The organism is Pseudomonas taeanensis MS-3 (assembly GCF_000498575.2).
GTDB lineage: Bacteria > Pseudomonadota > Gammaproteobacteria > Pseudomonadales > Pseudomonadaceae > Aquipseudomonas > Aquipseudomonas taeanensis.
This window is the reverse complement of the sequence record NZ_AWSQ01000002.1, coordinates 56,240-113,910: the sequence shown is the minus strand read 5'-3', so window position 1 is coordinate 113,910 and position 57,671 is coordinate 56,240. Positions and strand designations below refer to the sequence as shown.

General features: G+C 62.6%; 50 protein-coding genes and 2 pseudogenes (2 of these 52 running past the window's edge). 36 read left to right on the top strand and 16 right to left on the bottom strand.

Annotated features, from left to right (window positions below; translation table 11 throughout):
• Together TMS3_RS08655 and TMS3_RS08650 are read right to left on the bottom strand one after the other, a co-directional pair.
• Positions 1–1,348, bottom strand: partial view of a DUF1329 domain-containing protein gene (locus TMS3_RS08655; RefSeq protein ID WP_025164872.1) — the 5' portion only. Its footprint begins 26 nt before the window's first position; 1,348 of the gene's 1,374 nt are visible here — the first part of the coding sequence; it begins with the start codon at positions 1,346–1,348; the stop codon falls past the left edge of the window.
• Between the two features lie 31 nt (positions 1,349–1,379).
• Positions 1,380–3,155: a DUF1302 domain-containing protein gene (locus tag TMS3_RS08650; protein WP_025164871.1), complete on the bottom strand. Its 1,776-nt coding sequence runs from the start codon at positions 3,153–3,155 to the stop codon at positions 1,380–1,382.
• Between the two features lie 554 nt (positions 3,156–3,709).
• On the opposite strand from TMS3_RS08650, the gene gcvH reads away from it, so the two are divergent.
• The 8 genes from gcvH to TMS3_RS08610 all read left to right on the top strand — a co-directional run bounded on the left by gcvH (position 3,710) and on the right by TMS3_RS08610 (position 15,332).
• Positions 3,710–4,093, top strand: coding sequence for a glycine cleavage system protein GcvH (gene gcvH, locus TMS3_RS08645; RefSeq protein ID WP_025164870.1), 384 nt, complete (start codon positions 3,710–3,712; stop codon positions 4,091–4,093).
• 10 nt (positions 4,094–4,103) lie between these two features.
• Complete coding sequence (gcvP, locus tag TMS3_RS08640) at positions 4,104–6,965, top strand: aminomethyl-transferring glycine dehydrogenase (RefSeq protein WP_025164869.1); 2,862 nt, start codon at positions 4,104–4,106, stop codon at positions 6,963–6,965.
• A gap of 297 nt (positions 6,966–7,262) precedes the next feature.
• The gene (locus tag TMS3_RS08635) at positions 7,263–8,639 is read left to right on the top strand and encodes an alanine/glycine:cation symporter family protein (RefSeq protein ID WP_025164868.1); all 1,377 of its coding nucleotides are present in this window, start codon (positions 7,263–7,265) and stop codon (positions 8,637–8,639) included.
• A gap of 60 nt (positions 8,640–8,699) precedes the next feature.
• The gene (glyA, locus tag TMS3_RS08630) at positions 8,700–9,953 is read left to right on the top strand and encodes a serine hydroxymethyltransferase (protein ID WP_025164867.1); all 1,254 of its coding nucleotides are present in this window, start codon (positions 8,700–8,702) and stop codon (positions 9,951–9,953) included.
• Between the two features lie 83 nt (positions 9,954–10,036).
• Positions 10,037–11,413, top strand: coding sequence for an L-serine ammonia-lyase (locus tag TMS3_RS08625; protein WP_025164866.1), 1,377 nt, complete (start codon positions 10,037–10,039; stop codon positions 11,411–11,413).
• 131 nt (positions 11,414–11,544) lie between these two features.
• A complete protein-coding gene (gcvT, locus tag TMS3_RS08620; RefSeq protein ID WP_025164865.1) occupies positions 11,545–12,669 on the top strand; it encodes a glycine cleavage system aminomethyltransferase GcvT in 1,125 nt (374 codons plus the stop codon).
• A gap of 101 nt (positions 12,670–12,770) precedes the next feature.
• The gene (gene lipA / locus TMS3_RS08615; protein WP_025164864.1) at positions 12,771–13,748 is read left to right on the top strand and encodes a lipoyl synthase; all 978 of its coding nucleotides are present in this window, start codon (positions 12,771–12,773) and stop codon (positions 13,746–13,748) included.
• A 183-nt stretch (positions 13,749–13,931) separates the two neighbouring features.
• The gene (locus tag TMS3_RS08610) at positions 13,932–15,332 is read left to right on the top strand and encodes a GGDEF domain-containing protein (RefSeq protein ID WP_025164863.1); all 1,401 of its coding nucleotides are present in this window, start codon (positions 13,932–13,934) and stop codon (positions 15,330–15,332) included.
• 33 nt (positions 15,333–15,365) lie between these two features.
• On the opposite strand, the gene TMS3_RS08605 is transcribed toward TMS3_RS08610, so the two are convergent.
• The gene (locus tag TMS3_RS08605) at positions 15,366–15,905 is read right to left on the bottom strand and encodes an SRPBCC family protein (protein WP_025164862.1); all 540 of its coding nucleotides are present in this window, start codon (positions 15,903–15,905) and stop codon (positions 15,366–15,368) included.
• Between the two features lie 857 nt (positions 15,906–16,762).
• Here TMS3_RS08605 and TMS3_RS08600 point away from each other — a divergent pair.
• Positions 16,763–16,975, top strand: coding sequence for a hypothetical protein (locus tag TMS3_RS08600; RefSeq protein ID WP_025164861.1), 213 nt, complete (start codon positions 16,763–16,765; stop codon positions 16,973–16,975).
• Positions 16,976–17,073: 98 nt separating this feature from the next.
• Here the strand turns inward: TMS3_RS08600 and TMS3_RS08595 are convergent, their stop codons facing one another.
• Complete coding sequence (locus tag TMS3_RS08595; protein WP_025164860.1) at positions 17,074–18,564, bottom strand: helicase HerA-like domain-containing protein; 1,491 nt, start codon at positions 18,562–18,564, stop codon at positions 17,074–17,076.
• 133 nt (positions 18,565–18,697) lie between these two features.
• On the opposite strand from TMS3_RS08595, the pseudogene TMS3_RS25955 reads away from it, so the two are divergent.
• Both TMS3_RS25955 and TMS3_RS25950 read left to right on the top strand, forming a co-directional pair.
• Positions 18,698–19,717 (top strand): annotated as a pseudogene (locus TMS3_RS25955) (HAMP domain-containing protein); the annotation flags it as partial.
• Between the two features lie 93 nt (positions 19,718–19,810).
• The gene (locus TMS3_RS25950) at positions 19,811–20,575 is read left to right on the top strand and encodes a methyl-accepting chemotaxis protein (protein ID WP_407691613.1); all 765 of its coding nucleotides are present in this window, start codon (positions 19,811–19,813) and stop codon (positions 20,573–20,575) included.
• 51 nt (positions 20,576–20,626) lie between these two features.
• Here the strand turns inward: TMS3_RS25950 and TMS3_RS08585 are convergent, their stop codons facing one another.
• The 3 genes and pseudogenes from TMS3_RS08585 to TMS3_RS25325 form a co-directional block, all read right to left on the bottom strand.
• The gene (locus TMS3_RS08585) at positions 20,627–20,812 is read right to left on the bottom strand and encodes a hypothetical protein (RefSeq protein ID WP_025164858.1); all 186 of its coding nucleotides are present in this window, start codon (positions 20,810–20,812) and stop codon (positions 20,627–20,629) included.
• A 106-nt stretch (positions 20,813–20,918) separates the two neighbouring features.
• A complete protein-coding gene (locus tag TMS3_RS08580) occupies positions 20,919–21,344 on the bottom strand; it encodes a CBS domain-containing protein (RefSeq protein WP_025164857.1) in 426 nt (141 codons plus the stop codon).
• A gap of 46 nt (positions 21,345–21,390) precedes the next feature.
• A pseudogene (locus TMS3_RS25325) lies at positions 21,391–21,564 on the bottom strand (formyltetrahydrofolate deformylase); the annotation flags it as partial.
• A 565-nt stretch (positions 21,565–22,129) separates the two neighbouring features.
• Between TMS3_RS25325 and mvaT the strand changes: the two are divergent.
• The gene (gene mvaT / locus TMS3_RS08575) at positions 22,130–22,504 is read left to right on the top strand and encodes a histone-like nucleoid-structuring protein MvaT (RefSeq protein WP_025164856.1); all 375 of its coding nucleotides are present in this window, start codon (positions 22,130–22,132) and stop codon (positions 22,502–22,504) included.
• Between the two features lie 191 nt (positions 22,505–22,695).
• Here the strand turns inward: mvaT and sbcB are convergent, their stop codons facing one another.
• On the bottom strand, positions 22,696–24,126 hold the full coding sequence (gene sbcB, locus TMS3_RS08570; RefSeq protein WP_025164855.1) for an exodeoxyribonuclease I: 1,431 nt from the start codon (positions 24,124–24,126) through the stop codon (positions 22,696–22,698).
• Positions 24,127–24,466: 340 nt separating this feature from the next.
• Between sbcB and TMS3_RS08565 the strand changes: the two genes are divergently transcribed.
• From TMS3_RS08565 to TMS3_RS08535, 7 genes are all read left to right on the top strand, one after another.
• Positions 24,467–25,225: a hypothetical protein gene (locus TMS3_RS08565; RefSeq protein ID WP_025164854.1), complete on the top strand. Its 759-nt coding sequence runs from the start codon at positions 24,467–24,469 to the stop codon at positions 25,223–25,225.
• 91 nt (positions 25,226–25,316) lie between these two features.
• Entirely contained in the window at positions 25,317–26,039 is a 723-nt protein-coding gene (locus TMS3_RS08560) for an RDD family protein (RefSeq protein ID WP_025164853.1), read from the top strand.
• Entirely contained in the window at positions 26,036–27,016 is a 981-nt protein-coding gene (locus TMS3_RS08555; protein ID WP_025164852.1) for a stage II sporulation protein M, read from the top strand. The genes TMS3_RS08560 and TMS3_RS08555 overlap by 4 nt, the downstream gene beginning before the upstream one ends.
• Complete coding sequence (locus TMS3_RS08550; RefSeq protein ID WP_025164851.1) at positions 27,003–28,583, top strand: DUF4129 domain-containing protein; 1,581 nt, start codon at positions 27,003–27,005, stop codon at positions 28,581–28,583. Before TMS3_RS08555 ends, TMS3_RS08550 begins: the two co-directional genes overlap by 14 nt.
• Entirely contained in the window at positions 28,580–29,782 is a 1,203-nt protein-coding gene (locus TMS3_RS08545) for a DUF4350 domain-containing protein (protein WP_025164850.1), read from the top strand. Before TMS3_RS08550 ends, TMS3_RS08545 begins: the two co-directional genes overlap by 4 nt.
• Complete coding sequence (locus TMS3_RS08540) at positions 29,779–30,843, top strand: AAA family ATPase (RefSeq protein ID WP_025164849.1); 1,065 nt, start codon at positions 29,779–29,781, stop codon at positions 30,841–30,843. Before TMS3_RS08545 ends, TMS3_RS08540 begins: the two co-directional genes overlap by 4 nt.
• A 37-nt stretch (positions 30,844–30,880) precedes the next feature.
• On the top strand, positions 30,881–32,212 hold the full coding sequence (locus tag TMS3_RS08535; RefSeq protein ID WP_025164848.1) for a DUF58 domain-containing protein: 1,332 nt from the start codon (positions 30,881–30,883) through the stop codon (positions 32,210–32,212).
• A gap of 169 nt (positions 32,213–32,381) precedes the next feature.
• Here TMS3_RS08535 and TMS3_RS08530 read toward each other — a convergent pair whose 3' ends face one another.
• A complete protein-coding gene (locus tag TMS3_RS08530; protein WP_025164847.1) occupies positions 32,382–32,669 on the bottom strand; it encodes a PA4642 family protein in 288 nt (95 codons plus the stop codon).
• A 217-nt stretch (positions 32,670–32,886) separates the two neighbouring features.
• Here TMS3_RS08530 and TMS3_RS08525 point away from each other — a divergent pair, with 217 nt between their 5' ends.
• Positions 32,887–33,561 carry a GntR family transcriptional regulator gene (locus TMS3_RS08525; RefSeq protein ID WP_025164846.1) on the top strand — a complete coding sequence of 225 codons (675 nt, stop codon included), beginning with the start codon at positions 32,887–32,889 and terminating at the stop codon, positions 33,559–33,561.
• An 18-nt stretch (positions 33,562–33,579) separates the two neighbouring features.
• Here TMS3_RS08525 and TMS3_RS08520 read toward each other — a convergent pair whose 3' ends face one another.
• The 4 genes from TMS3_RS08520 to TMS3_RS08505 all read right to left on the bottom strand — a co-directional run bounded on the left by TMS3_RS08520 (position 33,580) and on the right by TMS3_RS08505 (position 37,790).
• Positions 33,580–34,050, bottom strand: coding sequence for a VOC family protein (locus TMS3_RS08520; protein ID WP_025164845.1), 471 nt, complete (start codon positions 34,048–34,050; stop codon positions 33,580–33,582).
• Positions 34,051–34,103: 53 nt separating this feature from the next.
• The gene (locus TMS3_RS08515) at positions 34,104–34,469 is read right to left on the bottom strand and encodes a YciI family protein (protein ID WP_025164844.1); all 366 of its coding nucleotides are present in this window, start codon (positions 34,467–34,469) and stop codon (positions 34,104–34,106) included.
• A gap of 122 nt (positions 34,470–34,591) precedes the next feature.
• Entirely contained in the window at positions 34,592–35,842 is a 1,251-nt protein-coding gene (locus TMS3_RS08510; RefSeq protein ID WP_043301845.1) for an RNA polymerase sigma factor, read from the bottom strand.
• A gap of 160 nt (positions 35,843–36,002) precedes the next feature.
• Complete coding sequence (locus TMS3_RS08505) at positions 36,003–37,790, bottom strand: ABCB family ABC transporter ATP-binding protein/permease (protein ID WP_235576636.1); 1,788 nt, start codon at positions 37,788–37,790, stop codon at positions 36,003–36,005.
• 451 nt (positions 37,791–38,241) lie between these two features.
• Here TMS3_RS08505 and TMS3_RS08500 point away from each other — a divergent pair, with 451 nt between their 5' ends.
• Positions 38,242–39,105 (top strand): LysR family transcriptional regulator, encoded by an 864-nt coding sequence (locus TMS3_RS08500; RefSeq protein WP_025164841.1) that lies wholly within the window; start codon positions 38,242–38,244, stop codon positions 39,103–39,105.
• A gap of 185 nt (positions 39,106–39,290) precedes the next feature.
• On the opposite strand, the gene TMS3_RS08495 is transcribed toward TMS3_RS08500, so the two are convergent.
• From TMS3_RS08495 to ccoN, 3 genes are all read right to left on the bottom strand, one after another.
• Positions 39,291–40,415 carry an HPP family protein gene (locus tag TMS3_RS08495; RefSeq protein WP_025164840.1) on the bottom strand — a complete coding sequence of 375 codons (1,125 nt, stop codon included), beginning with the start codon at positions 40,413–40,415 and terminating at the stop codon, positions 39,291–39,293.
• Positions 40,416–40,558: 143 nt separating this feature from the next.
• Positions 40,559–40,786 (bottom strand): hypothetical protein, encoded by a 228-nt coding sequence (locus tag TMS3_RS08490; protein ID WP_025164839.1) that lies wholly within the window; start codon positions 40,784–40,786, stop codon positions 40,559–40,561.
• Positions 40,787–40,799: 13 nt separating this feature from the next.
• A complete protein-coding gene (gene ccoN, locus TMS3_RS08485) occupies positions 40,800–42,239 on the bottom strand; it encodes a cytochrome-c oxidase, cbb3-type subunit I (RefSeq protein ID WP_025164838.1) in 1,440 nt (479 codons plus the stop codon).
• Positions 42,240–43,040: 801 nt separating this feature from the next.
• Here ccoN and TMS3_RS08480 point away from each other — a divergent pair.
• The 15 genes from TMS3_RS08480 to TMS3_RS08410 form a co-directional block, all read left to right on the top strand.
• Positions 43,041–43,682 carry a hypothetical protein gene (locus TMS3_RS08480; RefSeq protein ID WP_025164837.1) on the top strand — a complete coding sequence of 214 codons (642 nt, stop codon included), beginning with the start codon at positions 43,041–43,043 and terminating at the stop codon, positions 43,680–43,682.
• 59 nt (positions 43,683–43,741) lie between these two features.
• The gene (locus tag TMS3_RS08475; protein ID WP_025164836.1) at positions 43,742–44,383 is read left to right on the top strand and encodes a helix-turn-helix transcriptional regulator; all 642 of its coding nucleotides are present in this window, start codon (positions 43,742–43,744) and stop codon (positions 44,381–44,383) included.
• Positions 44,384–44,565: 182 nt separating this feature from the next.
• A complete protein-coding gene (locus TMS3_RS08470; RefSeq protein WP_025164835.1) occupies positions 44,566–45,501 on the top strand; it encodes a 4-hydroxyproline epimerase in 936 nt (311 codons plus the stop codon).
• Positions 45,498–46,619 carry an NAD(P)/FAD-dependent oxidoreductase gene (locus TMS3_RS08465; protein WP_025164834.1) on the top strand — a complete coding sequence of 374 codons (1,122 nt, stop codon included), beginning with the start codon at positions 45,498–45,500 and terminating at the stop codon, positions 46,617–46,619. The genes TMS3_RS08470 and TMS3_RS08465 overlap by 4 nt, the downstream gene beginning before the upstream one ends.
• On the top strand, positions 46,616–46,852 hold the full coding sequence (locus TMS3_RS08460) for a (2Fe-2S)-binding protein (protein ID WP_025164833.1): 237 nt from the start codon (positions 46,616–46,618) through the stop codon (positions 46,850–46,852). Before TMS3_RS08465 ends, TMS3_RS08460 begins: the two co-directional genes overlap by 4 nt.
• Positions 46,849–48,108 carry an NAD(P)/FAD-dependent oxidoreductase gene (locus TMS3_RS08455; protein ID WP_025164832.1) on the top strand — a complete coding sequence of 420 codons (1,260 nt, stop codon included), beginning with the start codon at positions 46,849–46,851 and terminating at the stop codon, positions 48,106–48,108. Before TMS3_RS08460 ends, TMS3_RS08455 begins: the two co-directional genes overlap by 4 nt.
• Before the next feature lie 294 nt (positions 48,109–48,402).
• Entirely contained in the window at positions 48,403–49,164 is a 762-nt protein-coding gene (locus tag TMS3_RS08450) for an AraC family transcriptional regulator (protein ID WP_029866226.1), read from the top strand.
• Positions 49,165–49,471: 307 nt separating this feature from the next.
• Positions 49,472–50,287, top strand: coding sequence for an ABC transporter substrate-binding protein (locus TMS3_RS08445; RefSeq protein WP_025164830.1), 816 nt, complete (start codon positions 49,472–49,474; stop codon positions 50,285–50,287).
• 61 nt (positions 50,288–50,348) lie between these two features.
• Entirely contained in the window at positions 50,349–52,130 is a 1,782-nt protein-coding gene (lhpI, locus tag TMS3_RS08440; protein ID WP_025164829.1) for a cis-3-hydroxy-L-proline dehydratase, read from the top strand.
• The gene (locus TMS3_RS08435) at positions 52,123–52,803 is read left to right on the top strand and encodes an amino acid ABC transporter permease (RefSeq protein WP_025164828.1); all 681 of its coding nucleotides are present in this window, start codon (positions 52,123–52,125) and stop codon (positions 52,801–52,803) included. Before lhpI ends, TMS3_RS08435 begins: the two co-directional genes overlap by 8 nt.
• 13 nt (positions 52,804–52,816) lie before the next feature.
• The gene (locus TMS3_RS08430; protein ID WP_025164827.1) at positions 52,817–53,467 is read left to right on the top strand and encodes an amino acid ABC transporter permease; all 651 of its coding nucleotides are present in this window, start codon (positions 52,817–52,819) and stop codon (positions 53,465–53,467) included.
• Positions 53,460–54,182 carry an amino acid ABC transporter ATP-binding protein gene (locus TMS3_RS08425; RefSeq protein WP_025164826.1) on the top strand — a complete coding sequence of 241 codons (723 nt, stop codon included), beginning with the start codon at positions 53,460–53,462 and terminating at the stop codon, positions 54,180–54,182. Before TMS3_RS08430 ends, TMS3_RS08425 begins: the two co-directional genes overlap by 8 nt.
• Before the next feature lie 153 nt (positions 54,183–54,335).
• On the top strand, positions 54,336–55,367 hold the full coding sequence (locus tag TMS3_RS08420; RefSeq protein WP_025164825.1) for a trans-3-hydroxy-L-proline dehydratase: 1,032 nt from the start codon (positions 54,336–54,338) through the stop codon (positions 55,365–55,367).
• Between the two features lie 166 nt (positions 55,368–55,533).
• On the top strand, positions 55,534–56,451 hold the full coding sequence (locus TMS3_RS08415; RefSeq protein ID WP_025164824.1) for a dihydrodipicolinate synthase family protein: 918 nt from the start codon (positions 55,534–55,536) through the stop codon (positions 56,449–56,451).
• A gap of 64 nt (positions 56,452–56,515) precedes the next feature.
• A protein-coding gene (locus TMS3_RS08410) for an aldehyde dehydrogenase (NADP(+)) (protein ID WP_025164823.1) crosses the window boundary here: on the top strand, positions 56,516–57,671 show its 5' portion. It continues 431 nt past the right edge of the window; the window shows 1,156 of its 1,587 coding nt (coding positions 1–1,156); it begins with the start codon at positions 56,516–56,518; its stop codon lies off the right edge, out of view.

Genomic DNA, 57,671 nt, shown 5'->3' with positions numbered 1-57,671 from the left:
CTGCGGGGGTGTACTCGGCGGCGCTGGCCTTGAAGCCGAACTCGTAGGAAATCTTCTCCTCGTTCTTCATGCCCAGGGCCAGGTAGCGACCGGCGACGATGTCGTAGAGGGCTTCCAGGGTATAGCCCGTCATTTTATGGTCGTAGTACTGCTGGGCATGCCCTTCGGCAACGCGCCACAACTGACCGCGACCGTCGTAGTGATCGATCAGGGCCAACTGCCAGCTGTCCTCGTCGAAGTACATGTGGCGCTTGGCGTAGATGTGCCGTTCACCCGATTTCAGCGTGGCCTCGACTTCCCACACCCGGTGCAGCTCGTAACGGGTCAGGTCCTGGTTAATGTGGCCGGCCTTGAGCACATCGTCGTACTTCAGGCTGGGCGAATCGAGCTTGTAGCTGTTGTAGGGGATGTACATCTCCTTCTTGCCCACCAGCTTCCACTCGTAGCGATCCGGCGCGCCGGAGAACAGGTCGAAGTTGTCCGCGGTACGCATGCCGTCAGAAGCAGTACCCGGGCCGTCGTAGGCCACCTGCGGAGCACGCCGCACGCGGCGCTGGCCGGCGTTGTAAATCCACGCCAGGCGCGGTTCCTTGACCTGATCGATGGTCTCATGCACCAGCAGCACGTTACCGGCCAGGCGCGAAGGTGCGGTCACCCGCTGCTTGAAATAGAGCAGGATATTGCTCGTCTTCTCCGAGTCGACGTCGGGCATGTCGGCGGGGAACGCGATCTCGTCCTCGAACTTGACCAGGCTGTAGGAGCCATTGGTCTGCGGGGTCGCCTGGGTGATGTGGCGCTTGACGTTACCACCGCGGTAACGGGTGATGTGGTTCCACACCACCTCGACCCCGCTCTTCGGAATTGGGAAGGCGTAGTAGTGGCTGTCACTGAAGTTCTGCAGACCGTTGCCACCGTCGACACTGGTGGTATTCAGGGCGCTGCGTTTCGCTGCGGCATAGATCTCATCGGGCACCGCAGCGCTGCGATGGGTCGGATAGACCGGGATCTTGTAACTGTCGCTGTAACGCTTGAGCATCGCCAATTGCCCAGCAGACAGTTTGTCCTTGTACTGATCGGCATTGGCCGCAGTGATGGTGAACAACGGCTGCTCACTGGCGAATGGGTCGCTCAGGAAGCCTTTTCCGTCGACACTGCCGGCGTCGACCGGCAGACCGCCGGTCCACTCGGGAATCGAGCCATCGGCATTGCCGGCCTTCTCGCCACCCAGCGGAGTCAGGCTGGCGCCCAGCTGGGCCGCCTCGTCCGGTGACACCGCGGCCATGACACTGCAAGCCAGCAGCGAGAGGGTCAGGGCACTGGTTTGCAACAGTCTTTTGCTTGTTTTCATGTGCATGGTCTTCCTCATGATTCCTGGCCGCTTAGAAGTTCACGCCGAAGCTGAGCGCGACAAAGTCGCGGTCGGTGACGGTGTTGTATTCACCGCCAAAGAAGTCGGTGTAACTGAGGCTGGCGTTATAGGTGTTCTGGTAATCGGCACTCAGACCGATGCTCACGGCCTTGCTGCCCTCATTGAAATTCGGCCCGTAACCGTCGACGTCATGCGACCAGGAGACACTCGGGGTCAGGTTGATCCCGGCAACCACGTTGCTGTAATCGGCGCTGGCGCGCAGGCGGTAACCCCAGGAGTTGCTGGTGTAGAAGCCATCGCCCTGGCACTCATCGGGATTGGCCGAGTTGAACGCGGCGCACACCCCCGGCGCACTGAACTCGCCGGCACCGAAAATCGGGTCACGACCGAAGCGCAGCTCGCCCACATCGTCACTGATGCCGCTGATGTGGTTGTAGCCGACCTCGCCGATCACGGTCAGGCGGCTAGCGCCGAGCACCCTGTCGAAGAACTGCAGCGCGGTAATCTGCGCCTGGGTGAACGGCTTGCGCTCGTAACCGTGGATATCGCCACCGGAGACGTTCTGCGCGCTCCCGCTGGTAAAGACTGGCGATACCGGTAAGCCGAGGGCGGCGAAGGACAGATCGGTGGAGTTGATCTGCATCGGCATGTTCGGCCGGTAGCTGACCTCACCGGACAATGCGGTGCCACCGACATTGGTCTGGAAGCTCAGGCCATAGAGACGGATATCCTCGGGATACTCGACGAAATAGCGGGCATTCGGCGCGCCGGGAATGAAGGCCGGCGAAGGGGTGGTGGTGCGAATGGTGCTGAACACCGGACCACGGCTGTGGTAGTTCAGGGCATAGAGACCGAACTCGGTGTCATTCAGCTGCTCGGCGAACCAACGCAGGGCAACCCCGTACTGGCCACTGTCACGCGCATCACGGTCGCCGGCACGCGGGATGTAGACGTTTTCCCCCGGCGCGAAGCTGTTGTTCGACTCACCCGGCGGCAGGTCCGGGCCGAACACCACCAGTCGGTCCTCACAACCATCGGCGATCACGTCGGCGGTGGAGAAGAAGGTCCCGCAGTTGTCAGCCACCGTCTGGTCCCACTCCAGCTGGTAGAAGGCTTCCATGCTCACGCTGTCGGTCAGGCTCTGCGACAGGTAAAGCATGTTGACCGGGATCAGACCTTCCTTGATCTCCGCACCAGGACGGCGGAAGGCGGCGGCGTCGATCGGGTTGATCGAGTTGATCGAGTTCTGGATGAAGGTACTCTCGCCCCAGCTGACCACCTGCTTGCCGACTCGTACGCTGCCGGGCAGGTTGCCGATGGTGTAGTTGTGGTAGATGAAGGCGTCGAGGATCTCCGCACCGGAAGATTGCGCGGCCTGCTTACGGTTGTGGTCCTGGATGTCGTAGAACAACCGGTGCTCGTCCTTGGTCTCGAAGTCGTACCAGTACTTGCCGCGGATAAAAACGCCGGTGTCACCATATTTCAGCTCGAGATCATGGATACCCTTGAAGATCTTCGAGAAGGTCTCCCCCTTCTTGAAGTTCAACCGGCCATCGTCCGAGGTGCGCGAAGAGGCCTTACCGCCACTGGCGGTGGAGACAAAGTCCGGGTCCGCCCCGCGCACCGACCAACTGGCACCCACTGACAACGCAGAGTCGAACTGACCTTCTAGTTCACCGACATTGAAGGTAAGCGCCTCGACCTGTGCGACACAGCCCAAGGTGGCAGCTACGGCTACGGCCAGTGCGCGCGGTTGGAAGAAGGCATGTCTTGTTCTTGTTGTCATGCGGCTCTCCTGGAAAGCTCGGTTTCGTGTTGAGGCTCCACGCTACCGAGTCGTCCTCCCCGTGGATAAGCGCCCGAAAGAGGTATTTGGCCTGTCACTCGAAAGAGTGAACCCCTCGCTGCAGCGGCGCTTGCCGCTGGCGCATGCGCAGACTGGATGCCCCGCTATTGCCCGGATGAATACCTGTGCGCGCCCGCCACTCCGGCGAGCGCCCACGCTAGCCAGGCTTCTGGGCTGGGGTTTTGCGCCCGGCCGAAGCCACGCTGTATCTAAATCAATACAACGTAACGAAAGCGACACAAAGCAGCCAGCCCGCGACACCTCGGGCCTTTCCGCGGGCTCAGCAGTCCCATCTGCAGCATTCGTATCGAATTCAATACAACAGAGACTCGAACATTTCCCAAAAATAAACATAACACATTGATTTAATTGAAAAAAATAACAATGGCACCACCCTTGCTAACGTTTATCCCCCAAGCGCTCGCTGCCTGGCACGAGCACCTTGATCATCGCCCGCACAAGAATCGGGCGAGCCCCCTACTTGAGGAGTTCACATGAGCGAGTTGCGTTTTACCGTTGATCACGAATGGCTGCGTCAAGACGCAGATGGCCTGGTCACAGTCGGCATCACTGCTTATGCCCAGGAAGCCTTGGGTGATGTGGTGTTCGTACAACTGCCGGAGCCGCAGACCTATGGCGAGGGCGACGAAGTCGCGGTGCTGGAATCGGTCAAAGCGGCCAGCAACATCGCCATGCCCCTGGCAGGCGAAATCGTCGAAGTGAATGCCGAGCTGGACGGCAGCCCCGAGCTGGTCAACGAAGATCCGCTGGGCAAAGGCTGGTTCTTCCGCTTCCGTCCGACCGACGCGGCAGCCGTGGCCGCACTGCTCGACCAGGCTGGTTACGACCGCCTGCTGAAAGCCAACGACGACGCCTGAGGTAGCCGGCATGACTGAAGCAATCGATCTGGGCACCGCCAACGAATTCATTCCCCGGCATATCGGCCCGCGTGAGGCCGATACCGCCAACATGCTCGAACAGCTCGGCTACGACTCGCTCGACGCGCTGATCGCCAGCGTGATCCCCGAGAGCATCAAGGGCAGCAGTGTGCTCGAGCTGTCGGCGGGTCTCAGCGAAGCCGACGCCCTGGCCAAGATCAAGGCCATCGCGGTAAAGAACCAGCAGTTCAGCACCCATATCGGTCAGGGTTACTACGGTACCCACACGCCGAGCCCGATCCTGCGCAACCTGCTGGAAAACCCGGCCTGGTACACCGCCTACACCCCTTACCAGCCGGAAATTTCCCAAGGCCGCCTGGAAGCCCTGCTGAACTTCCAGACCCTGATCAGCGACCTCTCCGGCCTGCCGATCACCAACGCCTCCCTGCTCGACGAGGCCACCGCCGCCGCCGAAGCCATGACCTTCTGCAAGCGTCTGTCGAAGAACAAGGCCAGCAACGCCTTCTTCGCCTCGCAGCATTGCCACCCGCAGACCCTCGACGTGCTGCGCACCCGCGCCGAGCCGCTGGGTATCGAAGTGGTAATCGGCGATGAGCGCGAAATCACTGACGCCAGCGCCTACTTCGGCGCCCTGCTGCAATACCCGGCGAGCAACGGCGACATCTTCGACTACCGCGAACTGGTCGAGCGCTTCCACGCCGCCAAGGCGCTGGTTGCGGTCGCGGCCGACCTGCTGGCCCTGACCCTGCTCACGCCGCCCGGCGAATTCGGCGCCGATGTAGCCCTGGGCAGCGCTCAGCGCTTCGGTGTGCCGCTGGGTTTCGGCGGCCCGCACGCCGCCTACTTCGCCACCCGCGATGCGTTCAAGCGCGACATGCCGGGCCGCCTGGTCGGTGTTTCGGTCGATCGCTTCGGCAAGCCGGCCCTGCGCCTGGCCATGCAGACCCGCGAGCAACATATCCGCCGCGAGAAGGCCACCAGCAACATCTGCACCGCGCAGGTGCTGCTGGCCAACATCGCCAGCATGTACGCCGTGTACCACGGCCCACAGGGCCTGACTCGCATCGCCAAGCGCGTGCACCAGCTGACCGCGATCCTCGCCCAGGGTCTGGCCAAGCTGGGCCTAGTCGTTGAGCAACAGAGCTTCTTCGACACCCTGTCCCTGGCCACCGGCAGCAAGACCGCCGCACTGCACGCCAAGGCGCGCACCCTGGGCATCAACCTGCGTGAGATCGATGGCGAGCGCCTCGGTCTGTCGCTGGACGAAACCACCAACCAGGCCGCCGTCGAGCGTCTGTGGCAAGTGTTCGCCGAGCCGGGCCAGAGCCCGGACTTCGCCGAGCTGGCCGCCACTGTCGCCAGCCAACTGCCACAGGCGCTGCTGCGCCAGTCGGCGATCCTGACGCACCCGGTGTTCAACCGCTATCACTCGGAAACCGAGCTGATGCGCTATCTGCGCAAGCTGGCCGACAAGGACCTGGCGCTGGACCGCAGCATGATTCCGCTGGGTTCCTGCACCATGAAGCTCAACGCCGCCAGCGAAATGATTCCGGTGACCTGGGCCGAGTTCGGCAACCTGCATCCCTTCGCACCAGCCGAGCAGAGCCAGGGCTACACTCAGCTGACCACTGAACTGGAGGCCATGCTCTGCGCCGCCACCGGCTACGACGGCATGTCGCTGCAGCCGAACGCCGGCTCCCAGGGCGAATACGCTGGGCTGCTGGCGATCCGTGCCTATCACCGCAGCCGCGGCGACGATCAGCGCGACATCTGCCTGATTCCGCAATCGGCCCACGGCACCAACCCGGCGACCGCCAGCATGGCCGGCATGCGCGTGGTGGTGACCGCCTGTGACGCACGCGGTAACGTCGACATCGACGACCTGCGCGCCAAGGCCGAGGAACACAAGGAGCGCCTCGCCGCACTGATGATCACCTACCCGTCGACCCACGGCGTGTTCGAGGAAGGCATCCGCGAAATCTGCCAGATCGTCCACGACAACGGCGGCCAGGTGTACATCGACGGCGCCAACATGAACGCCATGGTCGGCCTCTGCGCACCGGGTCAGTTCGGCGGCGACGTGTCGCACCTGAACCTGCACAAGACCTTCTGCATCCCGCACGGCGGTGGCGGTCCTGGCGTCGGCCCGATCGGCGTCAAGGCGCACCTGATCCCCTTCCTCCCCGGCCACGAGAAGATGGCGCGCAAGGAAGGTGCAGTCAGCGCGGCACCGTTCGGCAGCGCCAGCATCCTGCCGATCACCTGGATGTACATCACCATGATGGGCGGCCAGGGCCTCAAGCGTGCCTCGCAGCTGGCGATCCTCAACGCCAACTACATCGCCCGTCGCCTGGAAGAGCACTATCCGGTGCTCTACACCGGCAGCAACAGCCTGGTTGCGCATGAGTGCATCCTCGACCTGCGTCCGCTGAAAGAAACCAGCGGCATCAGCGTCGACGACGTGGCCAAGCGCCTGATCGACTTCGGTTTCCACGCCCCGACCATGTCCTTCCCGGTCGCCGGCACCCTGATGATTGAGCCGACCGAAAGCGAATCCAAGGAAGAACTGGACCGCTTCTGCGACGCCATGATCGCCATCCGCGCGGAAATCCACGCGGTGGAACGCGGTGAACTGGACCCCGAGGACAACCCGCTGAAGCACGCGCCGCATACCGCGGCCGAGCTGGTCGGTGAGTGGACCCACGGTTACAGCCGCGAACAGGCGGTCTACCCAGTGGCCTCCTTGATCGAAGCCAAGTACTGGCCGCCGGTCGGCCGGGTCGACAATGTGTTCGGCGACCGTAACCTGGTCTGCGCCTGCCCATCCATCGAGGCCTATCAGGAGGCTTAACGGCTCCACCCGTAGCCCGGATGCAATCAGGGAGCGTTTAACGGCAATCCCCGGATTACATCCGGGCTACGGGATTAAGGTCGCTGCGCTTTATCGGCGACCGTGACAGCGTTTGCAGGGGAGCGGCATGTTTCCTGTGTCGGCAAACCCATGGTGCATGCCGCCTCCCTGCAACAGCTCATTGCGCCCACGCGCGAACCCCTAACGATTCAGAAATCCCATCGCGGCAAAACCGCACACAAGCCCTTATCCGGCACGGGTCATCCCCGTGCACATACAACAAGAAAGAGGTGCTACATGGAATTCATCAGCAATCTAACCAATCAAATCAACGGACTGGTATGGGGGCCGCCCATGCTGGCGCTGATCCTCGGCACCGGTCTGTTCCTCATGCTGCGCCTGAAACTTATGCCCTTGTCGAAGATCGGCGCGGGCTTCGCCCTGATGTGGCAAGGCCGTAAGAAAGACGATGATGCCAGCGGCGAAATCAGCCCGTTCCAGGCGCTGATGACCTGCCTCGCGGCCACCGTGGGTACCGGCAATATCGCCGGTGTGGCCACCGCAATCTTCCTCGGCGGCCCCGGCGCGCTGTTCTGGATGTGGTGCACCGCCCTGGTCGGCATGGCCACCAAGTACTGTGAAGTGGTGCTGGCGGTGCATTACCGCGAGACCGACGACCGTGGCGAGCACGTCGGCGGGCCGATGTATGCGATCAAGAATGGCCTGGGCAAGAAGTGGGTGTGGCTCGGCACCGCGTTCGCCATCTTCGGCGGCCTGGCCGGTTTCGGTATCGGCAACATGGTCCAGGTCAACAGCATGGCACATGCCCTGGAAACCACCTTCGCCATCCCGCTGTGGCTGACCGGTCTGGTCAGCATGCTGCTGGTCGGCATGGTGATCCTTGGTGGTATCAAGCGTATCGGTAAAGTTGCCGCGACCCTGGTGCCGTTCATGTGCGTGGCCTATATCGTCGCCGCCATTGTGGTGCTGGTGGTTCACGCCGACGCCATTCCGGGCGCCTTCGCGCTGATCTTCACCCATGCCTTCTCGCCAGTGGCCGCAGTCGGTGGTTTTGCCGGCGCAGCGGTCATGGCCGCCATCCGTTTCGGTGTGGCGCGTGGCATCTTCTCCAACGAAGCGGGCCTCGGCACCGCCGGTATCGCCCAGGCCGCCGGCACCACCAACAGCCCGGTACGCTCGGGGATGATTGGCATGCTCGGGACCTTCATCGATACCATCGTCATCTGCACCATGACCGGCCTGGCGATCATTGCCTCCGGCGTGTGGACCAGCGGCGTCAGCGGCGCGGCCCTGTCGGCGGCGGCCTTCGAATCGGCCATGCCCGGCTACGGCGGCGCACTGTTGAGTATCGCCCTGGTGGTCTTCGCCTTCACCACCATCCTCGGCTGGAGTTACTTCGGCGAGAAGTGCTGGGAATTCTTGGTTGGCACCAAGGCAATCATGCCGTTCCGCATCATCTGGGTCCTGGCCGTACCGTTCGGCGCCGTCGCCCAGCTGGACTTCGCCTGGCTGCTGGCCGATACCCTCAACGGTTTGATGGCCATCCCCAACCTGCTGTCCCTGCTACTGCTCAGCCCGATCGTGGTCAAGCTGACCAAAGAATACTTCGCTCGTGACCGCAGCGTAGTCGCTGCCGCAGCCGCACAACGCTAAATACTGCCCTCATGGCGCGACCGTTTAAGCGGTCGCGCCCTTAATACAGGACCGCTCCCGATGTTCTCCAAAAGCCTGACCCTGAACGACTACGACCCGGCCCTGGCCCTCGCCATCGCGGCGGAAGAGTGCCGCCAGGAAGACCATATCGAACTGATCGCCTCGGAAAACTACACCAGTCCGGCGGTGATGCAGGCCCAGGGCACCGGCCTGACCAACAAGTACGCCGAAGGTTATCCGGGCAAGCGCTACTACGGTGGCTGCGAGCACGTCGACGTGGTCGAGCAGCTGGCCATCGATCGCGCCAAGCAACTGTTCGGCGCCGACTACGCCAACGTCCAGCCGCACTCCGGCTCCTCGGCCAACAGCGCCGTGTACCTGGCGCTGATCAATGCCGGCGATACCATCCTCGGCATGAGCCTGGCGCATGGCGGTCACCTGACCCATGGCGCCAAGGTCAGCTCCTCCGGCAAGCTGTACAACGCGGTGCAGTACGGCATCAATGGCGATGGCTTGATCGATTACGACGAAGTCGAGCGCCTGGCCGTCGAGTGCCAGCCGAAGATGATCGTGGCCGGCTTCTCCGCCTACTCCAAGACCCTGGATTTCCCGCGTTTCCGCGCCATCGCCGACAAGGTCGGTGCGCTGCTGTTCGTCGACATGGCCCACGTTGCCGGCCTGGTTGCCGCTGGCCTGTACCCCAACCCGCTGCCCTACGCCGACGTGGTCACCACCACCACCCACAAGACCCTGCGCGGTCCGCGTGGCGGCCTGATTCTGGCCAAGAGCAATCCCGAGATCGAGAAGAAGCTCAACTCTGCAGTCTTCCCCGGTGCCCAGGGCGGCCCGTTGATGCACGTGATCGCCGCCAAGGCCGTGTGCTTCAAGGAAGCCCTGGAGCCGAGCTTCAAGCAGTACCAGGCGCAGGTGATCAACAACGCCCAGGCCATGGCGCAAGTGTTCATCGGCCGCGGCTACGACGTGGTCTCCGGCGGCACCGACAACCACCTGTTCCTGCTCAGCCTGATCAAGCAGGGCCTGACCGGCAAGGCCGCCGACGCAGCGCTGGGCGCCGCGCACATCACGGTGAACAAGAACGCCGTGCCGAATGACCCGCAGTCGCCGTTCGTTACCTCCGGCCTGCGCATTGGCACCCCGGCAGTCACCACCCGTGGCTTCAAGGAAGGCGAATGCCGCGAACTGGCCGGCTGGATCTGCGACATTCTCGCCGATCTGGACAACCCCAGCGTGATCGAACGGGTTCGTGGTCAGGTCGCCGACCTGTGCGCCGCCTTCCCGGTCTACGCTGAATAAATACACAGGCTTCTTATGCTGACAGTCAGGCGTGGGCGGGTCCCATGCCTGAGCGTCAACAAGACCAGAAGCAGGAGCTCAGCATGTCACTCAGCGTTTTCGACCTGTTCAAAATTGGCATCGGTCCCTCCAGCTCGCACACGGTCGGGCCGATGCTCGCCGCCGCACGCTTTGCCGAAGGCCTGCGCCGCGACGACCTGCTCAACAGCACCGCATCGCTTAAAGTCGAGCTGTATGGCTCGCTCGGTGCCACCGGCAAGGGCCACGGCAGTGACAAGGCCGTGCTGCTCGGCCTCGAGGGTGAGCTGCCGGACAGCGTCGACACCACGACCGTCGAGCCGCGCCTGGCGGCGATGCGCAAAGCCGGCGTACTCAATCTGCTCGGCGAGAAAGCCATTCGCTTCGTCGAAAAAGAACACCTGGCGATGATCAGGAAACCCCTGCCCTATCACCCCAACGGCATGATCTTCCGCGCCTTCGACGACGCCGGCCTGCAGATCCGTGCGCGCGAGTACTACTCGGTGGGCGGCGGTTTCGTGGTCGATGAGGAGGCGGCCGGCGCCGACCGCATCGTCGAAGACCGCACGCCGCTGACCTACCCCTTCACCACCGGCAAGCAGCTGCTGGCCCACTGCGCCGAGCATAATCTCTCGATCAGCCAGCTGATGCTGGCCAATGAAACGGCCTGGCGCCCGGAAGCGGAAACCCGCGCCGGCCTGCTGAAGATCTGGCAGGTGATGCAGGATTGCGTGGAAGCCGGCTGCCACCACGAGGGCATCATGCCCGGCGGCCTGAAAGTCAAACGCCGTGCCGCCGCGCTTTACCGTCAGCTGTGCAAGAACCCGGAAGCCGCGCTGCGCGACTCGCTCAGCGTGCTCGACTGGGTCAACCTCTACGCCCTGGCGGTCAACGAGGAGAACGCCAGCGGCGGCCGCGTGGTAACCGCGCCGACCAACGGCGCGGCCGGCATCGTGCCGGCGGTGCTGCACTACTATATGCGTTTCATCTCCGGGGCCAACGACGACGCGGTGGTGCGCTTTCTGCTCACCGCCGCCGCCATCGGCATCCTCTACAAGGAAAACGCCTCGATTTCCGGCGCCGAAGTCGGCTGCCAGGGCGAAGTCGGCGTGGCCTGCTCCATGGCGGCCGGCGCCCTGTGCGAAGTCCTTGGCGGCACGGTGGCGCAGGTGGAGAACGCCGCCGAGATCGGCATGGAGCACAACCTCGGCCTGACCTGCGACCCGATCGGCGGCCTGGTGCAGGTGCCCTGCATCGAACGCAACGCCATGGGCTCGGTGAAGGCGATCAACGCCGCACGCATGGCCCTGCGCGGCGATGGCCAGCACTTCGTCTCGCTGGACAAGGTGATCCGCACCATGCGCCAGACCGGCGCCGACATGAAGAGCAAATACAAGGAAACCGCCCGCGGCGGCCTGGCGGTCAACATCATCGAATGCTGATAGGCCTCACCCATCCCGTAGGAGCGAGCTTGCTCGCGATCGGCTATTGAACGCATCGCGAGCAAGCTCGCTCCTACAACAGCCCAAACCCTTCGCGCATCTCGCGGCACATTAGAACCTGGAGCGACAGCATGACCAGCGAAACCCTGGCGAAAACCCCGTTACACGCCCTGCACCTGGAACTCGGCGCACGCATGGTGCCCTTCGCCGGCTATGACATGCCGGTGCAGTACCCGCTCGGCGTGATGAAAGAACACCTGCACTGCCGCGACCAGGCCGGCCTGTTCGACGTCTCGCACATGGGCCAGCTGACCCTGCGTGGCGCCAATGCCGCCAAGGCCCTGGAAAGCCTGGTGCCGGTGGACATCATCGACCTGCCGGTGGGCATGCAACGCTACGCCATGTTCACCGATGACAACGGCGGCATCCTCGACGACCTGATGGTCGCCAACCTGGGCGACGACACACTGTTCCTGGTGGTCAACGCCGCCTGCAAGGATCAGGACCTGGCCCACCTGCGCAAGCACATCGGCGAGCAGTGCGAGATCGACAGCCTGTTCGAATCGCGTGCCCTGCTCGCCCTGCAAGGGCCGAAGGCGGTGGACGTGCTGGCTCGCCTGGCGCCGCAAGTGGCCGAGATGACCTTCATGCAGTTCGCCAGCGTGCGCCTGCTCGGAGTCGACTGCTTCGTCAGCCGCTCCGGCTACACCGGTGAAGACGGTTACGAGATTTCCGTACCCAATGAACAGGCCGAAGCCCTGGCCCGAGCCCTGTTGGCCGAACCGGAAGTGGCGGCCATCGGCCTCGGCGCGCGCGATTCGCTGCGCCTGGAAGCCGGTCTGTGCCTGTACGGCCACGACATGAGCACCAGCACCACGCCGATCGAAGCCAGCCTGCTGTGGGCCATGTCCAAGCCACGCCGCGCCGACGGCGCACGGGCCGGCGGTTTCCCTGGCGCCGAGCAGATCTTCGCTCAGCAGCAGAATGGCGTGAGCAGCAAGCGCGTCGGCCTGCTGCCGCAGGAGCGCGTACCGGTGCGTGAAGGCGCGGAAATCGTCGACGCCGACGGCAACGTGATCGGCATCGTCAGCAGCGGCGGCTTCGGCCCGACCCTCGGTGCCCCCGTGGCCATGGGCTATGTGCAGAGCAGCCATGTCGCCGTGGACAGCCCGGTCTGGGCAGTGGTGCGCGGCAAGCGCGTGGCCATGAAGGTTGCCAAGACGCCTTTCGTGCCGCAGCGCTACTACCGCGGTTGAGCCGCTGGCGGGACAAGCCAGTCTTGTCCCGCTGCCAGAGCGCCTGCCCGTCAGCCCTCGCTCAGCGCCAGGGCCGCACGGGCCATCAGTGGAAGCAGAGCATGAGCACTGTAGTGGAAACCGCCGGCAAGCCGGCCAAAGTGGAAGTCGGGGTCAAACTGCGCGGCGCCGAGAAGATGGCGCGCATCCCGGTCAAGATCATTCCCACCGAAGAACTGCCGAAAAAACCGGACTGGATTCGTGTTCGCATTCCGTTATCGCCGGAAGTCGACCGGATCAAGCAGCTGCTGCGCAAGCACAAGCTGCACAGTGTCTGCGAAGAGGCCTCCTGCCCGAACCTTGGCGAGTGCTTCTCCGGCGGTACCGCCACTTTCATGATCATGGGCGACATCTGCACCCGTCGCTGCCCATTCTGTGACGTCGGCCATGGCCGGCCGAAGGCGCTGGATGTCGACGAGCCGAAAAACCTCGCCGTGGCCATCGCCGACCTGCGCCTGAAGTACGTGGTGATCACCTCGGTGGACCGTGACGACCTGCGCGACGGTGGTGCCCAGCACTTCGCCGACTGCCTGCGCGAGATTCGCGCGCTGTCGCCGCACGTCCAGCTGGAAACCCTGGTACCGGATTATCGCGGGCGCATGGACGTGGCCCTGGCCATCACCGCGGCCGAGCCGCCGGATGTGTTCAACCATAATCTGGAAACCGTGCCGCGCCTGTACAAGGCCGCGCGCCCAGGCTCGGACTTCGAGTGGTCGCTGGACCTGCTGCAGAAGTTCAAGCAACTGGTGCCGCACGTGCCGACCAAGTCGGGACTGATGCTCGGCCTCGGCGAGACCGACCAGGAAGTCATCGAAGTCATGCTGCGCATGCGCGAGCACGATGTCGACATGCTCACCCTCGGTCAATACCTGCAGCCGTCGCGCAGCCACCTGCCGGTGCAGCGCTTCGTACACCCGGACACCTTTGCCTGGTTCGCCGAGGAAGGCACCCGGATGGGCTTCAAGAACGTCGCGTCCGGTCCGCTGGTACGCTCGTCCTACCATGCCGATCAGCAGGCGCACGAGGCCAAGAACCACTGAGCCGAACTGAATAAATACTTAGCTGAATAAAAATGGCGACCCTCGGGTCGCCTTTTTTATTATTCGCTCCCTTTTCGCGAGAGCAGACGCAACACCCGGCACCCGAGCAAAGGCGCTCGCGACCGAGGCCAACCCATGGATTAAGCATTTTCACCTCGCCTCAGTTGGCACTATGCTTGCGCCATGCACACAAAAACCTACGCGCACCTGACCAGTTTCATCGACCTGCTGCTCGACGCCATCTGCGTTGTCGATGCCCAGGGCCGCTTTGTGTTCGTCAGTGCGGCCTGTGAGCGTATTTTCGGTTACACCCCGGATGAGATGATCGGCAAGGCGATGATCCAGATGGTGGTCCCCGAAGATCGGGCCAGGACCCTGCAGGCAGCCAAGGAGGTCATGTCAGGGCATCTCAAACCTTATTTTGAAAATCGCTACACCCGTAAGGATGGGCAAATCGTCCACATTATGTGGTCAGCCCGCTGGTCGGAGGCAGATCAACTAAGGATTGCCGTGGCGCGCGACATTACCGAGCGCAAACAGTCCGAGTCGATGCAGACGGCGCTCTACGCCATCTCCGAAGCCGCCCACGCCGCCGAAGACCTGTTTACCCTGTTCCAACAAATTCATCAGATCATCGGCGGCTTGCTGCCCGCGCTTAATTTTTCCGTGGCGCTGTACGATGCGACAAACGACCAGCTGAGCTTCCCTTACCATATCGACGAGCACGACCAGGCACCCGAACCACACACGCCGGCTACCGACACTCTCAGCGCCGAGGTCGTCCGCAGCGGCCGAGCGCTGCTGCTGACGCCGGAGACGCTGTCCGTGCACCCCGAGCATTTACGCGCCGTGGTGGGCCAGGACTCATTGTGCTGGCTGGGCGTCCCGCTCAACTCGCCCAGCGGCACCATCGGCGCCCTGGCGGTGAAAAGTTATGTGGGAGGTGTGCGCTACACCGAAAAAGATAAGGAACTGCTGCAATTCGTCTCTACCCAGATCGCCGCCGCCATTGAACGCAAACAGCTGCACGCCCGACTGCAATACATGGCGCAATACGACCAGCTGACCCACCTGCCCAACCGTGGCCTCTTGCATGATCGTCTGCAAACCGCGCTGACACGCGCACATCGGGAGCAAGGACGACTGTCCCTGCTCTACCTGGATCTGGATAAGTTCAAACAAATTAACGACACCCTGGGCCATGCCGCAGGCGACCTGCTGCTGCAGGAGGTGGCCAGACGTCTCAAGCAGTCCGTGCGCGAAACGGATACGGTCGCTCGCGTCGGCGGCGACGAGTTTGTGGTGCTGCTCGAAAGCATCCAGTTGACGGAGCACGTCACAGCGGTGGCCGAAAAAATCCGTAACGTGCTCAATCAACCCTTCAAGCTGCAGAGTCAAAGCCTGTGCATCCTGCCTAGCATCGGCATCGCGCTCTACCCCGAGCATGGCTTAGAGGGCGAGCAGCTACTCAAGCATGCCGATGACGCCATGTATTGCGCGAAAATGAACGGTGGAAACCGCTTTCAGATCGACATCGAGCAGAGCCCGGCTGAGGGCGACGTTCAGGTAAAAGCGTCGGTATAAGTCGGTATATAGAGTGGGTGCTGCAACACGCACTCAAGGCCTACTCGACTCCTCCACCTGCGCCTTCAACTGCGCCAGCCCCTGTTCGAAGTCGCCACCGACCATCTTGTCCATGTCCATAGCCAGATGCACGACCTTGCCGATGAAGTTGTTGCTGCCGGTCATGCTCCAGCTCACGCGGGTATTTTCGCCCTCGGGAGCAAAGCGAAACACCACGTCATTGGTGGCCTCGAAGGGTTTCAGAAACACCAGTTTGATGCGAACCAACTCATCCGGTCGGCTCTCGAGAATGGTCATGCTGCCCTCACCGACCTCGTTGTTGCCAACCCAGCGATGGACCGCTCCAACACCAGCACTCGGCCCCTCGAAGATCGTCTGCATGGCCGGATCGCGTTTCGCCCAGGGCGACCACTGCTGCCAATTATGCAAGTCATTGACTTGAACAAACACTTCGCCCACAGGAGCGGCCATGCTGGTCGAGCGCTCGACGCGAAACTCGGCAGGCTGCATAGCAGCGATACCGAGCAACGCAACGACGAAAAACACAAGCGCGAGAAGCACGAAACGTAGCATGCTGACTGCTCTCCTGTTCAGAGAATAACCACACAAGGCCGCTATGGCTGCCTTGGGATAATAGACAGGAGCACGACACAGTTTGTTGCACCGAAGCGTGCAATGAGCTGCGCCAACGGCAAAGCCTCGGGCGCGTTCGTCCGCCCACAATGTTTCATCGTTTCGCTATTGGCGTAGCACTCCTCATACACGAACTGTCTTGCAAGCTCTACAACATCTGCTCTGTTGTTGTGCATGCCCAACAGTTGTAATAGAGCGAGTGGAGTGGTCGTGTGGCGATGCTGGAAATCGGCGGCAGTACTGCACAGCTGTTACGCGCCGATTAATCACGTACCCGCAATACTCTATGAAGCTGTTATCCGCTTTCACACACGATGGCACACTATCGTCGACTATCGACCGCGAAATACTGCCCACCTCAGCTGCCAGAGATACAAAAAGACACATTACTTATGCCTAGCAGCCTGTACGGCTAGTGACTTAACCCAAGTTCAGCTGGCTGAGGCTACCAGACAGGGCGCTGACGAGTCACAGCGGGTCATGGTGAGGTACGGCAGCGCGGTATCGAGGCGTCAGGCGCTGAAATAGACTATTTAAACTCACATGCAGGCCACTAGACATTTACTCGTCCTTCGCCATAATTACCAGGGAGCCGTGCATAACAACCTCGCTAAAAACCGTTAAAAACCACAAAAATCAATAACCCATTGTTTTTAATAGAAAACATCGCAAAAAACCGCGACATCTATCAATGATCAGTATGTGCGGCTCAGACTGCTGATTAATCGGTGACCGTAGCAGTAAGGCAAACAGCCTTACGTTGTCGCCATTAAAGTTTCATGACCATGGAAAATAACGTGACGAAAGACGAACTGCGCGCTGAACTCGAGCGCCAGGCAAACCGTTACAAGGAAGTATACGGCGGGGAAGTCATCACCTACGCCGCTCAACCGGACCCCGAGCGCAAGCCTTGGCGCAAGAAAGCCAACCTTCTCGACCAAGCATTTGAGAAGGAACTGGAAAAAATCGAAAAAGACTTGAAAGCCAAAGCCGACGAGGCAAATGACTGAGTAGTTGATGCCCATCTGAATTGTCTAATCCAGATGGGCACTCGATCGAACTTGCTCGATAAGCAGACTTGTATTGTGCTCGGCTGAGGAACAATAACTTACCGCCGCTTACCCCCCACCAATGAACCCAGTAGGCCGCGTACCAATTGCCGACCAATCTGATTGGCAACTTGGCGTACTGCTGTTTTCATCGCCAGACCAGCCAAGCTGCCGAGTAGACCACCCGTCATGCTGCCGACTCCGGCCTCAGCTTCAGTTTTGCTCGATGCAGCGGCCTCTGCCGCCTGGACACTGGCCTGCGCCGCACGCGCAGTGAGCAGCTCGTAGGCCGACTCGCGGTCAAACGCCTTGTCATAACGCCCAGCCAAGGGGGATTGACGAATTAGCGCAGCTCGCTCGGTTTCGCTCAACGGGCCAATACGCGACTGCGGCGGCGCGATAGCCACACGCTGCACCATGGCGGGAGTGCCCTTGGCCTCCATGGTGCCGACCAGCGCCTCACCTATGCCCAGCTCGGTCAGCACACTCAAGGCGTCGAAGGCCGGATTAGGGCGAAAGCCATCGGCCACCGCACGCAACGCCTTGCGCTCTTTGCTGGTGAAGGCCCGCAGGCCATGCTGGATGCGCAGGCCGAGCTGAGCCAGCACGTCATCCGGCAAGTCGTCGGGCGACTGGGTGACGAAGTACACCCCGACCCCCTTCGAGCGAATCAACCGTACCACCTGCTCCAAGCGCTCCTGCAAGGCCTTCGGCGTGTCGCTGAAAAGCAGGTGCGCCTCGTCAAAAAACAGCGCCAACACTGGTTTGTCGGCATCGCCGCGCTCCGGCAGTTGCTCGAATAGCTCGGCCAGCAGCCACATCAGGAAGGTCGCGTAGACCTTCGGCGCTTCATGCACCAGGCGACTGGCGTCGAGCAGGTGAATACGTCCGCGACCGTCACGATCGGGGTGCAGGATGTCTTCAAGTTGCAACGCCGGTTCGCCGAACAAGGCCTCGGCGCCCTGCTGCTCCAGGCTCGACAAGCGGCGCAGCAGCGCCTGTGCCGAAGTCGTGGTGAACAGTGCGCTGTCATCGCCCAGTACCTCGGGATGAGATTTCAAGTGAGCCAGCAGGGCTTTGAGGTCTTTAAGGTCCAGTAGCAGTAAACCCTCGCGGTCCGCCACCTTGAAGGCGGCATACAGCGCGGCCTGCTGACTGTCCGTCAATTCCAACAAGGCACCGAGTAACAGGGGGCCCATTTCACTGAGGGTGGTGCGCAGCGGGTGGCCGCTTTGTCCGTGAATATCCCACAAGGTGACCGGGTAGGCCGTCGGTTGGTGAGTGAGCCAGGGCATGCTGGCGATTCGTTCGGCCACCTTGCCCTGTGGCGCACCGACAGCGCCGAGACCACAGAGATCGCCCTTCACGTCCGCAGCGAACACCGCGACACCGGCATCGCTGAAACCCTCGATGAGGCGCTGCAGAGTTACGGTTTTCCCCGTGCCGGTCGCTCCCGCCACCAGTCCATGGCGATTGGCCAAGCGCAGGGCCTGGCCGACCGGCTGACCGGAAAGGTCAGCGCCGAAAACAAACTGCTCTGATACGGACATTTCGGTGTCTCCCAGGTTAAAGGATTCGTCCACGGGTGCCGAGATAGCAACACTGCAGGCCCTAGCGCCACAGACTGCGTGCAACTTACAGCCAGCTACGACTGGCAGCCGACCATAGTGAACAACATAAACCATGACCAACAGTTTGAAGTTCAGCCACAAAATTCTGCTCGCCGCCTCACTGGTGGTGATCGCAGCGTTTACCTTATTCACCTTCTACAACGATTACCTGCAACGCAATGCGATCCGCGCCAACCTGGAAAACTACCTTAATGAAATGGGGCAAGTAACCGCAGGAACCATCCAGAATTGGCTGTCCGGGCGAATCTTGCTGGTAGAAAGCACCGCTCAGTCGATCGTCACTGATCCGACACCGAACAAAGTCGTCAGCCTGTTAGAACAGAGGGCCCTCACTTCGACGTTTGCGTTTACTTATCTGGGGAGCGACGACGGTGTCTTCACCATGCGTCCAGACGCTGAGATGCCGGGCGACTTCGATCCACGTACACGCCCCTGGTACAAGGATGCTCAGAGCGCGGGCGGGACTATCCTTACCGAACCCTTCGTGGATGCCGCAACCAACGAACTGATCATCGCCATCGCCTCACCGGCGAAACAAGCTGGCGTAGTTGGCGGAGACCTGAGCCTGACCACCCTAGTCAACATCATCAACTCGCTGGATTTCAATGGGATTGGCTATGCCTTCCTGGTCAGCGCCGATGGCAAAATCCTAGTACATCCAGACAAGAGCCTGGTGATGAAAAACCTGCGCGATGTGTTCCCGGAAAACACCCCGCGAATCGACAGCAGCCTCAGCGAAACTGAAACGAATGGTGACACCCGTATCGTCACCTTTACCCCGGTCAAAGGACTACCTTCGGTCTCATGGTACGTCGGGCTGTCCATCGACAAGGACAAGGCCTATGCGATGCTCAGCGAATTTCGCGCCTCGGCCATCGTCGCCACCGTGATCGCGGTGATCCTCATCATCATCCTGCTGGGCATGCTGATCCGCGTGCTCATGCAGCCCCTGATCGTGATGGGCAAGACCATGCAGGACATTGCCCAGGGCGAAGGTGACCTGACCAAACGTCTGAAGGTCCAGTCCAACGATGAGCTGGGTGAACTGGCCACAGCATTCAACCGTTTCGTCGAGCGCATTCACAGCTCGATCCGCGAAGTGTCTTCGGCCACCGGCCAAGTCAACGAGGTGGCCAAGCTGGTACTCAATGCCTCCAACGCGTCGATGCTCAACTCGGATGAACAGTCCAGCCGTACTAACAGCGTGGCCGCGGCGATCAATGAGTTAGGTGCCGCCGCCCAGGAGATCGCGCGTAACGCCGCGGACGCCTCGACTCAGGCCACAGACGCCCGCCAGCAGGCAGAGGGCGGACGCCAGGTGTTGGCAAAAACCATTCAGGCGATGAACGACCTGTCCGGCAAGATCAGCGCCTCCTGCAGCAACATCGAGACGCTGAACGGCAAGACGGTGAATATCGGGCAGATACTCGAAGTCATCAAAAGTATTTCCCAGCAAACCAACCTGCTGGCGCTGAATGCGGCCATCGAAGCGGCGCGAGCCGGAGAGGCGGGCCGCGGCTTCGCCGTGGTAGCCGATGAGGTGCGCAACCTGGCGCACCGCACTCAGGAGTCGGCGCAAGAAATCGAGGGAATGATCGAGGAACTGCAAGTCGACTCCCGCCAGTCGGTCACCACCATGACCGAGAGCCAACGTTATAGCGAAGAAAGTGTGGTGATTGCCAACCAGGCAGGTGAGCGGCTGGGCAGCGTGACCCTGCGTATCGGCGAAATCGACGGCATGAACCAATCGGTGGCCACTGCCACCGAAGAGCAGACCTCGGTGATCGAGTCGCTGAACATGGACATCATCGAGATCAACACCCTCAACCAGGAAGGCGTGGAAAATCTTCAGTCCACCTTGCGCGCCTGCGGCGATCTGGAGCAGCAGGCCTCGCGCCTGAAGCAGCTGGTCGACAGTTTCCGCATCTAATAGCCTGCTCAACCGACCAAGAACAACGGGGCGCTCAATGAGCGCCCCGTTTTATGTGGGCTTAGGCTTTTCCGGTTCGTCACCGGCCTCCTGTTGCAGCCGTTTCCACAACTCGGCAGCGTCGGAAAACTCGGTTCCGTCCTCAGGGCTCAGAGCCTCGGGGTCATAACGCTTGACGCAGCCCTCACCCAAGATCGGCGGCGGACTCGACGTGGCGCGCGCGAATGGATCGCTCATGGCGCCTCCTCAGCTCTCATCATCTATCGTCCCGCAATGCACCCGTCATAAACGGCCCAAAGCACAGTTGCCCCTGGCTGAGCGCCAAGAGCAAAAGACTCCTGGCTCACTCTTCCGCCGGGTGGCCTTTATCATGCTGAGCGAACTCTTTGACCGCGCGCAACACATCATGCCGGCTGATCTGGCCGACCAGGCGCCCATCCTCGATCACCGGCATGCGGCCGAGGCGACCACGTAGAAAACGTTCGGAGACTTCGATGATGTCGGTTTCCGGCGAGATGGTCTCGACTTCGCTCGTCATATACGCACTGACGTTGCCCCCTATGGCTTCGTAGTAAGCCCCGGAGAGAATCCCCCGCAGGCAGTCCCCCTCGGAGAGCAGGCCTATCAAGTGCCCTTGGGAGTCGATCACCGGAGCACCGGAAATCCGATGTTCGAGTAGGCGATTGATCGCAGTGAATAGGTCAGTGTCGGAGCGGAAGGTCACCAAGTGGCGGGTCATGTAGTCCCGTACTTTGATTGATTTGAGCATCAGCAAACTCCTCTGGGGTGTACCGGGCGGGTACACCGCGAAGCGATCAGTCGAAGATCGCCGGATTGTCATCGTGCATCAATGCGCGGTCTTCTAAGTGATAGCGTAGCCCACGGAACAACTCCATTTTTTCTGCATCACTACCCTGCCGCAACACTTCCTCGATGCTGTTGTCATGGCTGACACGCGGCACATCCTGCTCGATGATCGCCCCGCCGTTCCATCAAGAACTCACAGCCAACCGGCAACTCGTCAGCGCGTATGCCTTGACGCGCCTAAGAACTCCCCCTTGATTCTCCGAGCAATGCCTCACCTCGATAATTCGAACCATTATAGGTAGCCAGAAAAATCACTGACCCCGGCTACGACACCGATACGGTTTGACTGGTTATGAATCACTGAAAAATACGTATGGAGAGTGCAAAAAAACTCACAATGTCAGCCATTTCAGCCAGAGCACAGGAAAGCGTAGTAATCCTGCAGACCTGGCCCACCACCATAAAATCTGGGAAGCCACCCAAGCAACTGCCAGCCTGCCACCCGATAGCAACTTCAACCCTCCCCGACCATACAGCTTTATTAAGACTTTACGACTCGCCAGCGACTTACAAAAAATTACTCAAGGGTTCTCCAGGCGAACGGAGAGTCGTGCCAACAGCCTGCAAACGAACAACTTAGTTGCGTAACTGTGGCAAATCCTTACAAAGCGGTTTACTTGTTAAAAGTGCGTGACTACTATTGCTAATACTTAGCCAACATTTCATCTACATCTCAAGGTAAGCCACATGTCGCTGATCAACGATTACCGCGCCACAGAAGAAGCCATCAAAGAACTGCAAGCGCGCCTGAAAAGCATGTCGCAAGACGACAAGCTGCAAAAAGAATTGGAATTCGAAGGTAAGCTGCGCACTCTGATGGGTGAGTATCAGAAGTCCCTGCGCGACATCATTGCCATGCTCGACCCGGACGCCAAAGCCAGCAAGGCTCCACGCGCAGCTAAGACCACCGGCACCAAGCGCGCACGTAAAGTTAAGCAGTACAAGAACCCGCACAACGGTGAAGTGATCGAAACCAAGGGTGGCAACCACAAGACCCTGAAAGAGTGGAAAGCCAAGTGGGGCTCCGACGTCGTGGAAAGCTGGGTGACCCTGCTGGACTAAGCCCTGCGACTGCACTGCAGTTTGAACGCATAAAAAACGCCAGCTATTGCTGGCGTTTTTTATGCGTGGCTGTCTACCTTCCGTACAGCCTACTCAATACCGACTGCCCGAAACAGTAACCGCCCGACTGGCAATACCAGACAACATTTTCCCGCGGCAATAGCTCGACTATCTGGCACTCGCTCAAGTTTTCAAATGGCATAACGCTGACGCAACTGCTGTGCATACTCGCGCCACCCGGCCAATAGCGCCTGCTGATCGGCCGTCGCAGTCTCGAACAGCTCTCCCAGCGCAGCCTCAAAACTCGCCAAGGTATTTGGCGCGCCGAACTCAGGCAGCGTTAAACGTTGCTGACAAAAGGTTCTCCAGCGCTGTTGTTCCTCTGTGCTTAAGCTCGGGAAAAAATTACGGGCGCGATAACGAAATAACAATTCAGGCAATCGAGCATCGTCGAACGGCCAGACATCCTGTGACAATTGTTGTGGCTCGGCACTACGCACCTGCTCGCATAAGCGCCGGTCACGATCACCGATAAAACCATCGTACAACTGCTGCTCTGGATCATCGTTGGGGGCGAAACTCTCTTCGCCATACACCTGAGCGAGTTTGTCCTGCCACAGCCCTTGTGACTCCGCGAGTTTATTCGCGCGCGTCTGATAGCCCGTCATATCCAGCTGCAAGCGTTGAATATCCTCGCTGCGCAACACACTCAAAGGCGCCACCACCGGACACCGATTGATATGCAGCAACTTCAACGGCACCGGTAACTCACCTTCCGCGAGTTGCTCGCGACGGGTATATAGCCGCTGGCGCAAGGTCTGCGCATCTTCGTCGAGTAACGGCGTGGGATCGGCGTGTAAATCACAGACGATCAAGGCATTGCGATTGCGCGGGTGCCAGGCCAGTGGCAATACCAGCGCCAAATAATGTCGGGAACCGGCGAAGCGCCCGGAAATATGCACCAGAGGCTGCAGCAAGCGAATCTTATCGAGCACCCGCTGTTTGCTGCGCAATTGATAGAGGTAGTCATACAGCTTGGGCTGCTTGCTGCGGATCAAGCGGGCCAGGGCGATGGTCGCACGCACATCGGACAAGGCATCGTGGGCCTGGCCGTGGTCGATGCCGTTGGCCGCGGTCAGCCGTTCCAACTTGAGGCTGACACGCCCCTCCTCCTCTGGCCAGACGATCCCTTCCGGGCGCAGGGCATAGGCGGCACGCACCAGATCGATCAAATCCCAGCGACTGTTGCCACCCTGCCACTCGCGGGCATAGGGATCGAAGAAATTCCGATAGAAGCTGTAACGGGTAACTTCATCGTCGAATCGCAGACTGTTGTAACCCACGCCGCAGGTGCCTGGTTGGACCAACTCGGCGTGAATGCAGGTCATGAATTCGGCTTCGCTCAACCCATGCTGCGCCAGCTGGCTCGGCGTGATACCGGTGACCAGACAAGCCGCCGGGTGCGGTAGGATATCGTCACTGGGCTGGCAGTAGATATTCAGCGGCTCGGCGATTTCGTTGAGGTCTTCGTCGGTGCGAATCCCGGCGACCTGCACGGGGCGATCGCGGCGAGGGTCGATACCGGTGGTCTCGTAGTCGTACCAGAACAGGCTGGAGGTCACGTCGTTTTTCCTAAGTCCGGAGGCCGAGGCAGTCTAGCAGGCCGTTGAAAAATGTAGCGAGCGACGGTTAGGCAAGGCGAAAGCGGCCGAAAAAGCGCAGTTTACGTGTTGTAAATGAGCATTTTGAGGCCGATTTCAACGCTGCATAGCCTAGCGCAGTAGTTTTTCAACGGCCTGCTAGCATCTGCCAGCCGGCGGATTCTTCGCCCTCTCGGCGCATTGCAAACCTTGACCCAGCGCACAGCACTACGCCCAGCAACTGACAGCGCCTTGCGGGCCAAATGCCAGCACCGCTAGCATGTCCGACTTAACGTCATAACACTCAGTACAAGGACGCCCCATGAGTGACGCCATCAGCCCCAATCCTTACGCAGCACCCATTAGCAACCTGCGAGAAGTGCAAGCCGACGGCCAGGTGCCGAGTATCGAACATGCCCTGAGCCGCGGCTATGACTTCAGTATCGGCGCAGTGCTCAGCGAATCCTGGCAGCGCATCAAAGGCACCAAAGGCATCATCATCGGTGGCTTTATCGTGTTTTACGCCGCGCTGTTCGCGATCTCCTTCGTGCTCGGCGGCGCCCTCAGCATCCTAGGCATCCTCAGTGAAAACCCTACTGGGGTCATAGTCGGCGAAATGGCCATTTCCTTGCTGGCTTCGGCCCTGGCCTACCCATTCATGGCTGGCATCAACATGGTCGGCATCCGCCGCGCAGTCGACCAGCCGATCAGCTTCAACGAAATCTTCAGCCACTTCGGCCGCACTCTGCCGCTGCTGATCACCGCGATCGTCAGCATGTTGCTGATCTACCTCGGCATGTTCCTGCTAATCATCCCAGGCCTATACCTGGCCATCGCGTATATGCTCGCGGTCCCGCTGGTGGTCGAGCGTGGCCTGTCGCCTTGGCAGGCCATGGAAGCCTCGCGCAAAGCCATCAGCCAGCACTGGTTCAAGGTCTTCGGCCTGTTCCTGCTGCTCGGGCTGATTACGCTGATCGGCGTCCTGCCGCTGGGCATCGGCTTGATTTGGGCCATCCCTCTGTTCGTCATCTCGATGGGCGTGCTCTATCGCACCATCTTCGGCGTGCGGCCACTCGCGTGATCCGCCTCATGCTGCCGGGCCCACGAACGGGTCTGGTTGCTTCTCCGCCTGCTGCTGGCTAGCATCGGGCTTTCTTCGACGCAGCCTGCCGATGCCCTCCTCGATCACCACTCCACCCGCCGTGCCTCACCCTGTGCTGGACACCCGCTATCAGGTGGAAACCCCGGAAGGCATCGATCTGCTTTTGCGTCCTGCAGGCCTGGTGCCACGCGCCTTGGCGTTCGCCATCGACCTGACGATTCGCGGCCTGTTGCTCTTGGTGCTGTTCATCGTCCTTGGCCTGCTCGGCCAGTTCGGCATGGGCCTGGCGACCGTTCTGTTGTTCCTGGTGACCTGGTGGTACATGGTGCTGTTCGAGGTGTTCAACCAGGGCCGCACCCCGGGTAAGCAGCTGCTGGGCCTGCGGGTGATACACGATGACGGCACCCCAGTCGGCTGGGCCGCCTCGCTGACCCGCAATCTGCTGCGCTTCGTCGACATCCTGCCGTTCGGCTACACCCTGGGCATCCTCAGCTGCCTCAACCACCCGGCCTTCAAGCGCCTCGGCGACCTGGCCGCCGGCACCCTGGTGGTGTATCGGGACCTGCCCATCGCGCGCCCGGTCTTGCCGCAAGCCGAGAGCCTGCGTGCACCTTTTGCTCTCAGCTTCAGCGAGCAACGTGCGTTTCAGGGCTTCGCCGAGCGCGCCGACAGCCTGTCCAGCGCACGCCGCGCCGAGCTGGCGGCGATTCTCGCCGAGCCCTTGCAAGTGCCTGCCGAGCAGGCCGAACAGCAGATCAACGGCATCGCCCGCGGCTTGTTGGGCTCGACATGAAACAGAGCCTGTTCGAAAGTCGTCATCAAGCCGACTGGCAGACCTTCAGTGCGCTGCTCGATGCGCTCGCGCGCGGCAAAGCCGACCGCCAGCAGTGCAAGTTATTTGCCCATGACTACCGACGCCTGTGCCAGCAGCTAGCCCTGGCGCAGGCACGCGGTTACAGCAGCCACCTGATCGAGCAGCTGCAGCAGCTGGCAATGCGCGGCCACCAGCAGTTCTATCGCCACCGTAGCCCGCTGGGCGCGCAACTGATCGGTTTCCTGCTCGGCGGCTTTCCGCGCCTGGTGCGGGCCGAATGGCGCTATGTGCTGGCCGCCAGCCTGCTGTTTTTCGGCAGCCTGCTGGGTATGGGCGCGCTGGTCTATGCATTCCCCGAGCTGATCTACAGCCTGGTCGACCCGGAACAAGTGGCGAGCATGGAGCGCATGTACGACCCTGACGCCAGCCGCCTCGGACGCTTCGCAGAGCGCGGCTCCGGCGACGATTGGGTGATGTTCGGCTACTACATCATGAACAACATCGGCATTGCCTTTCAGACCTTCGCCAGCGGCCTGTTGTTTGGCCTAGGCAGCCTGTTCTTCCTGCTGTTCAACGGCCTGATGATTGGCGCGGTGGCCGGCCACCTGACGCAGATCGGCTATGGCGCCACCTTCTGGTCCTTCGTCGTCGGCCACGGCGCATTCGAGTTGACGGCCATCGCCCTGGCCGGTGGCGCCGGCCTCAAACTCGGCTGGGCGCTGCTCGCGCCTGGGCGCCTGACACGCGGCGACGCCTTGCGTCTGGCCGCCGCGCGCAGCGTGCGGCTGATTGGCGGGGTGATTGTGTTCCTGCTAATGGCGGCCTTTATCGAGGCGTACTGGTCGTCGATGACCCTCGCCAGCCCGACGCTTAAATACCTGGTCGGCGGCGGGCTGTGGCTGTTGGTGCTGGCCTACCTGCTGTTGGCAGGACGAGGTACACATGCGCCTGACTGACGCCAGCGTGGCAATCCGCCCGCGCAGCGCCTGGGAAGCACTGGACCTCGGCGTACTCCTGGCCCGCCGGCACGCCGGCCTGTTGATGGCCAGCTGGGCGTTGGTCACCCTGCCGATCTTCGCCGTGCTCTGCCTGTTGCTGTGGGAATCCCCCGGCTGGGCGGTATTGCTGTTCTGGTGGCTGAAGCCGGCTTACGAACGCCTGCCCTTGTACATCCTCTCGCACGCCTTGTTTGGCGATACGCCCAGTCTCAAACAGGCGCTGAGAGCCCTGCCCGGCCTGCTCAACCCGCAACTGCTGGCCAGCCTGACCTGGCGCCGCTTCAGCCTGACCCGCAGCTTCGATCTGCCGACGCTGCAGCTCGAGAACCTCTCCGGTCAGGCCCGCAGCCAGCGCCTGGTGGTGCTTGGCCAACGCGATGCGGGCGCCGCGACCTGGCTGACCCTGGTCGGCATGCACCTGGAAATGGCCCTGTGGCTGGGCCTGATCAGCCTGTTCTATCTGCTGCTGCCCCAGCAGATCGAGCTGAATTGGAGTTGGCAGAGCCTGATCGATGCGGCAGCCGGTGACTGGCTATGGCTGGAACACCTGTCCAATCTGCTCTACGCCCTGCTGCTGGTCGTCTGGGAGCCGGTCTACGTCGCCTGTGGCTTCACCCTCTATCTGAATCGACGCACCGCCCTTGAGGCCTGGGACATCGAGCTGGTCTTTCGCCAATTACGCCAACGCCTGACGGGCGTTGCCTACGCCCTGCTGCTGGGCTGTGGCCTGTTACTGCTGCAAGCGCCAAGCCCGGCCTGGGCCGAATCAGCCAGCAGCGGCCCACTGCCCATGGAAGACCCCTTCGGCCCGCAAAGCGAACGCCTGCTCAAGCAACCGCTGAGCAGCCAGGCCGCACGCCAGAGCATCGAGCAACTGCTCGATCAGCCGCCCTTCGAGCACCGTGAAACCGTCACCCGCTGGCGCTTCGGCGAGGAGCAACAGACTGAGGAGCTGGACCAAGGCACTATCAAAAACCTGCTGAAGCTGATCGAAGCGTTCTTCAAGCTGGGCGAGTTCTGGAAGACCCTCGACGGCGTCGCGCTGTTTTTCGAGGCGCTGCTCTGGGCGGCAGTTCTGGGCGTGGTTGGGCTGTTGCTGTGGCGCTATCGCGACTGGCTCAGCACCTTTGTCGGGCGCCTGGGACCAGTCCAGCGCCGCACCTCGGCGCCCCCCAGCCAGCTGTTCGGCCTGGAAGTAGCCCCGGACAGCCTGCCCGAGGATGTCGCCAGCGAGGTCGAACGGCTCTGGGCCGAACAGCCACGTGCCGCGCTCGGCCTGCTCTACCGCGCCCTGCTCAGCCGCCTGCTGCATGACTATCGATTGCCGCTGAAAAGCGCGCATACCGAGGCCGAAGTGCTGCAACTGGTGCAAGGCCTGGAGCAGACCGAGCTGATCGATTTCAGCCAAGCGCTGACCCTGCATTGGCAAAACCTCGCCTATGGTCACCGGGTACCGCCGGCAGACAGTCTGCACAGCCTGTGTGCCGGCTGGCGGCGCCAGTTCGATGGCGGAGCACCGGCATGAGTCGGCGTAGCCAACTGCTGCTCGGCGTCCTGCTGCTCCTCATTATCGGCGGGCTCGGCGCCTACCTGCTCAGCCGCGCCGTACCCTATCAGGAAACCCTCGAACACGGCCCGGCACCGGAGGCGCTCGCCAATCCCTACCTGGCCGCCGAGCTGTTCTTGCGCAAACAGGGTATCGCAGTACAGCGCGCCGACAGCCTTGCGCTATTGCCGACGCTGCCCAGCGCCGGCCAGACCTTGCTGTTGCTCGGTGACCGTCAGCAGATGACCCCGCTGCAAGCCGAACGCTTGCTGGCCTGGGCGGCCAAAGGCGGGCACCTGTTGTTTGTCGCCGAGCGCCTGTGGGATGAGGGCGATGGCAAAAGCGGCGACCTGCTGCTCGACCGCCTGGGCATTCAGCAGTACGCCAGTGACGACCTCGACGCCGCCGACACTGAAGCGTCAGATGCAGATGAGGTAGCGCCACAGAATGCCCCCGAGCAGGCTAATCGCCACCCCGAACTGACCCAGCTCTACCTGGAAAATGAACAGGCACCGGCCTACTTCGGCTTCGACACCGACTTCCACCTCTACGACGCGAAAGATCGCGCCCACGCCTGGGCCAACAGCGGCGCCGCGACCCACCTGCTTGAGCTCTACCATGGCGACGGGCTGATTAGCGTACTCAGCGACGCCTGGCTCTGGCAGAACGACAAGATCGCCAAATACGACAACGCCTGGCTGCTCTGGTACCTCAGCCAGGACAGCGCGGTAACCCTGCTCTACCGCGCCGAACGCGATGGCCTCGCCAGCCTGCTGCTGCGGCACTTCCCGAAGGCCCTGATCGCCCTCTTGCTGCTCACCCTGTTCGGCCTGTGGCATGTCGGCATGCGCCAGGGCCCCTTGCAGTTACCGGCCAGTCTCAGCCGCCGGCAATTGCAGGAACACCTGCGCGGCAGCGCCGACTTCCTCCTCCGTCACGGCGGCCCGCACAGCTTGTTGCACGGCCTGCAACAGGACATCCAGCGCCGTGCGCGGCGCCGTCACCCCGGTTTCGAACGACTCGCCGTAGCCGAGCAGTGGCAGATACTCAAACGTCTGAGCGGCTTGCCCGCCAACACCATCAGCCAAGCCATGCGGCCACTGCCCAAGCAGCGCCTCGGCGCCGCCGATTTCACTCGACAGGTTGCCCGCCTGCAAACCCTTAGGAATGCCCTATGAGCGAACCAACGCCCGAACAACCGAGCAGTGCAGCGCTAACGCCGGAGACCGTGGCCGCTACCACAGCAACCGCCCCCCCTCAGGCAGCGGTCAACCCGAACGTGCAGCGCCAGCGCGCCAGCCAGTTGGCTCAGGCCCTGCGCCTCGAACTGCAGAAGGCGCTGATCGGCCAGAAGGCGGTGATCGACGACGTGCTCACCGCCTTGATCGCCGGCGGCCACGTGCTGGTCGAGGGCGTGCCCGGTCTCGGCAAAACCCTGCTGGTGCGCGCCCTGGCCCGCTGCTTCGGCGGCGAGTTCGCGCGCATCCAGTTCACTCCTGACCTGATGCCCAGCGATGTCACCGGCCACGCGGTATACGATCTGCAGAGCGAGCAGTTCAAGCTGCGCAAGGGGCCGGTGTTCACCAACCTGCTGCTGGCCGATGAAATCAACCGGGCGCCGGCCAAGACCCAGGCCGCGCTGCTGGAAGTCATGCAAGAACGTCAGGTGACCCTGGAAGGCCGTGCCCTGGCCGTGCCGTTGCCCTTCATGGTGCTGGCCACGCAGAACCCGATTGAGCAGGAGGGCACCTATCCGCTGCCCGAGGCCGAACTCGATCGCTTCATGCTCAAGCTGCGCATGGACTACCCTGCGCAGGATGAAGAGTTGAACATGGTGCGTCAGGTAACCCGCTCGTCGCGGGCCGACATGCTCGACGTCACCCCGCTGCGCACCCTGCTGCAAGCCAAGGATGTACAGGCGCTGCAGAAGATCGCCAGCGACCTGCCGCTCGATGAACAGGTGCTCGATTACGCCGTACGCCTGGCCCGCGCCACCCGCAGCTGGCCGGGCCTGGCCATCGGCGCCGGGCCGCGGGCCTCGATCGCCCTGGCCCGTGGTGGCCGGGCCCGCGCCCTGCTGCGCGGTGGCGACTTCGTCCTCCCGGACGACATCAAGGGTTGCGCCCTGGCCGTGCTGCGCCACCGCGTGCGTCTGGCACCGGAACTGGATATCGAGGGCCTGTCGGTCGACCAGGTGCTGCAACAGTTGCTCGACCAGGTGCCGGCGCCGCGTCTATGAGCATACCGATGCCTGCCTGGCGAAGAAGTACTGCCACATGAAACCATCGCGCACCCTGCTGGCCCTGCTCGCCTGCCTGCTCGGCCTGGCTATCGGGCTCGGTACCCTGGACGCCCTGGACGTGCGTCTACCGAGCAGTCTGCAGGCGCTGTGGTGGGGCGGGCTCCTGGCACTGCTCGGCGCGGCGCTGCTGGATGCCCTGCGCCTGCGACAAATGCCCTCGCCGCGCCTCGAGCGTCAGCTGCCCGGCAATCTGCCGCTGGGGCGCTGGAGCGAGGTGCGCCTGACCCTGCACCACGACTTTGCCCGCCCACTGAGCCTGGAGGTGTTCGATCATCTGCCCAACGGCATGGCCTTCGAACACCTGCCGCAAGCCGTCGACTTGCATCCGGGCGAGCAGACCCAGTTCGCCTACCGGGTGCGGCCCTTGCAGCGCGGGCACTTCCACTTCCCCCAGGCTGAAATCGCCCTGCCCAGCCCGCTGGGCCTCTGGCGCGCGCGGCGTTATCTGCAGCTGCCGGGCGAAACCCGCGTCTACCCGGACTTTGCCCGCCTGTACGGCGCGCAACTGATGGCGGTGGACGACTGGCTCAGCCAACTCGGCGTACGCCAACAGCCGCGGCGTGGCCTGGGCCTGGAGTTTCACCAACTGCGCGAGTTTCGCGATGGCGACAGCCTGCGGCAGATCGACTGGAAGGCCACCGCACGCCAGCGCACGCCGATCGCCCGCGAATACCAGGACGAGCGCGACCAGCAGATCATCTTCCTGCTCGACTGCGGCCGGCGCATGCGCAGTCAGGACGGCGAGCTGTCGCACTTCGACCACGCCCTGAATGCCTGCCTGCTGCTCAGCTATGTGGCGTTGCGTCAGGGCGATGCGGTCGGCCTGAGTACCTTCGCCGGCGAACACAGGCGTTTTCTTGCGCCAGTCAAAGGCCCGGCGCAGCTCAATGTGCTGCTCAACGGCGTCTACGACCTGCAGAGCAGCCAGCAGCCGGCCGACTTCGCCGCTGCCGCGCAGGCCCTGTTGAGCCGCCAGCGTCGACGCGCCCTGGTGGTGCTGGTGACCAACCTGCGTGACGAGGACGACGAGGAATTGCTCGGCGCGGTGCAACGCCTGGGCCGCCAGCACCGCGTCCTGATCGCCAGCCTGCGCGAAGAGGTGCTCGATACCCTGCGCACGACCCCGGTGCAGGATTATCAGACGGCCCTGGCCTACTGCGGCACCGTGGACTACTTGAACGCCCGCAACGGCCTGCATGAGCGCTTGTTCGCGCACAACGTGCCGGTGCTCGACGTGCGCCCCGGCGAACTCGGCCCGGAGCTGGTCAGCCGCTACCTGGCCTGGAAGAAAGCCGGCGTGCTGTAGCCGCGGTGCACAGCCGTAGCCCGGATGAAATCCGCGATCAATGGCGCCGACATGCCGGGGTCCCCGGATTTCATCCGGGCTACCGAGCGCCCTAGACAGGATAAAACCCAAAAAATGCCGCGCATAAAAAAGCCCGCGGGCTAAGCGGGCAGTTTTATTTGTTTAGACCTCAACCGCGGGCGGTTTTAATCACGTCGATATAGGCGTCTGCCGAACGCTGATCCTGGATCAGGGCGATGAAGTCGTTGCCCTTCTCGTCCTTGGCATCGAGGTCGTAACCGGCGGCAACGAAGAAGCCGACAAAACGCTCGAAATCGTCGATGCGCAAGCCGCGATAGGCCTTGATCAACTTATGCAACGACGGCGGCGTGGCATCGGCCGGTTCCACGGCGAGGAACAGTTTGATCGGCTCGTCACCAATCTCTTCGCCAATCACCTGTTTCTTGTCTTTACGCATCATTCACTCCAGCTAACCAGGCCACACGAGGGCCGCAGTGTACCTCTGGCGAGCCCTGCCGCTCAACGCATCAACCGCTTCGACAGCAGAGCAACGCTGGGCAGACTCGCGGGCCCATACCCTGGCGGACGGTCTAAATATCAGGAGGCGCGATTCGCCCGAGTCCTCGTATACAATATCCGCCATCACTGACTAACCGGGGGCCACTCCCTTGCCATTGCCCACCTTCACCGCCCCCAACCTCGGCGTCACCCCGACCGCCTCGGAAGTCATCACCAAGCACCTGCGCGACGCGATCATCGGCGGCCATTTCGCCGAGGATGAGCCGATCCGCCAGGACGACATCGCGCGCATCTTCAATGTCAGCAAGATCCCGGTGCGCGAAGCACTCAAGCGCCTGGAGGCCGAGGGGTTGGTGCAATTCCAGCGTAACAAGGGCGCGGTGGTGACCAAGATCTCCGAGCCGGAGCTGGCACAAATCTTCGAGGTACGAGTGCTGCTGGAAGTCCAGGCGATTCGCCTGGCCGTGCCGAACATGACCGAAGCGACCTTCGCCCGCGCCGAACGCATCTGCGAGGAGTTCATCGGCGAGACCGACATCGGTCGTTGGGCCGAGCTGAACTGGGCACTGCACGCCTGCCTCTACGAACCGGCGCAGCGTCCGTTCCTGCTCAACCTGATTCGCTCCATCCACGACAAGGTGGAACGCTACCTGCGCATGCAGATGAGCCTGTCCGCGGGCAAGGACCGCGCAGACCACGAGCACCGCGAGATCCTCTCGGCCTGTCGTGCGGGCGATGCCGACAAGGCTGCCGAGCTGATCGAACAGCACATCATCGGCGTCTGCCGCACCCTCTACGAGCACCTGCCCAATCGCCTGACGCCGAACTGAGAAGCGCCGAGCCTGCTATCAGGCATCAGCCTCCTTGAACAGCGCCGCGGCACGCCTGCGGATCTCCTCCACTGACAGGTCTTCCTTGTGGGTGGCGATGAACCAGACATGCCCGAAAGGATCTTCCAGAGTACCTGTGCGATCACCGTAAAACTGATCCTGCACCGGGCTGATGACCTTGGCGCCGGCCTCGACCGCCTGGGCAAATTGCCCATCGACATCGGCCACGTACAGATGCAACCCCACCGACGCGCCCGGCTGCGACTGTGAGCTGCACAGCGGGCCCCTGTCACAGGGGTCGCCCAGCATGATCGACGAGTCACCGATCCTGATTTCGGCGTGGCCGATGTCGCCATTGGGCGCCAGCAAACGGAACAGCTCAATCGCGCCAAACGCGCGCTTGTAGAACTCGATGGCCTCCGCCGCATGCTGGATGCCCAGGTAGGGCGTAATGCTGTGAAAGCCGTCGGGTATCGCGTTAACGCTCATGTCGATGCTCCTGTTCAGGTGAAATAGCTGCAGCCCTGGCCAGCCGGGAGGCTTCAGGCCTGACGCAGTTGCTGCGGCACGTTCAAGGTCCGCACCGGGCGCACCTCGATGCTGCCTACCCGCGCGGCCGGAATTTGCCCGGCAATCTGGATGGCCTCGTTCAGGTCCCTGGCATCGACCAGGTAGAAGCCGGCCAACTGCTCCTTGGTTTCCGCGAAGGGTCCATCGGTGATCGATAGCTTGCCGTTGCGCATGCGTACGGTGGTCGCGGTCTGCACCGACTCCAGCGCCTCGGCGGCGATCATTCGCCCGCTCTCGCGCACCGCTTCGCTGTAGGCCAGACACTCCTCGTCCCGCGGACTCTCCGGCAGGCTGTGCAGGGTTTGTTCGTTGCTATAGACCAGGCAGAGGTATTTCATGGCTGTCTCCGTTTGCGGCTGTGATCCATCTGGATAATTACTAGTCGTTCGGCGCCGCCGGCAATCGACATCGCCGACGCAGGCCGATTGAATTTCGACGGACGGTCGGTCACGGCCCTCGTTCAGGCGGACAGCTCACGCAAGCGCCGCTCGAGAAATTGTCGATCCGGGCCCTGCTGTGCCAGCTCGAGGGCCTTGCCGTAAGCGGCACGGGCCTCGTCCAGGCGCCCCAGGCGTCGAGACAAATCGGCGCGCGCGGAATAGGCCAGGTGATAATCGGTCAGTTCACCGCGGGCGAGGAGCGCATTGACCAGGGTGAGCCCCGCGTCAGGCCCATCGCACATGGCCACGGCCATCGCCCGGTTCAGCTCCACCACCGGCGAGCCCGTCGCGCGGACCAAGACATCGTAGAGGCCGACGATCTGCGCCCAATCGGTCGCGGCGGCGCTCGGCGCCTCGGCGTGCAGTGCGGCGATGGCCGCCTGCAAACTGTAGGGGCCGAACCGCCGTGAGCGCAGTGCCTGCTCCACCAGTGCCTCGCCCTCGGCGATCAGCGCGCGGTTCCACAGGCCACGATCCTGCTCGTCCAGCAACACCGGTTCACCTTGCGCCGTGGTGCGCGCCGGGCGCCGCGACTCATGCAGCAGCATCAACGCCAACAAGCCCATGGCCTCCGGCTCGGGAAGCTGCTCGACCAGCAGCCGGCCGAGACGAATCGCTTCGTTGGACAGTTCGCTGCGCGTCAGCGCGTCGCCGGACGAGGCGAAGTAGCCCTCGTTGAACACCAGATAGACCACCCGCAGCACCGCTTCCAGGCGCTCTGGCAGTTCCGCGGCGGCAGGCACTTCATAGGGGATGCGCGCATCGCGGATCTTGTTCTTCGCCCGCACTATCCGCTGCGCCACGGTGGGCGTGGTCACGAGGAAGGCGCGGGCGATTTCTTCGGTGGTCAGATCGCACACTTCGCGCAGCGTCAGCGCGACCTGGGCGTCCGGGGTCAGTGCCGGATGGCAACAGGTGAAGATCAGCCGCAGCCTGTCGTCCTCGAGGCCGTCCTGATCCATCTGCTGCGCATCCAGTCGATCGTCCAGCGCCATCGCCATCTGCGCCAGCGAGGCGTTGAAGCGGGCCCGCCGGCGCAGGTTGTCGATGGCCTTGAAGCGTCCAACCGATACCAGCCAGGCGCGCGGGTTTTCCGGCACGCCCGCACGCGGCCATTGTTCGACGGCGGCGATAAAGGCGTCCTGCAACGCCTCTTCCGCCAGGTCGAAGTCGCCGAGCAGGCGGATCAGGGTGGCCAGCACGCGGCGCGACTGCGCACGGTAGATCGCCTCGACGACTGCAGGCAGCGGCCCGCTTTGTTCTGGGTTCATCCATTGACCTCATTACCGTGAAAGCCATCGGCGTGTGCACAAGCAGCAAGCCTATGCACTTGCGCCGATTAGACAAGCCTGCGCAGACAACTTCTGCACGCCCTAGGGTCTGTTGACGTTTGGTTGCGGCCAGCCACTGATAACAGCCTGTGCTACTGAGCTAGCCGGGAGGCTCAGGCCGCGGCGATGACCCGACAACCGGCTCCTGCTGCTGCAACCGCCACATCTGCGCGTAGCTGCCGCCGGCCGCCAGCAACTCGCGGTGGCTGCCGCTTTCGATGATACGACCGGCGTCCAGCACCAGTATCCGGTCGGCCTCCATCACCGTGGACAGGCGATGGGCGATCACCAGGGTGGTACGGCCGACCTGGATGCGCTCGAGCGCGGCCTGGATGGCCTTCTCCGACTTGGAGTCCAGCGCCGAGGTGGCTTCGTCGAAAATCAGGATGGCCGGGTTCTTCAGCAAGGCGCGGGCGATCGCCACCCGCTGCTTCTCGCCGCCGGACAGCTTGAGGCCGCGTTCGCCGACCTGGGTCTGGTAACCGTCCGGCAGGCGCTCGATGAACGCGTGGATATGCGCGGCGCTGGCGGCCGCCTCGACCTCCGCGCGGCTGGCCTCGGGACGGCCGTAGCTGATGTTGTAATAGATGCTGTCGTTGAACAGCACCGTGTCCTGCGGAACGATGCCGATGGCAGCGCGCAACGAGGCCTGGGTCAGCTCACGCAGATCCAGGCCGTCGATGCGGATATGCCCGCCATCGACGTCGTAGAAGCGGTACAGCAGGCGCGCCAGGGTCGACTTGCCCGAGCCCGAATGGCCGACCACTGCCACCGTACCGCCAGGCGGCACTTCGAAACTCACGCCATGCAGGATCTCCCGGCGCGGGTCATAGCCGAAGTGCACCTGCTCGAAACGCAGCCGCGGACGGCTGGCCACCAGCGGCTGGGAGGTCGCAGCATCCTGCACATCCTGGCGCTGGTCGAGCAGACCGAACAGGCGCTCCATGTTGGTCAGCGCCTGCTTGACCTGGCGGTACATCATGCCCAGCACGAATAGCGGAGCCGACAGCTGCAGCAGATAGGCGTTGACCAGCACCAGGTCGCCGATGCTCAGCTCGCCGGCCACCACGCCCGCGGCGGCCCGCCACATCATGGCGCTGACGCCGCAGGCAATCACCACGGATTGCCCGAGGTTGAGCAGCGCCAGCGACTGGGTCGACTTGACCTTGGTGTTCTCCAGGTGGCGCAGATTCTCATCGTAACGTCTGGACTCGTGCGCCTCGTTGTTGAAGTACTTGACCGTCTCGTAGTTGAGCAGCGAGTCCACCGCGCGCTCGTTGGCACGGGTATCGGCCTCCACCGCGGCGCGGTAGAAGCGGGTGCGCCACTCGGTTACCGTCAGGGTCCACAGGCTGTAGGCCAACAGCGTGCCCAGAGTGATGAAGGCGAAGCCCCAGTCATAGGCCCAGACCAGCACGGCCGTCACCAGCAGCACCTCGAGCAGGGTCGGCACTATGGTGTAGAGCGTCCAGTCGAGTAGCTCGGAGATCGCGCTGCCGCCGCGCTCCACATCACGGGCCACGCCGCCGGTGCGGCGATCCAGATGGAACTTCAGGCTGAGGCCGAGCAGATGGCCGAAGACTTTCAGGGTGACCTGGCGCGAGGTCCGCGCCATCACACGGGCGAACACCACCTGGCGCAGCTCGTTGAACAGGGTGACGCCAATGCGCGCAGCGCCGTAGGCCAGTAGCAAGCCGACCGGCAGCAGCAACAGGCTGGGTTCGACATTCAAGCCATCGACTATCTGTTTGAGGGCGACCGGCACATACAGATTGACCAGCTTGGCGGCGACGATCAGCACCAGCGCCAGGGCGATGCGACCGACGTAGGGTCGTAGGTAGGGCAACAACTCGGCAACCACCGCGAAGTCGCCGCGGGCGCCGGCCATGCGCTCGAGCGCCGCAGCGCCGCTGGCATTGGGCTCAGAAGCGCGGCTGGCGGCCGAACCCGGCGAGTGGACCGGCTGCGGCTCATCGGGAGTAGTCATAGGCTCGACTTCTGCATCGCCGCTCTCCTGCATTGAAAGGCGCCGTCACAACGACCTTACTCCACTTGGCCACGCTGCTGGAATCTCGGGGCAGGAGCGGAAACGGAGTACAACCCTGCCCCGCATACTGAGGGCCGCCCCGACTCTGGGCATCGCTTGCGCAGTCTACCGCCGCTCGGTGCTCTGGTGCGTTGCTCGAACTCGACACCTTTACCCAACCGGGCAGCTGGGCCGACCTTCGTCCTGATTGCCACTCGACCGGGAGCAATGCCAAGGCTCGAACTGCACAAGCATCCCCAGAGTGCAGCAGGCCCTCTACAATGGCGCTCCACTTTCTCCGCTGGGATGGCCCATGGACATCGAGCTCGCCCGCACCTTTCTCGAAATCGTTCGCTGCGGCAGTTTCATCGCCGCAGCCGAGCGACTGCATGTCACGCAGACGGCCATTACCGCGCGGGTGCAGAACCTCGAGAGCCAGCTCCACTGCAAGCTTTTCGTGCGAAATCGTGCCGGCGCCAAACTCACCACCGACGGCGAGGCCTTTGTGGTGTATGCCGATCAGATGGTGCAGACCTGGGAGGCCGCTCAGCGCGACCTGCCGCTACTGGAGGGTTACCGTAACGTCTTGCACGTCGGTGGCGAGGTCAGTCTGTGCAATCCGCTGATGCTCAGCTGGATGCGCAAACTGCGCGAACACATCCCCACCCACGCCATACGTGCGGAAATAGCCGACGGCCAAACTCTGTTACGCCAACTCGAACTGGGCGTGCTGGACGCCGCCCTGGTCTACCAGCCGGCGTATTGGCCCGGCTTGCAGGTCGAGCAACTGCTGGAGGAGAAGCTGATTCAGGTACGCCAACCCTCCGTTCCAGCGCCCTATGTGTATATCGATTGGGGCGAAGACTTTCGCCGCCAGCATGACGCCGCACTGCCGGACAAAGCCAAAGCAGCCGTCAGCTTCAACCTGGGACCACTGGCACTGCAGTACATTCTAGAAAGTGGCGGCTCCGGCTATTTCCGCAGCCGAGTGGTGCAGAGCTACCTCGATAGCGGGGTATTGGAGCGGGTGAGCAAGGCGCCGGAGTTCAGTTACCCCACTTACCTGGTCTACCCCCGCGAACGAGACACTGAGGTGCTGCAACAGGCCTTCAGCCTGTTGCGCGAGGCGGTCAAAGAAGACAGCGACTGGTCCCAGCGCTGGGCCCCGTTGATCTAGTGGTCTGTACGCTTATCAAGTTCGGATCATTGAAGGCCTGAGACAAGGGGCTGCGACGAGCCATAGGGGCTATGGCGAGGAACGGCAACACCGTACAGGGACGTCAGGCATCGAAACCGCCTCTTTCAACTCGCCACACAGGCAACTAAGCCCACCAAGCACACGGCTATAACATATGCCGCGCCTCAGCCCAGGTGCATGATCAGGTCGCGGTGCAAGGCAGCGATCACGTCGGTCTGGGTGACTACTCCGACCAACTCGCCCTGCTCCAGCACCGGTAGGCAATGCAACCCTTCACCGGACAGCAGTGGAATCAGCTCGACCACATGAGTGCTGCTGTCCACGCAGGTTACCGGACTGCTCATCACCTGCTGCAACAGCTGGTCCCGGCCCAATCCCAAACGCCGAAGAATAGTGCGTCGACCTGCGCCAAGCGGATGGCCGATCAGGTCACTCAAACTGGCGATACCCACCAACTGGCGCTCCTCGTCGAGCACCGGCAAAGTTTTCAGGTGATGATGCTTGAGCATCCGTAGCGCCTGTTTGAGGGTGGTTTCCGGCGTCGCACACTGCACATCGCGAGACATGATTTGACCGGCCTGAATGTCCCCCATGCTGCGGCGCAAGGCATTTTTCTCGGTGGCGCGGATGATCAGCTCAAGGTCCTCGCGGGTGACATCGACGAACGCCCCCATCTCGGCCAGTGCCTGATCCAGGTCACCCGAGGTAATGCCAACCCGCTGCTGTGGCGGTGGGTCCTGGGTATGGTGCAGATCGGTGGACGCCGACACATGCGACTTGGGATAACGCACCCGGGTCAGGTTGTTGTACAGCAAGGCACACCCGAGCAGACACAGGGCATTCAACAGCACCGGGTAGAGCAGCATAACGCCCATATCGAGCGTGCTCGGCCCGCCCAGCATCACACAGAGCGCCACGGCTCCGCCTGGCGGATGCAGGCAGCGCAACGGGCACATCAGCACCAGGGAAATGCCCACGGCCAGACTGGCGCTGGTAACGGAAGGAGAGAAAAAATGCACCATTGCCAGGGCCACAAGGGTCGCTGTGAAATAACTCCCCACGATTGACCAGGGCTGGGCCAGTGGCCCGGAAGGAACGGCGAACAGCAAGATCGCAGAAGCCCCCAACGGACCGATCAACTGCAGGGTTATTTCGCTGCCGAATAGCTGACGGCAGAGCAACGCGCTGAGCAAGATGCCCAACGAAGCACCCAGTGCAGCGCGAACCCATTCTTTAGGCCGCGTACTCAGCGCAGGGGGAAGAAAACTGCTGAACCAACTCAAGAACATAGGACACTGCCAGGGACGGACATAAATGTGCGAGGACCGAAAAAAAGGGCTCACCAGAACAAGCTGTGAGCCCTGTGAACGTGCCAGGCTAGGCACGAGGAGGTTCCATCCTTGGAGTGGAAATGCTCGGCGGTGCGCCTCGATCAGGCGCGCAAGCGGTAACCCTCCGGGTCATGTTCCCGTTGGGGCGTGACCGTCACCAGGTGCTCGCACACTCGCCCGGTCGCGGCCGTCATGTTGCGTGCGGCCTGCGGGTCGTCCGCGAACGGCAGCAGGGCTGCCTGCTCGAGTTCATCTGCACTGCCTTGAAGGCAACTATGAATTCCCGCGCAGAACACCACGAAGCCCAGACCGAATATCAGCGTTGACATGGCATTCCCCCGCTCAAGCCACACTCGGCGTTAATACCTGCACAGCAGGTTCGCCGGCTCTGATGGTTCGCCAACTGTTATAGGCCATCAGCAACATCCCACTGGCGAAGGTCGCTCCACCGAGCAGGCGCACGATATAACCCGGATGACTGGCTTGCAGCGCCTCGACGAAGGAGTAGGTCAGCGTGCCGTCGTCGTTGACTGCACGCCACATCAGGCCCTGGGTAATGCCGTTGACCCACATCGAGGCGATGTACAGCACGGTGCCGATAGTGGCCAGCCAGAAATGCACGTTGATCAGGACGATGCTGTGCATCTGTTCGCGACCGTAGAGCTTGGGAATCATGTGATAGAGCGTGCCGATGCTGATCATCGCCACCCATCCGAGGGCCCCTGCATGCACATGGCCGATGGTCCAGTCGGTGTAATGGGACAGAGAATTGACCGTCTTGATCGCCATCATCGGACCTTCGAAGGTCGACATGCCGTAGAACGCCAGAGACACCACGAGAAAGCGCAGGATCGGATCGGTGCGCAACTTATGCCACGCCCCGGAGAGGGTCATCATGCCGTTGATCATGCCGCCCCAGCTCGGTGCCAGGAGAATGATCGACATGGCCATGCCCAGGCTCTGCGCCCAATCCGGCAGCGCGGTGTAGTGCAGATGATGCGGCCCGGCCCAGATGTACAGGGTGATCAATGCCCAGAAATGCACAATGGATAGGCGGTAGGAATAGATCGGCCGATCGGCCTGCTTGGGCACGAAGTAATACATCATGCCGAGGAAGCCCACGGTGAGAATGAAACCTACAACGCTATGCCCGTACCACCACTGAATCATTGCATCGGTGGCGCCCGAATAGGCCGAATAGGACTTCATCAAACTGACCGGCACCGCTGCATGGTTGATGATGTGCACCATCCCCGTGACCAGGATGAAGGCACCGTAGAACCAGTTACCGACATAGATGTGCTTCACCTTGCGCCGCACAATCGTGCCGAAGAACAGGCAGGCATAGGCCACCCAGACGATGGCGATCCATACGGCGATAGGCCACTCCATTTCGGCGTATTCCTTGGACGTCGTGTAGCCCAGTGGATAGCTGATCAATGCGGCGACTATCGCCGCCTGCCAGCCCCAAAACACGAACTTGGCCAAGCCATCGGAAATCAGCCGCACCCGACTGGTGCGCTGCACCACGTAAAGCGAGGTGGCGAACAGTGCGCCGCCGCCAAAGGCGAAGATCACAATAGAGGTGTGCATCGGTCGCAAGCGGCCGAAGCTGGTCCAGGGCAGACCGAAGTTCAACGCCGGCCAGACCAGCTGGGCGGCAATGAACACGCCCAGGCCCATACCGAGAATGCCCCAGAACAGGGTCATCAGGGTGAACTGGCGGACAACCTCGTAGTTGTAGTTACAAGCGTTTGTATCGAGAGGATTAACACTGGCCATAGGAGTTCCGTTGCACACAAGGAATCGTAAATCTGATTCCCACCGCTTTCCGAACCGACCGGTTCCATCTTCATGTGGACTCGTTATCAACGGCACTGAGCAGGTCCGCTTCGCACTGCGAAGCGGAATCTGGCGGCAAGACTGGGACAGTTTGCCGCGCCACTTAAAAGGTAACAAACTAATAATAATGCACTGTAAATGCATAAATTTTGATATTAAAAAATATCTACTGAGTCAACTGAGCATGCTGTGGACCGCCTTGGCTGGAGGAGCTGGAGGGGTTAGCACCCTTGCTTCCTTGGCTACAGTCCAGACGCTTGCTTTAGCAGGCCGGTGAAAAATGTAGCGAGCGATGGCTAGGCAAGGCGAAATCGGCCGCAACGGAGCGAAGCGGAGTAACAGCCGGAGGCTGGCCCGCAGGGTGAGCGTAGCGAATCAAAAGCGCAGTGTACGAGCTGTACATGAGCATTTTGAGACGCCGCGTCCCGGGCTGATTTCAACGCTGCATAGCCGAGCGCAGTAGTTTTTCAACAGCCTGTTAGCCTCACAGGACTCGCAGGTGGGTTCGTATCAACATCACGGGCTCAGTTCCGCGCAACAACGAGCCCACTCAACCCAGAGCGTTCCCTGCAATCAGCCTCCACGGACGGCCTTAAGCGCGGCGCCACATCGCTTCGGACAGCCCGCGTATCTCCCGAACTGCACCAGCACCTCAGTCATGGACAATCAATTTTTTAATATTGACATATTTTTATGTCGTAACTACTTTTAAAGGGCAATCCACTACTCGAGGCTACTGCCATGAACATCAGAACACTGGTTTTGCTGCTGTTTGCATTGTGCGTTCAACCTGCCTGGAGCCAGGTGGATGCGGATAAGGGTCAGGCCCTGGTTACCGGGTCGGAGTCCGCCGCGCTGAATACCCGCCTGGCGCTGCGGGACCTGTGGGTGGAGCATATTTTCTGGGTCAGGAATTACGTCATCGCCAACCAGCAGGGTGAGCGCCAGCAGGCCGAGACGGCTGCCACCGAGGTGGTCGCCAATGCCACTTCGATTGCCAATAGCATCGCGCCCTTATACGGTCAGCCAGCCGCAGATCAGTTACTCAAACTGCTGGCCGGACACTGGGGGGCAGTGAAACACTACAGTGACGCGGCGGTCGCGAAGCAAGCGGCGGGCAAGAGCGCCGCGGTGGATGAACTGACGAGCAATGCCAAGGCTATTGCGCAATTTCTGGCCACGGCCAACCCGAACTTGCCGGAAGCCACCCTGGTCAGCATGCTCAGCGCCCACGGTGGACACCACATCGCCCAGGTCGACCAGTTGGGCAAGCAGGATTACGCCGCGGAAGCGAGAACCTGGCAGGCCATGCGCGAACACATGTTGGTTCTCGCAGACACCTTGACGGCGGCACTAGTCAAGCAGTTCCCGGACAAGTTCTGAGCTAAACGGGGCGCCTCGGCGCCCCTCCTTTAGGTTGCTGAAGATGACGAGGTCGCAGAATGTTTCAGGGGATGGGCCGTACCCAGCAAGACCTGCTCTGCGCGCTGCTGTACCAGCCGGTGGGCATGAGTATCGACGAGTTGGCCAGTCACTTGGCGGTGACGCGCACAGCCATACGTCAGCATCTGTCCGCGCTGGAGCGTGACGGCCTGATCCTGCGCGGCGAAACCCGCCCTACCGGTCGTCGTCCCGAGCAGTTGTACCTGCTCTCGCCGCCCGGCAGGGAGCTGTTTCCCAGGCAATACCAGCTGCTGGCCGACCTGCTGATCGGCGAAGTGGCGACCCTCATCGGCCACGACAGCCTGGTCAAGTTGATGCGCAGTCTAGGCCGCAGGATGGCCGCCGGCATGGAGCAGCAGGCGGTGAGTGAAGCGCGGATCGTCGAGCACATGAATCAGGCCGGGTATGAGGCCGAGGTGTTTTTCCGCTCCTCTGGCGAGCAGGAAATAGTCGCGCACAACTGCGTCTTCCACCACCTGGCCGAGGCTCATCCGCAAGTCTGCGAACTCGATCTGGCCCTGATCGGTGCCCTCGGCCAGGGTGACGTGGAACATCTCGAATGCATGGTGCGGGGCGGCCAGGTCTGTCGCTTCAAACTCACCGGAACTCCCCCTACAGCCGGCGGCCGCCCTCACAAGTAAGGCGCCGGCGGTTGCTCAAACTAAGCAAAGCCATTGGCGCGGTTCAAGAACCCATGCAGGGTCAGGCTCGCACGCGGGTAGCTGTGCCGATTTCGTCATCTGCCAGCGGGAAACTCATCAAGCCGCAGGCCGTCTGAACGGCCAGTCTTGTCCAGACTTTTCCTGTGCAGGTGTTGGCATCCATGAAACGCATCCGCGTCATCGACTCACACACCGGCGGTGAACCGACCCGCCTGGTGATCGACGGTTTTCCGGACTTGGGCCACGGCAGCATGAGCGAGCGCCGCCAGCTGCTGGCCGAACGCTTCGACGACTGGCGCGCCGCCAGCATGCTCGAACCGCGCGGCAGCGACGTACTGGTCGGCGCGCTGCTCTGCCAGCCAGTCGACCCCAGCGCCAGTGCCGGGGTGATCTTCTTCAACAACAGCGGCTATCTGGGCATGTGCGGCCACGGCACCATCGGCCTGATAATTTCCCTCGCTCACCTCGGACGCATCCAGCCCGGCCTGCACCGCATCGAAACCCCGGTCGGCACGGTCGAGGCGACCCTGCATGAAGATCGCTCGGTGAGCGTGCGCAACGTGCCCGCCTATCGCTACCGTCAGGCGGTCAGCCTACAGGTGCCGGGCCTGGGCACGGTCAGCGGCGACATCGCCTGGGGCGGCAACTGGTTCTTCCTGATCGCCGAACACGGCCAGCGCATCGCCGGTGACAACCTCGAGGCGCTGACCGCCTATTGCTGGGCGGTGCGCCAGGCGCTGGAGCAACAGGCCATCCGCGGCGAGGACGGCGGCGAGATCGACCATATCGAGCTGTTTGCCGACGACGACACCGCCGATAGCAGGAATTTCGTGCTGTGTCCGGGCAAGGCCTACGACCGCTCGCCCTGCGGCACCGGCACCAGCGCCAAGCTGGCCTGCCTGGCCGCCGACGGCAAACTGCAGCCCGGTCAGTTGTGGCGTCAAGCCAGCGTGATCGGCAGCCAGTTCGAGGCCAGCTACCAGTGGCAGGACGACGGGCGCATCGTCCCGACCATCCGCGGTCGCGCCCACCTCAGTGCCGAGGCCATCCTGCTGCTGGAGGACGACGATCCCTTCGCCTGGGGCATTCGCCCATGAATGCCGAGATCATCGTCGTCGGTGCCGGCATAGTCGGCAGCGCCTGCGCCCACCAGTTCGCCCGCCGCGGCCTCGACGTGCTAGTGCTGGACAGCCAGCGCGGTGGCGCCACGGCGGTGGGCATGGGCCATCTGGTGGCGATGGATGACAACCCGGCGGAGCTGGCCCTGAGTCGCTACTCCATCGAGCTGTGGCGGCAGTGGGCGCCAAGCCTCGACCCCGACTGCGCCTACCGCAACTGCGGCACCCTGTGGCTGGCCGCCAACCGCGAGGAGCTGCAGGCCGCCGAACACAAGCGGGAAACCCTCAGCGCCCAGGGCATCGCCTGCCAGATGCTCGATGCAAGCGCCCTGCGCCAGGCCGAGCCAATGCTGCGCAAGGGTCTGCTGGGCGCGCTGAAAGTCAGCGGCGATAGCATCCTCTACGCGCCGAATGCCGCGCACTGGCTGCTGGCCCAGGGCGGCGCACGCATCACCCGACGCCAGGATCAGGTCAGCGAGGTCGACGGCAACCGCGTGCGCCTGGCCGATGGCCGCTGGCTGACGGCCGAGGCCGTGGTGCTGGCGGGCGGCATCCACGCCAGTGAGTTGTGCCCCGAGTTGCCGATCCGGGCGAAGAAGGGCCATCTGCTAATCACCGACCGCTACCCCGGACGCATCCAGCACCAGCTGGTCGAGCTCGGCTACGCCGCCAGCGCCCACGCCAACACAGGCACCTCGGTGGCCTTCAATGCGCAGCCACGGCCGACCGGGCAGATTTTCCTCGGTTCGTCACGCCAGTTCGACAGCCTCGACCCGCAGGTCGAAGGCCCGGTGCTGGCGCGCATGCTGCGCCGCGCCCTGGATTACCTGCCGGAGCTGGGCAAACTCAACGCCATCCGCAGCTGGACCGGCTTCCGTGCCGCCACCCCGGACAGTCTGCCGCTGCTCGGCGAGCATCCGCAGCAGCCCGGCCTGTGGCTGGCGGTCGGCCACGAAGGGCTCGGCGTCACCACCGCGCCGGGCAGCGCCCAGTTGCTCGCCGCGCACCTGTTCAAGGAACCCGCGGCCATCGACCCTAGCCCTTATCTACCGGGACGCTTTCTGCCGGTGCCGCGACCTACGGAGCACAGTGCATGATCGAACTCATCCTCGATGGCCTTGCGCTGCGTGTCGCAGCGGGCAGTACGGTAGCCGCCGCGCTCTATCTGGGCGGCGACGGCAGCAGCCGCACCTCGGTCGGTGATCAGCGCCGCGCCCCTGTGTGCGGCATGGGCATCTGCCAGGAGTGCCGAGTCAGCATCGACGGCCAGCGCCGCCTGGCCTGCCAAACCCTGTGCCAACCCGGCATGTGCGTGGAGACCCACGCATGAACGAGGATTTCGACCTGCTGATCATCGGCGCCGGGCCCGCCGGCATGGCCGCCGCCCTGGCTGCAGCCCCCAGTGGCCTGCGCATTGGCGTCATCGACGACAACCCACTCCCCGGCGGGCAGATCTGGCGCGACGGCGTGCACGCCCATCTGCCTGCCAATGCTCGGCGCCATCGCGCGGCACTGGCGGCGGCGGAGAATATTCGGCTGTTCAGCGCGACCCGAGTGGTGGCCATCGCCGGGCCGCAGCAGTTGCTGCTGGAAGATGACGAACGCGCCTGGCGCGCACACTACGCCAAGCTGATCCTCTGCACCGGCGCGCGCGAGCTGCTGCTGCCCTTCCCCGGCTGGACCCTGCCCGGCGTCACCGGTGCCGGCGGCTTGCAGGCGCTGATCAAGGGTGGCGTACCGGTGGCCGGCGAGCGCCTGGTGATCGCCGGCAGCGGCCCGCTGTTGCTGGCCAGTGCCGCCAGTGCCAAGCAAGCCGGCGCCAAAGTGCTGCGCATCGCCGAACAGGCGCCCCCCGCTGCCTTGGCCGCGTTCGCCCTGCAACTGCCGCGCTGGCCGAGCAAGTTGCTGCAGGCCTTGCAGCTGTTCGATGCCAGCTACCGCAGCAACAGCCATGTACTGGCCGCGCTCGGCGAGGAACGTCTGGAAGCTGTGCGCCTGCAGCAAAACGGCAAGCTAGTGGAGATCCCCTGCAAGCGCCTGGCCTGTGGTTTCGGTTTGCTGCCCAATACCCATCTGGGCCAGGCCCTGGGCTGCCGCATCGCCGGGCAGGCCATTGCCGTCGATCAATGGCAAGCCTGCAGCCTGAGCGATCACTATGCGGCGGGTGAATGCACCGGCTTCGGCGGCAGCGAACTGGCCCTGATCGAAGGCGCCATCGCCGGCCACAGCGCCATCGGCGCGCAGGCCAAGGCCCGCGCACTGTGGCCGCAGCGCCAGCACTGGCAGGCCTTCGCTGATCGTCTCGGGCGCAGCTTCGCCCTCGATCCGCGACTCAAGCAACTGGCCGCCGCCGACACCCTGGTCTGTCGCTGCGAGGACGTGAGCTACGGCGAGATCGCCGGGTGCAGCGGCTGGGTCGACGCCAAGCTGCACAGCCGCTGCGGCATGGGCGCCTGCCAGGGCCGCATCTGCGGCGGCGCGACGCAGTTCCTGTTCGACTGGCCGACCCCGACGCCGCGCCCGCCGTTGTCGCCGGCACGCATAGAAAGCCTGCTGCAACTGGCCGAGCCAGACGAGGCCGGCTAGTGTCGCGACCATCGTGACAGGTCGGATCACTGTAGGGTGGGTTAGCGGCGCCACACTGCGACGATCAGACGTTGCCATCGTGGCGCGCCGCGTAACCCACCAGACGGCATCCATGTATTGCACCGATGGTGGGTTACGGCGCAGCAACGATCAGTGTAATGCCTGCTGCTTGGACAGGCGCCTAACCCACCCTACGTGCGGGCCGAACCCGCCGCGACGGACGTCGCGCTTCCCTGAAAGTGGCAGCGGCCTTAGAGTGGGCCGCGCCCACCTTGCCTGGACACCAGCTCACCCATGCCTTTGCCGCTTCAGCTCCAGCACCTGCCCACCCCGCGCGATCTGCCTGAGCTGCTGGGCAGCCTGCAACAGATCACCCCCCTGCTGGATGCCATGCCCGGCGTGGTGTTCTTCATCAAGGACAGCGCCGCCCGCTATGTGCTGGTCAACCGGACCCTGAGCCAGCGCTGCGCGGTAAACAGCCACCACGAGTTGCTAGGCCAGACCGCCGAACAGGTGTTTCCCTCACGCTTCGGCCCGCTCTACACCGAGCAGGATCGCCGTGTATTGCAGGACGGCAGCCCACTCAGCGACCAGTTGGAGTTGCACCTGTACCCTGGCCGCCAACCGGGCTGGTGCCTGACCCATAAACTGGCGCTGCGCGACCCACAGGGCGTGATCATCGGCATGGCTGGCATCTCCTACGACCTGCAGGCCCCGCAAGCCAGTCACCCGGCCTACCAGAAACTCGCCGCGGTGGACGCGCATATCCGCGAGCATTACGCCCAGTCCATCAGCCTCAAAGACCTCACCGCCATCGCCGGCCTGTCCGTCGCCCAGCTGGAGCGCCACTGCAAGCGCATCTTCCAGCTCACCCCGCGGCAGATGATCCACAAGGCGCGCCTGGGCGCGGCCTCGCAGTTGCTGGCCGATCACCTGCCGATCACCGATATCGCCCTGCGCTGCGGCTACACCGATCACAGCGCCTTCAGCCGGCAGTTCAAGGCCCTCACCGGGCTGTCTCCCAGTCAGTATCGCGAGCGTCTGCGCGACGCTTAGCACGCTGTTACCCCAATTCGTGGCCTAAACGCACACTCCTGGGCGCGCTGCTCCCCCAGGTGACACTCGCCCCTGCGCGCGCTGCCTGCGGGCTGGGCGGCGCGTCTCATCAAGAAAACTTCACGAATACCTCCAGTGCCCGCCCTCAGCGGCTCGCGCGGTCCGACAGCGCCGTTTATTGCCTGCCCACCAGCACCCCGTCGTTTCTTGGCACAGGCAGTGCATATAAAATATCGTATACGAAATCCTTGATACGAAAGGCGCGAGACTCTATAACTGCTCGACCCCACACCACCACGAGGCCCCTATGAAAAATCCAACAACTGCCGTAGCCCTCACCGTTGCTCTTAGCGCGTCCCTGATTGGCCAGGCCCAGGCCGACAAACTCGACGACATCATCGAATCGGGCAAACTGCGCTGCGCCGTGACCCTGGACTTCCCACCCATGGGCTTTCGCGATGAAGGCAACAAGCCCGCCGGTTTTGACGTCGACTATTGCGCTGACCTGGCGAAAGTCCTTGGGGTAACCCCTGAAGTGGTCGAAACCCCGTTCCCGGACCGCATTCCCGCGCTGATCTCAGGCCGGGCCGACATCATCGTCGCCTCAACCTCCGACACCCTTGAACGCGCAAAAACCGTGGCGATGACCGTGCCCTACTTTGCCTTTCAGATGGTCGTGCTGACCCGCGAAGACAGTGGCATTGAGAAATACGCAGACCTCAAAGGGCGCCCAGTGGGTAACACCAGTGGCACCTTCGAGGCGATCGCCCTGGAAAAAGACGTCAAAAGCTGGGGCAATGACGCCAGCTTCCGCGCTTACCAGAGCCAGAACGACACCATCCTCGCCGTGACTCAGGGTCACATCGACGCCTCTGTGGTGACCAACACAGTGGCGGCCTCGACCCTCAAGTCAGGCAAATACAAAGGCCTCAAAGTGGCCGGCAATGCGCCCTACACCATCGACTACGTGTCCCTGGCGGCCAAGCGCAACGAGTACGGCCTGATCAACTACCTCAATCTCTTCGTCAACCAGCAGGTCCGTTCGGGTCGCTATGCCGAGCTGTACCAGAAGTGGGTCGGCGGCACTCCGGTGGAGCTGACGGTTCCAGGCGTTTACTACTAAGCACGCGCCCCCATCCACTGGTTAACGCACGGTCGCCAACCCGGCCGTGCGGGAGTTAAACATGCCTGAATTCGCAGTAACGGCACGCAGGCTGGTTGCAGGCAATGCACAAGGCGAGTTGCTCTATGCCGACGTCGGCCTGAGCTTCTGGGGCGGCGTCGATCCATTTAGCGGTGAGGTGATCGATCGCCACCATCCCCTCAGCGGCCAGATAATTGCGGGACGCGTGCTGGCCATCCCCAGTGGCCGCGGCTCCTGCACCGGCAGCAGCGTACTCCTGGAACTGATTCTCAACGGCCATGCCCCTGCCGCACTGGTGGTGGCACATCCCGAAGAAATTCTCAGCCTGGGCGTGCTGATCGCCCAGAGCTTGTTTGACTGTGGCTTGCCCGTCGTCTGCATCGGGCCTGAAGCCTTTTCCCGGCTGCATGACTGCGCGTTTGTCCGCGTTGAAGATGATCGGGTTAGCGCCTTCACCCAGATTCCCGCGGATAATTGGCAAGCGACCACGTCAAAGACCAGCGTCACACACGGGGCCACTGGCCCAATTGCCTTGAACGACACGGACCGCGACTTGCTGGCAGGCAAACACGGCAAGGCCGCGCAGGTCGCCATGCAGATCGTCTTGCAAATGGCCGAGCTCCAGGGCGCCGGCGAATTGATCGATATCACCCAGGCGCACATCGACGGCTGCATCTATACCGGCCCGGCCAGCCTGCGCTTTGCCGAACAATTGCTTGCCTGGGGGGCGGCCGTCAGAGTCCCGACCACGCTCAACTCGATCTCGGTCGACCAGCGTCTCTGGCGCCAGCAAGGCATCGACCCGGCATTCGGCGAACCCGCCAGCCAGCTTGGTGAGGCGTATATGGCAATGGGGGCGCAACTGAGTTACACCTGCGCACCCTACCTGCTCGACAGCGCGCCGCAGGCCAATGAACAAGTGGTCTGGGCTGAATCCAACGCCGTGGTGTATGCCAACAGCGTACTCGGCGCCCGGACGCAGAAATACCCGGACTATCTGGATATCTGCATCGCCCTGACCGGTCGCGCGCCCCTCACCGGCTGCCATCTGGATGCCGGCCGCTTGGCCACTCTGCTCATTCAAGTAGCGCCGCTCGGCCCACTCGATGATGCGTTCTATCCACTACTCGGCTATCACGTCGGCGCGTTGTCGGGCAGCCAGATCCCCGTGCTCGACGGTTTGCACAACGCGGCGCCTACGCGGGACGATTTAAAGGCCTTTGGCGCCGCATTCGCGACCACCTCCGGCGCCCCGATGTTCCACATCGCCGGAGTTACCCCAGAAGCCGCCAGCATAGAGCAGGCGCTGGGCGGCCTCCCGGCCCAGCACATTGAAACAGTCAGCGCCGCCGGCTTGCTCGAGAGCTGGAACGAACTCAACAGTGCGCCGTCTGCGCAGTTGGGCCTGGTAGCGCTAGGCAATCCGCACTTCTCTTTGAGCGAGTTCGCCGTCTTGGCCGCATTGTGTGAGGGCCGCAGCAAACACCCCGACGTCGCCCTGGTGATCACCTGCGGACGACACGTGCAGCAACAAGCCAGCGCGGCGGGCTACCTGGCGACGCTCGATGCGTTTGGCGCACAACTGGTGACCGATACCTGCTGGTGCATGCTCGGCGAGCCGGTGCTCCCGGTCGGCACCACCAGCCTGATGACCAACTCAGGCAAGTACGCCCACTACGCCCCAGGCCTGGTCGGACGCACGGTGCATTTCGGCAGCCTGGCGGCCTGCGTCGAAGCGGCCTGCCGAGGGTTTGTCAGCGGCGAGCTTCCCGCCTGGTTGAGCCAGGCCCATCAGCCAAGGGAAAAATTGAGCGATGTTTGACTATGTTTGGTTTGACTATAACTTTCACTGGCGCTCGGCTTTAAAGGCACTCCCGGACATGCTCGGCGGTGCCTGGGTTACCTTTGAGACGGCCGCGCTATCGATGGTCTTTGGCGTGCTGATCGCACTGCTGTTGACCGTCATGCGGCAGAGCCAGAACCCGCTGGCGCGGGGTGTTTCCGGGGCCTGGGTCTCGGTTGCCCGTAACACCCCTTCGTTGTTTCAGATCTACCTGTTGTACTTCGGCCTCGGTTCGTTCGGCCTGCACATCAGCTCATGGGCCGCACTGCTGGCCGGGATCACGTTCAACAACGCCGGCTACCTGGCAGAAAACTTTCGTGGCGGGCTCAAGGCCGTGCCCGATACCCAGATGCGCGCGGCCCGTTCACTGGGGATGAGCGCATTCAAGGCCTACCAGTTGATCATCGTCCCGCAGCTACTGCGCATCGTGTTCTACCCCCTGACCAATCAGATGGTCTGGGCCGTACTGATGACCTCGCTGGGGGTCATCGTCGGCCTCAACAACGACCTCACCGGGGTCACCCAGGACTACAACGTAAAGACCTTCCGCACCTTTGAGTATTTCGCGCTCGCGGCAGTGCTTTATTACCTGATTGCCAAAGCCATCGTCATGGTCGCCCGCCTACTCGGCTGGCGCCTGTTCCGCTACTAAGAGGGCAATGGCCATGTTGACTACCAGCCTCACCTCAACCGATCTGCTGTTCATGCTCCAGGGTGCCTGGACCACTATTGCGCTGACCCTCTGGTCGATGCTGCTGGGCACATTCGGCGGGGTTATCTGTGGCCTGCTGCGCGCCACGTTGCCGCGAGCAACCCTGCCGCTGGCCTGGGTGCTGGATATCTTCCGCAGTGTGCCGCTGCTGATCCAGTTCGTGCTGTTCAACTCGCTGAAAAGCATCGTCGGCCTTGACTGGAGCGCCTTCACCGTTGCCTGCGTAGTGCTCGGCGTATACGCCACGGCCTATTGCACGGAAGTCGTGCGCAGCGGTGTCCTCGCGGTATCGCCCAATGTACGCCGCGCCAGCCGCTCGCTGGGGTTGAGCTACTGGCAAGACCTGCGCTACATCGTCATGCCGATGGCCACCCGCGTGGCATTTCCGGGCTGGCTGAACCTGACCCTGTCGGTGATGAAAGACACCGCCCTGGTCATGTGGATTGGCATCATCGAACTGCTGCGCTCCTCACAAACCATCGTCACACGCATCCAAGAACCGCTGCTGGTCCTGTGCATCGCAGGGCTTATCTACTACTTCATCAGCCTGGTTGTAGCCCGTTTGGGTAATCAACTGGAGAAAAGGTGGCAGGAAAATGATTGAGATCGAAAGCGTACACAAATCCTTCGGCGACCTGGATGTGATCAAGGGCGTCAGCCTGACCGTCGAAAAAGGCGAAGTGGTGTCGATCATCGGTGGTTCGGGCTCGGGTAAATCGACCCTGCTGATGTGCATCAATGGCCTTGAATCGATTCATCAGGGCAGCATTCGTGTCGACGGCGTCGAGGTGCATGACAAAGCCACCGACCTCAACCAGCTGCGGCAGAAGATCGGCATCGTGTTCCAGCAGTGGAACGCCTTCCCGCACCTCACGGTGTTGGAGAACGTCATGCTGGCACCGCGCAAAGTGCGTGGCCAAAGCCGTGCAGAGGCCGAGGAAATGGCCATCAAGCAACTCACCCATGTTGGCCTCGGCGATAAGTTCAATGTGTTCCCCGGCAAGCTTTCCGGCGGCCAGCAACAGCGCATGGCCATCGCCCGCGCCCTGGCCATGTCGCCGGATTACATGCTGTTCGACGAAGCCACCTCGGCGCTCGACCCGCAACTGGTCGGCGAGGTGCTGGACACCATGCGCCTGCTCGCCGAGGACGGCATGACCATGGTGCTGGTGACCCACGAGATCAGCTTCGCCCGCGAGGTGTCCGACCGCGTGGCGTTCTTCCGCGACGGTCTGGTGCATGAGATCGGCACACCCGAGCAAGTGCTCGGCAACCCGCAGCGTGCGGAAACCGCCGATTTCCTCAAGTCCGTGCTCTAGCAGGGCGTTGAGAAACGTAGGCGAGGCGGCCGAGACAAGGCAAAAACGGCCGAAAAAGCGCAGTTTACTGGCTGTAAATGAGCATTTTGAGGCCGTTTTTAACGCCGTATCGGCAACGTAGGTAGTTTTTCATCGTCTTGCTAGGAGTCTGCCATGCGTTCTTCGAAGATCATTCATGTGGTCAGCTGCCATGCCGAGGGCGAGGTCGGCGATGTGATAGTCGGCGGCGTGGCCCCGCCGCCCGGCGACACGGTCTGGGCGCAATCGCGCTGGATCGCCGAAGACCAGACCTTGCGCAACTTCATGCTCAACGAGCCGCGCGGCGGCGTGTTCCGCCACGTCAATCTGCTGGTGCCGGCCAAGGATCCACGGGCGCAGATGGCCTGGATCATCATGGAGCCGGCCGACACCCCGCCGATGTCGGGCTCCAACTCGTTGTGCGTGGCCACCGTGCTATTGGAAACCGGCATCCTGCCGATGAGCGAGCCAGAAACTCGCCTGGTACTGGAAGCCCCCGGCGGCCTGATCGAAGCCGTCGCGCAGTGTCGTGACGGCAAGGTCGAGCGCGTCGAGGTGCGTAACCTGCCCTCCTTCGCCGACCGGCTGGATGCCTGGATCGAGGTGGAAGGCATCGGCTCACTGCAGGTGGACACCGCCTATGGCGGCGACAGCTTCGTGATCGCCGACGCCCACGCCCTGGGCTTTGCCCTCAGCGCCGACGAAGCCGCCGACCTGGCCGCCTGCGGGCTGAAAATCACCCGTGCGGCCAATCAGCAGCTGGGCTTCATCCACCCGCTGAACCCGGACTGGGCGCATATTTCCTTCTGCCAGCTGGCCGCCCCGGTGAGCCGCGAGAACGGTATCGCCAGCGCCGCCAACGCGGTGGTGATCCGCCCCGGCAAGGTCGACCGTTCGCCCACCGGCACCGGCTGCTCGGCACGCATGGCGGTGCTGCACGCCAAGGGCCAGTTGCAGGTCGGCGAGCGTTTTATCGGCCGTTCGATCATCGGTTCCGAGTTCCACTGCCATATCGATAGCCTCTGCGAGGTGGCCGGGCGTCCGGCGATCATCCCCTGCCTTTCCGGCCGGGCCTGGATCACCGGCACTCACCAGCACCTGCTCGACCCGAGCGATCCCTGGCCGCAAGGCTACCGATTGTCCGATACCTGGCCGGTAGAGGCCTGAGCCAAACTCTCGCTGCCTGCCGCGACCCCGGTGGGCACAAGCTGCAACGATAAGCAGCACAGCACACCCAGAACGACCCGCATCCTCGATGCAAAATTTGTCTGGCATTTCTTCGTCAAGACTATATCGTATACGAAATACATTATTCGCAACCGGAGGCAAAACCATGAGCAAGCGCGTCAACTGGAGCGGGGTCTTCCCTGCAGTCACCACTCAATTCAACCCTGACTTCTCGGTAAACCTGGAGGAGACCCACAAGGTGATCTCCAACCTGGTGCGCGACGGCGTATCCGGCCTGGTGGTCTGCGGCAGCGTCGGCGAGAACACCTCGCTGACCATCGAGGAGAAGATGGCCGTCACCGAAGTGGCCAAGGACGCGTCCGCTGGCCGCGTGCCGGTGATCTGCGGCATCGCCGAGTTCACCAGCGCCGGCGCCGCCAAGGTGGCCAAGGCGGTTGAGCGGGTCGGCGTCGACGGCATCATGGTGATGCCCGCGCTGGTTTACTCCTCCAAGCCGCACGAGACCGCCGCGCACTTTCGCAGCGTCGCCACGGGCACCGACCTGCCGGTGATGGTCTACAACAACCCGCCGATCTACAAAAACGACGTCACCCCGGAGATCCTCATCTCCCTGGCCGACATCGAGAACGTGGTGTGCTTCAAGGACTCCTCCGGCGACACCCGGCGCTTCGTCGACGTGCGCAACCAGGTGGGCGACCGCTTCATCCTGTTCGCCGGTCTCGATGACGTGGTCCTGGAAAGCATCGCCGTCGGCGCCGAGGGCTGGATCTCCGGGATGTCCAACGTGTTCCCCAAGGAAGGCGAAACCATCTTCCGCCTGTGCAAGGCCGGGCGCTTCGACGAAGCCATGCCGATCTACGAATGGCTGATGCCGATCCTCCACCTCGACGCCCGCCCGGACCTGGTGCAGTGCATCAAGCTGTGCGAGGAAATCGCCGGGCGCGGCAACGCCCTGACCCGCCCGCCACGCCTGGCCCTGCAAGGCGAGGACCGCGCCCACGTCGAGACGATCATGGCCAAGGCCATGGCCAACCGCCCGGCACTGCCGGATGTCGGCCTGTAGCCCCGCCCCCCAGCCTACAGCGCCTCGCTCGGCGACGAGCGCGGCCTTCAACGGAGGACCCCGCATGGCGGAAATTCTCGGCCACAACTACATCGGCGGCGCTCGCAGCGCTGCCGGCCAAGACACCCAGACCAGCTTCGACGCCTGCACAGGCGAAGCCCTGCCCTACCGCTTCAGCCAGGCCACGGCGGCTGAAGTTGATGCCGCCGCGCAGGCTGCGGCGGCGGCATATGGACAGTTTCGCAGTCTGCCGGCCAGCCGCCGCGCCGAGTTTCTCGAGGCCATCGCCGACGAAATAGATGCCCTTGATGAGGACTTCGTTGCCCTGGTATGCCGCGAAACCGCACTGCCTGCAGGACGCATCCAGGCCGAACGGGGCCGCACCAGTGGGCAGATGCGCTTGTTCGCCAAGGTATTACGCCGCGGCGACTTCTACGGCGCACGCATTGATGGCGCCCTGCCCGAGCGCCAGCCGCTGCCGCGCCCGGATGTGCGGCAGTACAACATTGGCGTAGGCCCGGTCGCAGTGTTTGGCGCCAGCAACTTTCCGCTGGCTTTCTCCACCGCCGGTGGCGACACCGCCGCAGCGCTAGCGGCAGGCTGCCCGGTGGTATTCAAGGCGCACAGCGGCCACATGGCCACAGCGGAATGCGTGGCCGATGCGATCATTCGCGCCGCCGAAAAAACCGCCATGCCCGCCGGCGTGTTCAACATGATCTTTGGCAATGGTGTGGGTGCCGACCTGGTCAAGCACCCCCTGATTCAAGCCGTCGGCTTTACCGGTTCCCTCAAGGGCGGCCGGGCGCTGTGCGACATGGCCGCCGCTCGCCCGCAGCCGATCCCGGTGTTCGCCGAGATGTCCAGCATCAACCCGGTGCTGCTGCTGCCGACCGCCCTGCAGCAGCGCGGCAGCAAAATTGCCAGCGAACTGAGTGCGTCCGTGGTCCTTGGCTGTGGCCAGTTCTGCACCAACCCGGGCCTGGTGATCGGCTTGCGCTCGGCTGAATTCAGCGCATTCCTGCAAGAATTCAGCGCCCAGATGGCCGCACAGCCGGCGCAGACCATGCTCAATGCCGGCACCCTCGACAGTTACCGGCGCGGTGTCGACCGCCTCCTTGCGCACCCTGGCATCGAACATCTGGCAGGCGCCCGGCAAACCGCGGGCAAAGCCCAGCCGCAGCTGTTCCAAGCGGATGTGAGCTTGTTGCTGAATGGCGACG

Coding starts and splice junctions, on each gene's coding strand:
- TMS3_RS08650 (WP_025164871.1), bottom strand. CDS start 3,155: ATGACAACAAGAACAAGACATGCCTTCTTCCAACCGCGCGCACTGGCC.
- gcvH (WP_025164870.1), top strand. CDS start 3,710: ATGAGCGAGTTGCGTTTTACCGTTGATCACGAATGGCTGCGTCAAGAC.
- gcvP (WP_025164869.1), top strand. CDS start 4,104: ATGACTGAAGCAATCGATCTGGGCACCGCCAACGAATTCATTCCCCGG.
- TMS3_RS08635 (WP_025164868.1), top strand. CDS start 7,263: ATGGAATTCATCAGCAATCTAACCAATCAAATCAACGGACTGGTATGG.
- glyA (WP_025164867.1), top strand. CDS start 8,700: ATGTTCTCCAAAAGCCTGACCCTGAACGACTACGACCCGGCCCTGGCC.
- TMS3_RS08625 (WP_025164866.1), top strand. CDS start 10,037: ATGTCACTCAGCGTTTTCGACCTGTTCAAAATTGGCATCGGTCCCTCC.
- gcvT (WP_025164865.1), top strand. CDS start 11,545: ATGACCAGCGAAACCCTGGCGAAAACCCCGTTACACGCCCTGCACCTG.
- lipA (WP_025164864.1), top strand. CDS start 12,771: ATGAGCACTGTAGTGGAAACCGCCGGCAAGCCGGCCAAAGTGGAAGTC.
- TMS3_RS08610 (WP_025164863.1), top strand. CDS start 13,932: ATGCACACAAAAACCTACGCGCACCTGACCAGTTTCATCGACCTGCTG.
- TMS3_RS08605 (WP_025164862.1), bottom strand. CDS start 15,905: ATGCTACGTTTCGTGCTTCTCGCGCTTGTGTTTTTCGTCGTTGCGTTG.
- TMS3_RS08595 (WP_025164860.1), bottom strand. CDS start 18,564: ATGTCCGTATCAGAGCAGTTTGTTTTCGGCGCTGACCTTTCCGGTCAG.
- TMS3_RS25950 (WP_407691613.1), top strand. CDS start 19,811: ATGCTCAACTCGGATGAACAGTCCAGCCGTACTAACAGCGTGGCCGCG.
- TMS3_RS08585 (WP_025164858.1), bottom strand. CDS start 20,812: ATGAGCGATCCATTCGCGCGCGCCACGTCGAGTCCGCCGCCGATCTTG.
- TMS3_RS08580 (WP_025164857.1), bottom strand. CDS start 21,344: ATGCTCAAATCAATCAAAGTACGGGACTACATGACCCGCCACTTGGTG.
- mvaT (WP_025164856.1), top strand. CDS start 22,130: ATGTCGCTGATCAACGATTACCGCGCCACAGAAGAAGCCATCAAAGAA.
- TMS3_RS08565 (WP_025164854.1), top strand. CDS start 24,467: ATGAGTGACGCCATCAGCCCCAATCCTTACGCAGCACCCATTAGCAAC.
- TMS3_RS08560 (WP_025164853.1), top strand. CDS start 25,317: ATGCCCTCCTCGATCACCACTCCACCCGCCGTGCCTCACCCTGTGCTG.
- TMS3_RS08555 (WP_025164852.1), top strand. CDS start 26,036: ATGAAACAGAGCCTGTTCGAAAGTCGTCATCAAGCCGACTGGCAGACC.
- TMS3_RS08550 (WP_025164851.1), top strand. CDS start 27,003: ATGCGCCTGACTGACGCCAGCGTGGCAATCCGCCCGCGCAGCGCCTGG.
- TMS3_RS08545 (WP_025164850.1), top strand. CDS start 28,580: ATGAGTCGGCGTAGCCAACTGCTGCTCGGCGTCCTGCTGCTCCTCATT.
- TMS3_RS08540 (WP_025164849.1), top strand. CDS start 29,779: ATGAGCGAACCAACGCCCGAACAACCGAGCAGTGCAGCGCTAACGCCG.
- TMS3_RS08535 (WP_025164848.1), top strand. CDS start 30,881: ATGAAACCATCGCGCACCCTGCTGGCCCTGCTCGCCTGCCTGCTCGGC.
- TMS3_RS08530 (WP_025164847.1), bottom strand. CDS start 32,669: ATGCGTAAAGACAAGAAACAGGTGATTGGCGAAGAGATTGGTGACGAG.
- TMS3_RS08520 (WP_025164845.1), bottom strand. CDS start 34,050: ATGAGCGTTAACGCGATACCCGACGGCTTTCACAGCATTACGCCCTAC.
- TMS3_RS08515 (WP_025164844.1), bottom strand. CDS start 34,469: ATGAAATACCTCTGCCTGGTCTATAGCAACGAACAAACCCTGCACAGC.
- TMS3_RS08510 (WP_043301845.1), bottom strand. CDS start 35,842: ATGAACCCAGAACAAAGCGGGCCGCTGCCTGCAGTCGTCGAGGCGATC.
- TMS3_RS08505 (WP_235576636.1), bottom strand. CDS start 37,790: ATGGCCGGCGCCCGCGGCGACTTCGCGGTGGTTGCCGAGTTGTTGCCC.
- TMS3_RS08500 (WP_025164841.1), top strand. CDS start 38,242: ATGGACATCGAGCTCGCCCGCACCTTTCTCGAAATCGTTCGCTGCGGC.
- TMS3_RS08495 (WP_025164840.1), bottom strand. CDS start 40,415: ATGTTCTTGAGTTGGTTCAGCAGTTTTCTTCCCCCTGCGCTGAGTACG.
- TMS3_RS08490 (WP_025164839.1), bottom strand. CDS start 40,786: ATGTCAACGCTGATATTCGGTCTGGGCTTCGTGGTGTTCTGCGCGGGA.
- ccoN (WP_025164838.1), bottom strand. CDS start 42,239: ATGGCCAGTGTTAATCCTCTCGATACAAACGCTTGTAACTACAACTAC.
- TMS3_RS08480 (WP_025164837.1), top strand. CDS start 43,041: ATGAACATCAGAACACTGGTTTTGCTGCTGTTTGCATTGTGCGTTCAA.
- TMS3_RS08475 (WP_025164836.1), top strand. CDS start 43,742: ATGTTTCAGGGGATGGGCCGTACCCAGCAAGACCTGCTCTGCGCGCTG.
- TMS3_RS08470 (WP_025164835.1), top strand. CDS start 44,566: ATGAAACGCATCCGCGTCATCGACTCACACACCGGCGGTGAACCGACC.
- TMS3_RS08465 (WP_025164834.1), top strand. CDS start 45,498: ATGAATGCCGAGATCATCGTCGTCGGTGCCGGCATAGTCGGCAGCGCC.
- TMS3_RS08460 (WP_025164833.1), top strand. CDS start 46,616: ATGATCGAACTCATCCTCGATGGCCTTGCGCTGCGTGTCGCAGCGGGC.
- TMS3_RS08455 (WP_025164832.1), top strand. CDS start 46,849: ATGAACGAGGATTTCGACCTGCTGATCATCGGCGCCGGGCCCGCCGGC.
- TMS3_RS08450 (WP_029866226.1), top strand. CDS start 48,403: ATGCCTTTGCCGCTTCAGCTCCAGCACCTGCCCACCCCGCGCGATCTG.
- TMS3_RS08445 (WP_025164830.1), top strand. CDS start 49,472: ATGAAAAATCCAACAACTGCCGTAGCCCTCACCGTTGCTCTTAGCGCG.
- lhpI (WP_025164829.1), top strand. CDS start 50,349: ATGCCTGAATTCGCAGTAACGGCACGCAGGCTGGTTGCAGGCAATGCA.
- TMS3_RS08435 (WP_025164828.1), top strand. CDS start 52,123: ATGTTTGACTATGTTTGGTTTGACTATAACTTTCACTGGCGCTCGGCT.
- TMS3_RS08430 (WP_025164827.1), top strand. CDS start 52,817: ATGTTGACTACCAGCCTCACCTCAACCGATCTGCTGTTCATGCTCCAG.
- TMS3_RS08425 (WP_025164826.1), top strand. CDS start 53,460: ATGATTGAGATCGAAAGCGTACACAAATCCTTCGGCGACCTGGATGTG.
- TMS3_RS08420 (WP_025164825.1), top strand. CDS start 54,336: ATGCGTTCTTCGAAGATCATTCATGTGGTCAGCTGCCATGCCGAGGGC.
- TMS3_RS08415 (WP_025164824.1), top strand. CDS start 55,534: ATGAGCAAGCGCGTCAACTGGAGCGGGGTCTTCCCTGCAGTCACCACT.